General features: G+C 68.5%; 57 protein-coding genes. 23 read left to right on the forward strand and 34 right to left on the reverse strand.

All coding sequences use genetic code 11. The features are described from left to right. Positions 1-78: 78 nt before the first annotated feature. The 7 genes from ACYVF6_RS05960 (at position 79) to ACYVF6_RS05990 (ending at position 7,585) form a co-directional block, all read left to right on the forward strand. The gene (locus ACYVF6_RS05960; RefSeq protein ID WP_460516775.1) at positions 79-918 is read left to right on the forward strand and encodes a S1 family peptidase; all 840 of its coding nucleotides are present in this window, start codon (positions 79-81) and stop codon (positions 916-918) included. Between the two features lie 39 nt (positions 919-957). Then, the gene (locus ACYVF6_RS05965) at positions 958-2,532 is read left to right on the forward strand and encodes a CYTH and CHAD domain-containing protein (protein WP_460516777.1); all 1,575 of its coding nucleotides are present in this window, start codon (positions 958-960) and stop codon (positions 2,530-2,532) included. Positions 2,533-2,808: 276 nt separating this feature from the next. Further along, a complete protein-coding gene (gene pstS / locus ACYVF6_RS05970; RefSeq protein ID WP_460516781.1) occupies positions 2,809-3,924 on the forward strand; it encodes a phosphate ABC transporter substrate-binding protein PstS in 1,116 nt (371 codons plus the stop codon). Between the two features lie 61 nt (positions 3,925-3,985). Then, a complete protein-coding gene (gene pstC, locus ACYVF6_RS05975; protein ID WP_460516784.1) occupies positions 3,986-4,918 on the forward strand; it encodes a phosphate ABC transporter permease subunit PstC in 933 nt (310 codons plus the stop codon). Beyond that, positions 4,918-5,838, forward strand: coding sequence for a PstA family ABC transporter permease (gene pstA / locus ACYVF6_RS05980; protein ID WP_460516787.1), 921 nt, complete (start codon positions 4,918-4,920; stop codon positions 5,836-5,838). Before pstC ends, pstA begins: the two co-directional genes overlap by 1 nt. Positions 5,839-5,841: 3 nt before the next feature. Next, the gene (gene pstB / locus ACYVF6_RS05985; protein WP_460516790.1) at positions 5,842-6,618 is read left to right on the forward strand and encodes a phosphate ABC transporter ATP-binding protein; all 777 of its coding nucleotides are present in this window, start codon (positions 5,842-5,844) and stop codon (positions 6,616-6,618) included. Positions 6,619-6,700: 82 nt separating this feature from the next. Next, positions 6,701-7,585, forward strand: coding sequence for an aminoglycoside phosphotransferase family protein (locus ACYVF6_RS05990; RefSeq protein ID WP_460516793.1), 885 nt, complete (start codon positions 6,701-6,703; stop codon positions 7,583-7,585). Between the two features lie 160 nt (positions 7,586-7,745). Here ACYVF6_RS05990 and ACYVF6_RS05995 read toward each other — a convergent pair whose 3' ends face one another. The 6 genes from ACYVF6_RS05995 to ACYVF6_RS06020 form a co-directional block, all read right to left on the reverse strand. Further along, positions 7,746-9,059 (reverse strand): helix-turn-helix domain-containing protein, encoded by a 1,314-nt coding sequence (locus ACYVF6_RS05995; protein ID WP_460516796.1) that lies wholly within the window; start codon positions 9,057-9,059, stop codon positions 7,746-7,748. 113 nt (positions 9,060-9,172) lie between these two features. Beyond that, the gene (locus tag ACYVF6_RS06000) at positions 9,173-11,821 is read right to left on the reverse strand and encodes a glycoside hydrolase family 2 protein (protein ID WP_460516799.1); all 2,649 of its coding nucleotides are present in this window, start codon (positions 11,819-11,821) and stop codon (positions 9,173-9,175) included. Between the two features lie 158 nt (positions 11,822-11,979). Next, positions 11,980-12,975 (reverse strand): inorganic phosphate transporter, encoded by a 996-nt coding sequence (locus ACYVF6_RS06005; protein ID WP_460516802.1) that lies wholly within the window; start codon positions 12,973-12,975, stop codon positions 11,980-11,982. 7 nt (positions 12,976-12,982) lie between these two features. Further along, positions 12,983-13,600 carry a DUF47 domain-containing protein gene (locus tag ACYVF6_RS06010; RefSeq protein WP_460519393.1) on the reverse strand — a complete coding sequence of 206 codons (618 nt, stop codon included), beginning with the start codon at positions 13,598-13,600 and terminating at the stop codon, positions 12,983-12,985. A 136-nt stretch (positions 13,601-13,736) separates the two neighbouring features. Then, positions 13,737-14,084 (reverse strand): DUF202 domain-containing protein, encoded by a 348-nt coding sequence (locus tag ACYVF6_RS06015; RefSeq protein WP_460516805.1) that lies wholly within the window; start codon positions 14,082-14,084, stop codon positions 13,737-13,739. A gap of 7 nt (positions 14,085-14,091) precedes the next feature. Then, positions 14,092-14,424 carry a YidH family protein gene (locus tag ACYVF6_RS06020; protein ID WP_460516807.1) on the reverse strand — a complete coding sequence of 111 codons (333 nt, stop codon included), beginning with the start codon at positions 14,422-14,424 and terminating at the stop codon, positions 14,092-14,094. A gap of 180 nt (positions 14,425-14,604) precedes the next feature. On the opposite strand from ACYVF6_RS06020, the gene ACYVF6_RS06025 reads away from it, so the two are divergent. From ACYVF6_RS06025 to ACYVF6_RS06055, 7 genes are all read left to right on the forward strand, one after another. Next, positions 14,605-15,939: a C1 family peptidase gene (locus tag ACYVF6_RS06025; RefSeq protein WP_460516810.1), complete on the forward strand. Its 1,335-nt coding sequence runs from the start codon at positions 14,605-14,607 to the stop codon at positions 15,937-15,939. 135 nt (positions 15,940-16,074) lie between these two features. Beyond that, positions 16,075-16,986 carry a L,D-transpeptidase family protein gene (locus ACYVF6_RS06030; protein ID WP_460516813.1) on the forward strand — a complete coding sequence of 304 codons (912 nt, stop codon included), beginning with the start codon at positions 16,075-16,077 and terminating at the stop codon, positions 16,984-16,986. 246 nt (positions 16,987-17,232) lie between these two features. After that, positions 17,233-18,090, forward strand: coding sequence for a helix-turn-helix domain-containing protein (locus ACYVF6_RS06035; protein WP_460516816.1), 858 nt, complete (start codon positions 17,233-17,235; stop codon positions 18,088-18,090). Then, a complete protein-coding gene (locus ACYVF6_RS06040) occupies positions 18,087-18,323 on the forward strand; it encodes a DUF397 domain-containing protein (protein ID WP_460516819.1) in 237 nt (78 codons plus the stop codon). The genes ACYVF6_RS06035 and ACYVF6_RS06040 overlap by 4 nt, the downstream gene beginning before the upstream one ends. A 39-nt stretch (positions 18,324-18,362) precedes the next feature. Then, positions 18,363-19,007 (forward strand): transmembrane-type terpene cyclase, encoded by a 645-nt coding sequence (locus tag ACYVF6_RS06045; RefSeq protein ID WP_460516822.1) that lies wholly within the window; start codon positions 18,363-18,365, stop codon positions 19,005-19,007. Between the two features lie 10 nt (positions 19,008-19,017). Further along, on the forward strand, positions 19,018-19,485 hold the full coding sequence (locus tag ACYVF6_RS06050) for a MarR family winged helix-turn-helix transcriptional regulator (RefSeq protein ID WP_460516824.1): 468 nt from the start codon (positions 19,018-19,020) through the stop codon (positions 19,483-19,485). After that, positions 19,482-20,303, forward strand: coding sequence for a glycoside hydrolase family 16 protein (locus tag ACYVF6_RS06055; RefSeq protein WP_460516826.1), 822 nt, complete (start codon positions 19,482-19,484; stop codon positions 20,301-20,303). The genes ACYVF6_RS06050 and ACYVF6_RS06055 overlap by 4 nt, the downstream gene beginning before the upstream one ends. A gap of 22 nt (positions 20,304-20,325) precedes the next feature. On the opposite strand, the gene ACYVF6_RS06060 is transcribed toward ACYVF6_RS06055, so the two are convergent. The 7 genes from ACYVF6_RS06060 to ACYVF6_RS06090 all read right to left on the reverse strand — a co-directional run bounded on the left by ACYVF6_RS06060 (position 20,326) and on the right by ACYVF6_RS06090 (position 24,772). Beyond that, on the reverse strand, positions 20,326-21,060 hold the full coding sequence (locus tag ACYVF6_RS06060) for an alanyl-tRNA editing protein (protein WP_460516829.1): 735 nt from the start codon (positions 21,058-21,060) through the stop codon (positions 20,326-20,328). A 9-nt stretch (positions 21,061-21,069) separates the two neighbouring features. Then, complete coding sequence (locus ACYVF6_RS06065; protein WP_460516832.1) at positions 21,070-21,570, reverse strand: alpha/beta fold hydrolase; 501 nt, start codon at positions 21,568-21,570, stop codon at positions 21,070-21,072. Continuing rightward, positions 21,564-21,902: a DUF2516 family protein gene (locus tag ACYVF6_RS06070; RefSeq protein WP_460516835.1), complete on the reverse strand. Its 339-nt coding sequence runs from the start codon at positions 21,900-21,902 to the stop codon at positions 21,564-21,566. The genes ACYVF6_RS06065 and ACYVF6_RS06070 overlap by 7 nt, the downstream gene beginning before the upstream one ends. Before the next feature lie 68 nt (positions 21,903-21,970). Beyond that, positions 21,971-22,498 carry a hypothetical protein gene (locus ACYVF6_RS06075; RefSeq protein WP_460516838.1) on the reverse strand — a complete coding sequence of 176 codons (528 nt, stop codon included), beginning with the start codon at positions 22,496-22,498 and terminating at the stop codon, positions 21,971-21,973. Positions 22,499-22,504: 6 nt separating this feature from the next. After that, complete coding sequence (locus tag ACYVF6_RS06080; RefSeq protein WP_460516841.1) at positions 22,505-22,897, reverse strand: helix-turn-helix domain-containing protein; 393 nt, start codon at positions 22,895-22,897, stop codon at positions 22,505-22,507. Between the two features lie 85 nt (positions 22,898-22,982). Further along, on the reverse strand, positions 22,983-23,933 hold the full coding sequence (locus ACYVF6_RS06085; RefSeq protein WP_460516844.1) for an asparaginase: 951 nt from the start codon (positions 23,931-23,933) through the stop codon (positions 22,983-22,985). A gap of 11 nt (positions 23,934-23,944) precedes the next feature. Beyond that, positions 23,945-24,772, reverse strand: coding sequence for a beta-keto acid cleavage family enzyme (locus ACYVF6_RS06090; RefSeq protein ID WP_460516847.1), 828 nt, complete (start codon positions 24,770-24,772; stop codon positions 23,945-23,947). Positions 24,773-24,797: 25 nt separating this feature from the next. Here ACYVF6_RS06090 and dtd point away from each other — a divergent pair, with 25 nt between their 5' ends. After that, positions 24,798-25,223, forward strand: a complete 426-nt coding sequence (dtd, locus tag ACYVF6_RS06095) for a D-aminoacyl-tRNA deacylase (RefSeq protein WP_460516850.1) — start codon at positions 24,798-24,800, stop codon at positions 25,221-25,223. Continuing rightward, on the forward strand, positions 25,220-26,449 hold the full coding sequence (gene cysC, locus ACYVF6_RS06100) for a bifunctional sulfate adenylyltransferase/adenylylsulfate kinase (RefSeq protein WP_460516853.1): 1,230 nt from the start codon (positions 25,220-25,222) through the stop codon (positions 26,447-26,449). The genes dtd and cysC overlap by 4 nt, the downstream gene beginning before the upstream one ends. On the opposite strand, the gene ACYVF6_RS06105 is transcribed toward cysC, so the two are convergent. The 4 genes from ACYVF6_RS06105 to ACYVF6_RS06120 all read right to left on the reverse strand — a co-directional run bounded on the left by ACYVF6_RS06105 (position 26,406) and on the right by ACYVF6_RS06120 (position 30,752). Continuing rightward, the gene (locus ACYVF6_RS06105) at positions 26,406-27,641 is read right to left on the reverse strand and encodes a Bcr/CflA family multidrug efflux MFS transporter (protein ID WP_460516854.1); all 1,236 of its coding nucleotides are present in this window, start codon (positions 27,639-27,641) and stop codon (positions 26,406-26,408) included. The genes cysC and ACYVF6_RS06105 overlap by 44 nt on opposite strands. 191 nt (positions 27,642-27,832) lie before the next feature. Next, on the reverse strand, positions 27,833-29,107 hold the full coding sequence (gene cysN / locus ACYVF6_RS06110; RefSeq protein WP_460516857.1) for a sulfate adenylyltransferase subunit 1: 1,275 nt from the start codon (positions 29,105-29,107) through the stop codon (positions 27,833-27,835). Further along, positions 29,107-30,012 carry a sulfate adenylyltransferase subunit CysD gene (gene cysD / locus ACYVF6_RS06115; protein ID WP_460516860.1) on the reverse strand — a complete coding sequence of 302 codons (906 nt, stop codon included), beginning with the start codon at positions 30,010-30,012 and terminating at the stop codon, positions 29,107-29,109. Before cysD ends, cysN begins: the two co-directional genes overlap by 1 nt. Positions 30,013-30,113: 101 nt before the next feature. Continuing rightward, the gene (locus ACYVF6_RS06120) at positions 30,114-30,752 is read right to left on the reverse strand and encodes a TetR/AcrR family transcriptional regulator (protein ID WP_460516863.1); all 639 of its coding nucleotides are present in this window, start codon (positions 30,750-30,752) and stop codon (positions 30,114-30,116) included. Positions 30,753-30,825: 73 nt separating this feature from the next. Here ACYVF6_RS06120 and ACYVF6_RS06125 point away from each other — a divergent pair, with 73 nt between their 5' ends. Then, positions 30,826-31,725, forward strand: a complete 900-nt coding sequence (locus tag ACYVF6_RS06125) for a class I SAM-dependent methyltransferase (RefSeq protein ID WP_460516866.1) — start codon at positions 30,826-30,828, stop codon at positions 31,723-31,725. 129 nt (positions 31,726-31,854) lie between these two features. Here ACYVF6_RS06125 and ACYVF6_RS06130 read toward each other — a convergent pair whose 3' ends face one another. Together ACYVF6_RS06130 and ACYVF6_RS06135 are read right to left on the reverse strand one after the other, a co-directional pair. Next, positions 31,855-32,688 (reverse strand): GNAT family N-acetyltransferase, encoded by an 834-nt coding sequence (locus ACYVF6_RS06130; RefSeq protein ID WP_460516869.1) that lies wholly within the window; start codon positions 32,686-32,688, stop codon positions 31,855-31,857. Beyond that, on the reverse strand, positions 32,678-33,355 hold the full coding sequence (locus ACYVF6_RS06135; RefSeq protein ID WP_460516873.1) for a sugar transferase: 678 nt from the start codon (positions 33,353-33,355) through the stop codon (positions 32,678-32,680). The genes ACYVF6_RS06130 and ACYVF6_RS06135 overlap by 11 nt, the downstream gene beginning before the upstream one ends. 481 nt (positions 33,356-33,836) lie before the next feature. Here ACYVF6_RS06135 and ACYVF6_RS06140 point away from each other — a divergent pair, with 481 nt between their 5' ends. Next, the gene (locus ACYVF6_RS06140; RefSeq protein WP_460519396.1) at positions 33,837-34,505 is read left to right on the forward strand and encodes a GNAT family N-acetyltransferase; all 669 of its coding nucleotides are present in this window, start codon (positions 33,837-33,839) and stop codon (positions 34,503-34,505) included. Positions 34,506-34,636: 131 nt separating this feature from the next. Continuing rightward, a complete protein-coding gene (locus tag ACYVF6_RS06145; protein ID WP_460516876.1) occupies positions 34,637-35,494 on the forward strand; it encodes a lysozyme in 858 nt (285 codons plus the stop codon). A 76-nt stretch (positions 35,495-35,570) separates the two neighbouring features. On the opposite strand, the gene ACYVF6_RS06150 is transcribed toward ACYVF6_RS06145, so the two are convergent. The 9 genes from ACYVF6_RS06150 to ACYVF6_RS06190 all read right to left on the reverse strand — a co-directional run bounded on the left by ACYVF6_RS06150 (position 35,571) and on the right by ACYVF6_RS06190 (position 46,998). Continuing rightward, positions 35,571-36,404 carry a D-glucuronyl C5-epimerase family protein gene (locus ACYVF6_RS06150; protein ID WP_460516879.1) on the reverse strand — a complete coding sequence of 278 codons (834 nt, stop codon included), beginning with the start codon at positions 36,402-36,404 and terminating at the stop codon, positions 35,571-35,573. A 357-nt stretch (positions 36,405-36,761) separates the two neighbouring features. Next, positions 36,762-37,667 carry a lysozyme gene (locus ACYVF6_RS06155; RefSeq protein WP_460516882.1) on the reverse strand — a complete coding sequence of 302 codons (906 nt, stop codon included), beginning with the start codon at positions 37,665-37,667 and terminating at the stop codon, positions 36,762-36,764. Between the two features lie 175 nt (positions 37,668-37,842). Continuing rightward, a complete protein-coding gene (locus ACYVF6_RS06160) occupies positions 37,843-38,751 on the reverse strand; it encodes a hypothetical protein (RefSeq protein WP_460516884.1) in 909 nt (302 codons plus the stop codon). 247 nt (positions 38,752-38,998) lie between these two features. After that, positions 38,999-40,090: a DegT/DnrJ/EryC1/StrS family aminotransferase gene (locus ACYVF6_RS06165; RefSeq protein WP_460516887.1), complete on the reverse strand. Its 1,092-nt coding sequence runs from the start codon at positions 40,088-40,090 to the stop codon at positions 38,999-39,001. After that, on the reverse strand, positions 40,087-41,274 hold the full coding sequence (locus ACYVF6_RS06170) for a glycosyltransferase family 4 protein (RefSeq protein WP_460516890.1): 1,188 nt from the start codon (positions 41,272-41,274) through the stop codon (positions 40,087-40,089). The genes ACYVF6_RS06165 and ACYVF6_RS06170 overlap by 4 nt, the downstream gene beginning before the upstream one ends. Continuing rightward, the gene (locus ACYVF6_RS06175; RefSeq protein ID WP_460516893.1) at positions 41,271-42,794 is read right to left on the reverse strand and encodes an O-antigen polymerase; all 1,524 of its coding nucleotides are present in this window, start codon (positions 42,792-42,794) and stop codon (positions 41,271-41,273) included. The genes ACYVF6_RS06170 and ACYVF6_RS06175 overlap by 4 nt, the downstream gene beginning before the upstream one ends. Then, entirely contained in the window at positions 42,787-44,079 is a 1,293-nt protein-coding gene (locus ACYVF6_RS06180) for a lipopolysaccharide biosynthesis protein (RefSeq protein WP_460516896.1), read from the reverse strand. Before ACYVF6_RS06180 ends, ACYVF6_RS06175 begins: the two co-directional genes overlap by 8 nt. Continuing rightward, positions 44,076-45,206, reverse strand: coding sequence for a glycosyltransferase family 4 protein (locus tag ACYVF6_RS06185; protein ID WP_460516899.1), 1,131 nt, complete (start codon positions 45,204-45,206; stop codon positions 44,076-44,078). Before ACYVF6_RS06185 ends, ACYVF6_RS06180 begins: the two co-directional genes overlap by 4 nt. Before the next feature lies 1 nt (position 45,207). Beyond that, on the reverse strand, positions 45,208-46,998 hold the full coding sequence (locus tag ACYVF6_RS06190; protein WP_460516902.1) for a polysaccharide biosynthesis protein: 1,791 nt from the start codon (positions 46,996-46,998) through the stop codon (positions 45,208-45,210). A 188-nt stretch (positions 46,999-47,186) separates the two neighbouring features. On the opposite strand from ACYVF6_RS06190, the gene ACYVF6_RS06195 reads away from it, so the two are divergent. Next, on the forward strand, positions 47,187-48,581 hold the full coding sequence (locus tag ACYVF6_RS06195) for a tyrosine-protein kinase domain-containing protein (RefSeq protein WP_460516905.1): 1,395 nt from the start codon (positions 47,187-47,189) through the stop codon (positions 48,579-48,581). A 185-nt stretch (positions 48,582-48,766) separates the two neighbouring features. On the opposite strand, the gene ACYVF6_RS06200 is transcribed toward ACYVF6_RS06195, so the two are convergent. Then, the gene (locus ACYVF6_RS06200; protein WP_460516908.1) at positions 48,767-49,480 is read right to left on the reverse strand and encodes a WD40/YVTN/BNR-like repeat-containing protein; all 714 of its coding nucleotides are present in this window, start codon (positions 49,478-49,480) and stop codon (positions 48,767-48,769) included. A 150-nt stretch (positions 49,481-49,630) separates the two neighbouring features. Between ACYVF6_RS06200 and ACYVF6_RS06205 the strand changes: the two genes are divergently transcribed. Beyond that, positions 49,631-49,798, forward strand: a complete 168-nt coding sequence (locus ACYVF6_RS06205; protein WP_460516911.1) for a hypothetical protein — start codon at positions 49,631-49,633, stop codon at positions 49,796-49,798. Between the two features lie 430 nt (positions 49,799-50,228). Then, positions 50,229-51,359 carry a non-hydrolyzing UDP-N-acetylglucosamine 2-epimerase gene (wecB, locus tag ACYVF6_RS06210; RefSeq protein WP_460519399.1) on the forward strand — a complete coding sequence of 377 codons (1,131 nt, stop codon included), beginning with the start codon at positions 50,229-50,231 and terminating at the stop codon, positions 51,357-51,359. Positions 51,360-51,420: 61 nt separating this feature from the next. Here the strand turns inward: wecB and ACYVF6_RS06215 are convergent, their stop codons facing one another. From ACYVF6_RS06215 to ACYVF6_RS06235, 5 genes are read right to left on the reverse strand one after another with little or no spacing between them, the layout of a single operon-like run. Next, positions 51,421-52,020 (reverse strand): bacterial proteasome activator family protein, encoded by a 600-nt coding sequence (locus tag ACYVF6_RS06215; protein ID WP_460516914.1) that lies wholly within the window; start codon positions 52,018-52,020, stop codon positions 51,421-51,423. Between the two features lie 33 nt (positions 52,021-52,053). Further along, on the reverse strand, positions 52,054-52,194 hold the full coding sequence (locus tag ACYVF6_RS06220; RefSeq protein WP_460516916.1) for a hypothetical protein: 141 nt from the start codon (positions 52,192-52,194) through the stop codon (positions 52,054-52,056). Positions 52,195-52,250: 56 nt separating this feature from the next. Further along, positions 52,251-53,246: an NAD(P)H-quinone oxidoreductase gene (locus ACYVF6_RS06225; RefSeq protein ID WP_460516919.1), complete on the reverse strand. Its 996-nt coding sequence runs from the start codon at positions 53,244-53,246 to the stop codon at positions 52,251-52,253. Next, positions 53,243-54,385, reverse strand: a complete 1,143-nt coding sequence (locus ACYVF6_RS06230; RefSeq protein WP_460519402.1) for a potassium channel family protein — start codon at positions 54,383-54,385, stop codon at positions 53,243-53,245. Before ACYVF6_RS06230 ends, ACYVF6_RS06225 begins: the two co-directional genes overlap by 4 nt. A gap of 48 nt (positions 54,386-54,433) precedes the next feature. Then, the gene (locus ACYVF6_RS06235) at positions 54,434-55,264 is read right to left on the reverse strand and encodes an NTP transferase domain-containing protein (RefSeq protein WP_460516922.1); all 831 of its coding nucleotides are present in this window, start codon (positions 55,262-55,264) and stop codon (positions 54,434-54,436) included. A gap of 134 nt (positions 55,265-55,398) precedes the next feature. Between ACYVF6_RS06235 and ACYVF6_RS06240 the strand changes: the two genes are divergently transcribed. After that, a complete protein-coding gene (locus ACYVF6_RS06240; protein WP_460516924.1) occupies positions 55,399-56,229 on the forward strand; it encodes a carbon-nitrogen hydrolase family protein in 831 nt (276 codons plus the stop codon). Positions 56,230-56,361: the final 132 nt, after the last annotated feature.

A 56,361-nucleotide genomic window follows, 5' to 3' on the forward strand; every position in this document is an offset into this window, starting at 1 on the left:
GCGCCCGCTCTCACCGCTTTAGTTTCGCTTTGGCCCGAATGCCATCGTGCCGCCAGAGCCGCTCGCCAGACTCCGGCCATGAAGAAGAGAGTGTTGGCGGTTCTCGCCGCGACCGCGATTGCGGCTCTTTCCGTGGCCGGCACGACCGCGCAGGCAAGCGCGAGCGAACCGAGATTCGACAGGGACAAGGGCAGCTACACCCCCCAGATCATCGGCGGCAGCCCGGCCAGCGAGGCCTACCCGTTCATGGCGTCGTTGCAGTACAAGGATCCGAACCGGCCGAGCCCGATCCGATGCGGCGCGACGCTCGTCAGCCCGCACTGGCTCGTGACCGCGGCCCACTGCGTCGCCAACCTGGACGGCACGGAGCTCGACCCGGCGCCGTTCCAGGTCAAGATCGGCTCGACCGACTACCAGGCCGGCACGACGTACCAGATCGAGCGGTTCGTCGCCCATCCGTGGTGGGGCGCCGGCCAGGAGAGCATCGCCGACATCGCGCTGATCAAGCTCACGGCGGCCGCTTCGCAACCGTTCCTGGACAACGTGGGCTCTCCGTCGAACGGCACTCCGGTGCGGATCCTCGGCTGGGGCCGTACGGTCGACGGCGACTCCACGTCGATCCCGCGCCAGCTGCAGCAGCTGGACAGCACGACGCTGCCGTACGCGAGCTGCATCCACAACGACCCGTACGACATCACCCCGGGCGACCTCTGCGTCGACGCCCCCGGCGGAACGGCCAGCATCTGCAGCGGCGACTCGGGCGGACCGCTGCTCTACAAGTCGCAGGGCGTGTGGTTCTTCGCGGGCGTCGCCAGCCGGAGCCCCGGCGAGTCCGGATGCCTGGACGGCCCGCCCGTCTTCACCTCCACCAGCAGCTACTGGCACTGGGTGCAGGTGCAGATCCTGAACGACGTTTAGGTCCCGGCTCCTGGCCACGCCGCCCGCTAGCGTGGTGGCGTGGCCAAGAGCAGCGCGGAGATCGAACGCAAGTACGCCGTCGACTGGGACTACCGCCTGCCTGATCTCTCCGGGCTCGCCACGGTCCGCGACGACGGCACCGCGACGCTCGTCAACGCCTACTTCGACACCGAGGAGCTGCACCTCACCCGCGAGGGCGTCACGCTGCGGCGGCGCACGGGTGGGGCCGACGCCGGCTGGCACCTCAAGCTGCCGCCCGCCGAGCAGCTACGCAGTGGTGGCGCGCTGGTTTCGGGCGACGGGCCGAGGGTTCGTACCGAGGTGCAGGTGCCGGCGAAGAACGGGCGGCCGGCCGACCGACCGCCCGGCGAGCTACTCGACCTGATCCGGGTGCTGATCGGCGACCGCGCGCTCGCGGAGCGCGGCCGGGTGCGGACCAGGCGCACCACGCTGACCCTCCTCGCCGAGGACGGGACCGAGATCGTCGAGCTGGCGGACGACTGGGCCGAGGTGATCTCGGCCGGCGGTGTCGCCGAGAAGTTCCACGAAGTCGAGGTCGAGGACCGTCCGGGCGCGACCGGAAACCCCGAGATCGTACGCGCACTGCTCGACACGCTGACCGCGACCGGCGCCGTTCCGTCCAGCGCGCCGAGCAAGTCCGCGCGGGCGCTGGGCGCGGAGAGCCTCGGCGGTCCCGACGTGGCAGAGCCACCGACGCTCACTCCGGAGTCGCCGGCGACGGACGCTGTCCGGGCGCACCTGCGGCGGTACGCCCGCGCGCTGCGCTGGGAGGACGTCCTCGTCCGGCTGGAGGCGGAGGACGCCGTGCACCAGCTGCGGGTCGCCACCCGGCGGCTGCGCAGCGGGCTACGGGCCTACCTGCCGCTGCTGGACGCCGGCTGGGCCGGGCCCTTGCGTACTGAGTTGCGCTGGCTGGCGCACGGATTCGCCGCTGCCAGGGACGCGGAGGTCCAGCTCGCCCGGCTGGTCGGGCACGCGCAGGAGCTCGGCCGCATCGGCGGCGCCGACGAGGACGACGTGGCCGACGTCCAGGCGTTCCTGCGCCGCCGGCTGGGTGCCGAGCAGGACGCCGGGCGCGCGGAAGGACTCGGCCTGCTGGCGTCGGAGCAGTACCTCCAGCTGCACGACAGCCTGGTCGTCGCCGCGAACGAGCCCGCGGTGCTGCCCGCCGCCGAGCGTCCCTGCGCCAAGGCCCTGCCGCCGCTCGCGAAGCGGGCCTGGCGCAAGCTCGACCAGGCGGTACGCCGGCTGGGTCCGGAGGCGCCCGACGAGGTCTGGCACGCGGCGAGGATCTCCGCCAAGCGGGCGCGGTACGTCGTCGACGGGTGCGCGACCGCGCTCGGCAAGCCCGCCGCGAAGCTCGCGAGCCGGCTGGCCAGCGTCACCGACGTCCTCGGCGAGCACCAGGACGCGGTGGTCGCCACCCACACGCTCGTCCGGCTCGCGACGGCCGGCCGGGTGCCGGCGCGGACGGCGTACTGGCTCGGCGTGCTGGCCGCCCACGAGCGCGGTCTCGCGCTGGCCGCCCGCGAGCGGTTCGCCGGGGTGTGGGCGGAAGCCGGCCGGGCGAAGTTCCGCCGCTGGTTCGACTGACCCGCGACCATGACGCTCTGACAAACACGGCTTGACTCAAGCCGAATGCGGCATATGTGTACCGTTCAGGCACTTTTCAAGCCGTATTCGTAAGGGCGGCACCACAAACCGTCACAAGCCTGCGCTGTTCACGTGACGTATGCCACCCAGACAGGGATCCGTTCAGATACCGCCTATCGACGTTCACCTTTCGTTCACCCTCTCCGCTACGCCAAGTCACCTGGCCTCCTTAGCGTCCGAGTCGACAACCGAAATCGTGAAGGGCTGAGGAAAATCGTGAACCCGAACCGGTTCGCCAAAGTCGCCGCACTGGCGGCCATCGGCGCGATCACGCTCGCCGCATGTGGCAGCGACCCCGAATCGACCGCGGACAGCGGCGAGACGTCTTCGTCGGACAGCTCGTCCAGCGCCAGCGCTGAGGCCTGCCCGTCGGGCACGATCAACGCGGAGGGCTCGTCGGCCCAGAAGAACGCGATCGAAGAGATCATCGCCGCGTACCAGGAGAAGTGCCCGGACTTCACCGCCAACTACAACCCGAGCGGCTCCGGTGCCGGCATCAAGCAGTTCAACGCCGGCCTGGTCGACTTCGGCGGCTCCGACTCGGCGCTGAAGCCCGACGAGGTGGCGGCGGCCAAGAAGCGCTGCGGCGGCAACGACGCCTGGAACCTCCCGATGGTGACCGGGCCGATCGCGGTCGCCTACAACGTGCAGGGCGTCGACAAGCTGGTCCTCGACGCCGACGTCACCGCCAAGATCTTCAACGGCACGGTCAAGACGTGGAACGACCCAGCGATCGCCGCGCTGAACAAGGGTGTCACCCTCCCGAGCGCGAACATCTCTGTGTTCTTCCGTTCGGACGAGTCGGGCACCACCGAGAACTTCGGCAAGTACCTCAAGGGCGCCGCGCCGAGCGTCTGGAAGACCGAGCCCAGCAAGACCTGGGAGGGTGCCGGCTCCGGTAAGGAGAAGTCCGCCGGTGTCGCCGAGGGCGTGAAGTCGACCCCCAACTCGATCACCTACGTCGAGCTGTCCTACGCCAAGGACAACCAGCTCGGTATCGCGCAGATCGACAACGGCAGTGGTCCCGTCGAGCTCACCGGCGAGTCCGCTGGTAAGGCCATCGCCGCCGCGAAGGCCGCCGGCCAGGGCAACGACCTGAAGCTCGAGCTCGACTACGCCACGAAGGAAGCGGGCGCGTACCCGATCGTCCTGGTGACGTACGAGATCGTCTGCTCCAAGGGCCTGGACGCCACCAAGACGGCCGGTGTGAAGGGCCTGCTCGGCTACTTCTCCAGCACGGAGGGCCAGTCCTCGCTCGAGGAGATCGGCTACGCGCCGCTCCCCGACGAGATGCGCACCAAGGTCGAGGCCGCCGTCAAGGCGATCCGCTGAGCTGCCGATGACCAACCAGTCGGCTCCCCCTACAAGCGAGCCGGTCGACCGTCGGCCTCAGGTGAACCTGGGGCCGACAGGTCGTGGCGGTGACCGCCTGTTCAGCGGTCTCGCCCGTGGATCCGGGCTCGCGGTCATCGCGCTGGTCACGTTCGTCGGCGTCTTCCTGCTGGCTTTCGCCGTTCCCGCGCTCCAGCGCAACGAGGCCAACTTCCTGTTCTCCAGGGAGTGGGCCCCTTCGTTCGCTCCGCCACGCTTCGGCGTCGCCGGCCTCTTCTACACGACGATCCTCACCTCGGCGTTCGCCCTGCTGCTCGCCGTGCCGGTGGCGATCGGCGTCGCGTTGTTCATCACGCAGTACGCGCCGAAGCGGCTCGCACAGCCGGTCGTCTACGTCGTCGACCTGCTGGCCGCCGTCCCGTCGATCATCTTCGGGCTCTGGGGCATCAAGGAGCTGGCTCCCGTGCTCGCTCCCGTGTCGTCGTGGCTGTCGAGCACGTTCAACTGGTTCCCGCTGCTGCAACCGGGCCTCACGGACAACGGCACGATCTTCGTCGCCGGCATCGTGCTGGCGATCATGATCCTGCCGATCATCACGGCGATCACGCGCGAGGTCTTCGCGGCCACACCGACCGCGCACATGGAGGCCGCGCAGGCGCTCGGTGCGACCAAGTGGGAAACGATCCGGATGACGGTGTTCCCGTACGGTCGCTCCGGCATGGTGAGCGCCGCGATGCTCGGCCTCGGCCGGGCGCTCGGCGAGACCATCGCCATCATGATCATCCTGTCCAAGCCGAGCACCTTGGACGCGTTCAACCCGAGCGTGTTCTTCGGTGGTGAGACGTTCGCCAGCAAGATCGCGAACAACGCCGCGGAGTTCGACACCCCGGAGAAGACCGGCGCGTACATCGCGGCCGGTCTCGTTCTGTTCGTGGTGACGTTCGTCGTGAACGCGATCGCCCGCATCGTCGTCGAACGTGGGAGGAGAACCTGATGACCACGGTCGACTCCCCGCCCCGCCAGTCGCCGGCACCGAAGGTCGACCTCGGCAGCCGCTCGGCCGGCCGGACGTTCCGTAACGGACTGGCCGCCGTCCTGGTGGGGGCGTGCTTCCTGATCGCGCTGATTCCACTGGTCTGGATCCTCTGGTCGGTGATCAGCAAGGGCGCAGATCTGCTGCTCGACCCGAACTGGTGGCAGCAGTCGCAGCGCGGTCTCACCTCGCGACGCGAAGGCGGCGGGGCGTACCACGCGATCGCCGGCTCGCTGATCACCGCGCTGCTCTGCGCGGCGATCTCGGTGCCGATCGGCGTGCTCGGCGCTGTCTACCTGGTGGAGTACGGCCGCCGCGGCCCGCTGGCGCGCGCGGTCAGCTTCATGGTCGACATCCTCACCGGTATCCCCTCGATCGTCGCGGCGCTGTTCATCTACGCGTTGTGGGTGACGATCCTCGGGTTCCAGCGGGTGGCGTTCGCGGTCTCGCTCTCCCTTGTGTTGTTGATGATTCCGGTCGTCCTCCGATCGACGGAGGAGATGCTGCGGCTGGTGCCCGACGAGCTGCGCGAGGCGTCGTACGCGCTGGGTGTTCCCAAGTGGAAGACCATCATGAGCGTCGTACTGCCGACCGCGTTCTCCGGAATCGTCACCGGCGTGATGCTCGGCCTGGCCCGGGTGATGGGTGAGACGGCGCCGCTGCTGATCCTCGGGCCGTACACCAAGAGCATCAACCTCAATCCGTTCGAGGGCAACATGGCCGCGCTGCCGACCATGATCAACCAGGACCGCACTGAGTCGCTGCAACCGGCTGTCGACCGGACGTGGGCGGCCGCCCTGACCCTGATCCTGCTGGTCCTCGTGCTGAACATCGCAGCCCGCAGCATCGCCCGGTTCAGCTCCGTGAAGAAGAGTGAGTGACACATGGCCAAGCGCATCGAGGTTTCCGACCTCGACATCTACTACGGCTCGTTCAAAGCCGTCGAGAACGTCTCGATGACCGTTGAACCGCGGCAGGTGACGGCGTTCATCGGCCCGTCCGGCTGCGGCAAGTCCACCATGCTTCGCACGCTGAACCGCATGCACGAGGTGCTTCCGGGCGCCCGCGTCGACGGCAAGGTCATGCTCGACGACCAGGACCTCTACGCCGGCGACGTCGACCCCGTTGCCGTACGGCGCGTGGTCGGCATGGTGTTCCAGCGGCCCAACCCGTTCCCGACGATGTCGATCTTCGACAACGTGGCGGCGGGCCTGAAGCTCAACGGCGTAAAGAAGAAGTCCGTACTCGAGGAGACCGTCGAGCGGTCGCTGCGCGGCGCCAACCTGTGGAACGAGGTGCAGGACAGGCTCAACCGGCCGGGCGCCTCGTTGTCGGGTGGGCAGCAGCAGCGGCTGTGCATCGCGCGCGCGATCGCGGTCGAGCCGCAGGTCCTGCTGATGGACGAGCCGTGCTCCGCGCTCGACCCGATCTCCACGCTGGCGATCGAGGACCTGATCGCGCAGCTCAAGGAGCACTACACGATCGTGATCGTGACGCACAACATGCAGCAGGCGGCCCGGATCTCCGACTCGACGGCGTTCTTCAACCTGGCAGGCCAGGGGAAGGCGGGGCGCCTGATCGAGATGGACCGGACGCAGCAGATCTTCTCCAACCCGAGCGAGAAGGCGACCGAGGACTACATCACGGGTCGCTTCGGCTGACCGTTCTCACTCGTTGCTGCTTGGTCCTGCCCGGGGTTATCCGGTTGCGGCCGTTCGCGCCTCGCACGGAGGATAGGCGTCGATGAGCACCGACGAGGCACTTGTACGCCGCCTGCTTCAGGACCAGTTCCCGCAGTGGGCCGACCTGCCGATCACGCCGGTCGAGTCCTACGGCACCGACCACGACATCTACCGGCTCGGCACCGCCTTGTCGGTGCGGCTGCCGCGCCGGGAGTGGGTGACCGACCAGGCGGCGAAGGAGGCGGAGTGGCTGCCCCGCCTCGCTCCTCAGTTGCCGCTCGCGATTCCGGAGCAGGTGGCGGCTGGCTCGCCGGCTGCGGGCTTTCCGTTCCCGTGGTCGGTGTACACCTGGCTGCCGGGCACGCCGGTGTCGGCCGGGGGACTGTTCTCCGGGCCGGGCGCGCTCGAGCAGGCGGCGACCGACCTGGCGGCGTTCATCACGGCGCTCCGCAAGATCGACCCGACGGGTGCACCCGCGCGCCCTCTCGGCCGCCGCGGCGGCCACCTGTCGGAGTTCGACGGGCCCACCCGCCGCGCCATCGCAGACCTCGACCACCACGCCGAAGCCGACAGCGACCTGCTGCTCGACCTGTGGCAGGAGTCGCTTGACGCACCGCTCCACACCGGCCCGGACGTCTGGATCCACGGCGACCTGCTGCCGGGCAACCTCCTCACGACCGACGGCCGCCTCTCCGGCGTCATCGACTTCGGTGCCCTCAACACCGGCGATCCGGCCTGCGACCTCCAGCCGGCGTGGAACGTCTTCACCGCCGCCACCCGCGCCCGCTTCCACTCCACCCTCGGCGACGACGAGCCCGCCCGGCTCCGCGGCCGTGGCTGGGCCCTCTTCCAGGCGGCCACGGCCATCTCGCACTACCGCGGCACCAACCCCGGCATGCTCGCCCAGGCCACCAACGCCATCTCCGAAATCCTCGCGGGCGGCTAGGGGGTGTCCTGTAAGTGTCGGTGGATAGCGAGGACGGTCATGGCGCCGGGCTGGCAAGGCGGGCGGAGTCGTTCGTATCGGTTATACGGGCGATCTTCGTCCAACGCAGCCAGCGTGGGGCCAGGGCCGCCGCAGCCCGGCGACACTTGCAGGACACCCCCTAGCTGCCGGCCGTGCCCGCCCGGGCAGCCAGTGCACGCAGTCCGGTGGGCTGATTTCCCTTGGAGTACAGCAACGTCGAGATCAGGTTCCGGACCGATGGACGGCGGATCTCTTCCGGAGCATGGCTTTCGGCCGCTCGCAGAGCTTGATAGGCGTTGGCCGGCTTGCCGTACTGCTGCCAGGCGCGAGCCGTGTCGATGCAGTATCTGGCGTAGCGTTCGGCAGTCGGCAACGCGTCCGGCCGGATTCCGCGCGCGTAGGTGAGTGCCCGGCCAGGCTCGCCGAGAGTGTTGAAGATGCCGATGCGGTAGATGTTGACGCTCGCCGCGTTGGGCTCGCCGCCCACCGCCGACTCCGCCTCGTCGAGCAGTTCGACGGCCCTCTCACGATCGCTCGCCTGTGCGCTGGCGTAAGCCGCAGTGCACAACAGCGAGCTGCAGGCAGCGAGCACGCGAGGGGTCGATTCAGCCGTCATCAGCTCATCGGCGGTCTGAGTCAGCAGGGAGCCGGCGGTGTCGTAGTGACCATGCCTGCGCAGCGCGATCGCAACCCCTTGCGTCGCATCGGCGATCGTGGCCGCATGCCCGCTCTCCCGAGCCGCGCACAGCCCACGATCGGAAGCCACCCACGCGGCGCCGTCCTCGTTCAGCTTGAAGCAGAGCTCACCGGCCAGCTTGTACGCCCTGGCCAGGACGGCGGAACAACGATCGCTGTCGATCCCCTGGTGCTGACTCCGACTGACCCGGGAGTCAGCGATCAAGCGCGGCAACAAGGAGGCGAGCTGCTGGTAGTGACAGGAGTCGAATGCGGCTCTGGCGGCCGCGAACCGGCCGGCCAGAACGTTCGGTGGGAGCACAGCTTCGGACGAGGCGGTCTCGAACAATGCCGCTGGTACGAAGTGGGTGGCCGGAGTCGGAGCCGCCAGCGAAGTGCCGCTCGCCTGCACGAACAGGCTGGCAGTACCCAACCCGGTCAGGCCGGCCAGCAGCTCCCGTCGGCGCACCGAATCACCGTCCTCTTCGACGTTGTTTTCGCCAACCGTAGATGCCGGTCGGGCCGAATGCGGCCAAGTCGATTCGGCGTGTCGTAATACAGGCGAGAGTCCGAGCAGCGCCGGTGGGATTCGGAGCACTGCCGACAAGGTGCGAAGCAACTCGATACTGGACAGAGGTTGTGCGCCACTCTCCAGCCGGGAAATGGTCGACGCGGAGTATCCACACCGCGTGCCGAGGTCGGCCTGGGTCCAGCCTTCGGCACGTCTGGCCAGCCGCACGATCGCTCCGCGATCGGCGGTCTGGACGGCGACGCGCATGGCTCGCGAAGTCCACACCGGATGAGTCGGATCCACGGGGCACCACCCCTTCCGACCAAGGTAACTCCGGCAGAGGCTGGTCCTCCTTCGATTTGCGGATTCCGCAAACTCCTTCAGCGCTGATTGGCGCCGGCATAGCCCACGACCTTGAGCTGGCTGAGGTCGAAGGTGGGCGGGAGGCCGGTGACCTCGATACGGGCTTGGTCGCCGTCGCGGAGGTCGAGGTAGTTGTGGGTGAAGCGGAGGCCTGGCATGGGGGACGGGAGGTGGACGAAGTAGCTGTAGCCGCGGGACACGATGTCGACCACCGCGCTGTCGCCCGCGGTGGAGACTGAGACGTCGAGGTCGCTCTTGCCGAAGGTCAGGTCCTTGATCTCGGCGAAGAAGTGGCGGTTCGACGGGAACGCGGCGTTCGGGCTCTCGACCCAGGCGTACGTGCCGCCGTCGCGCGGGAGGTCGCCGCTGACCATCGTCCAGGCTGGGCGGGACTCACCGGGTGCGAGCTGGACGTTCAGGGCGTCGCGGCGGATCGTGGTGCCGTCGAAGCCGCCGACCATCACGATCGCCTCGGCCTCGACCGGAGTGCGGCCGCTGTTGGAGATCCATAGTTCGAGCCCGCCGTCGTCGGTGTCGCGGAACGACGCGAGCACAGGAGAGAACGCGCGTTTGGCGTAGTAGTAACCCGCCTTCGGCACGCCCTCGTAGTCGACGACAGACCAGCTGAAGCCCGGCCACACGTCGTTGAACTGCCAGATCAGCGTGCCGTTGTTGTGCGGCTGCCGCCGCCGGTAGTGCTCGATTCCGAACTTCAGTCCTTCGGCCTGCGAGACCATCGTGAAATCGACATACTGCTCGATGTTCGCCGGCAGCCCGGTGATGATCTCGAGCAGCGCGTCACCCTTGTTCTTCGGGTTGTCCTTGTTGTGGTGGTCGAACGAAGCACTGTGCACCACCAGCTCGGACGACGGAATCCACCGCCGCAGGGTATTGAGTTCGGGCGACGCGTGAATTCCGAATTCGCTGACGAACTTCCCGCGATCCCTGGCGTACCGCCGATAATGCCGCGCCTCGCCTATCGAGGCATAATCGCCCCCTCCGGCGCCGGCGTCGAAACCGTGCCAGACCTCCCAGGCGTGCCGGTCACCGGAGAGGACGCCGTTGACCGCCATGAAGCCCTCGGCGGCGTTCTCGCCCCACGGACTCCCCGGCCAGTAAGGCGTTCTGCCGTCGAACGACGCCACCGTCGAGGGCAGGATCCGGTGGAAGAAGTCGTAGCCCCAGTTGCCCGGCTCGAAGTTCTGGTACCCCCAGCCGTGGATCATCTGCACCTCGTTGTTGCCGCTCCACACCGCGAGGCTCGCGCGGTTCCGCAGCCGCTTGACCTGGTGTTCCGCCTCGAGCGTCACTTCGCCTTGCAGCACAGCGTCTTCGCTGGGGTAGTCGACGCACGCGAACATGAAGTCGTGCCAGATCAGCACGCCGAGCTCGTCGCACGCGGAGTAGAACGCGTCGTGCTCGTAGATGCCGCCGCCCCAGATGCGGATCATGTTCATGTTGCCCTGCTTGGCGGTCTCGACCAGCGCGCGATACCGCTCGGGTCGCACCGAGCCGACCAGCGCGTCGGCCGGCACCCAGTTGGCGCCGCGCGCGAACGTCGGAAAACCGTTCAGCACAAAGCGAAACAGTTCGCCCTCGCCGGACGGATCGGCCGACTGGTCGAGGACGATCGTACGCAGGCCGACCCGATCGGTCAGCTCGTCGAGCTTCACGCCGTCGGAGGCGTCCACCAGCGTGAGCGTCACGTCGTACAGCGCCGGCGTCCCGAGGTCGTGCGACCACCACAGCTCGGCCTGCTCGACCGTCAGCGCGACCTCCGCCCGGCCCGCACCGCTGTCAACCGGCACGGACGCCGTGACCAGGCGGCCCGCCGGCGAGCGCAGCTCGACCTCGACCGACAACCCGCCCGAAGCGGCGAACGCGTCGACCTCGACCAGCACCGACACTTCCGCCGTCGAAGCCGCGGCGTCAACCGCGTCCGTACGTACGTGATGCCCGACGATCGCCGCCCGGCGCTCGCGCAGCAGCTCCACCGGCCGCCAGATGCCCACCGACGGCACCCGCGGCCCGAAGTCCCAGCCCCAGGAGAAGGTCGCCTTCCGCCTCCACACCGCACGGGGCAGCTCCGCCAGCATCCCCTCGCCGACCCCTTCCGACGAGGCCGGGGCAGAGGACGACGAGCTCGCACCGCTGTCCGCGCCATCCTCCGCCGACAGCTGAGCAAAGACCTCCCCCAGCCGCCCGAACAGCTCCAGAGCCGACTGCGAGGGCTCCAGCCCTGCCAGCGGCGGCGAGAACCGCACCACCAGGCTGTTCGACGCCTGCACCTTCGCCGTGATGTCGTAGACCGCCGACCGGAACATGTTCGCGTGCGATCCCAGCGGCTCGCCGTTCAGCCAGACGTCGGCCACCGTGTCGAGCCCGTGGAACACCAGCCGCAGCCGTTCGTCGGGCGCCACGCCGGCCGGCGCCTGGAACGTGGTGCGGTACCACCAGTCCCGCTCCTCGATCCACCGCACCGACTCCTCGTTGCGGTCGTAGTAGGGATGCGCGATCACCTCGGCCTGCAGCAGTGCCTCGTGGACGCCGCCGGGAACGAGCGCCGGGCCCCAGTCCGTACGCCCCTCCAGCGCCTGCGGGCCCTCGAGCCCACGCTCGGTGCCGAGCAGCTCGAAAGCGAACAGATACGTGGAGTGGAGACTCATACCGCCACCTTCAGGTCATTTGCCCAGGGCAAGAGGCATTCCACCGAACCCTAGCCATGCAAACCCGAAGATGTGTGCAAGATCGGCCGACAACCGTTGACACCGTGCGCGCCGCCCGCCACAACCGGCGACCAGCCCACGTCAGCGCGGCAGGGAGGTTACGGCAGGAAGATCCGCGCCAGGAAGTAGAACACCGAGGCGACCAGCGCCGCCATCGGAAGGGTCAGAACCCAAGCCACCAAGATGTTTCCGGCCACGCCCCAACGCACCGCCGACAGTCGCTCGGTCGCGCCGACACCCATGATGGCCGAGCTGATCACGTGTGTGGTGGACACGGGCGCGTGCAAGCCGATCGCCATGACGTAGAGCACGCTCGAAGCGGTGAGGTCGGCCGCGACACCGCGCGCCGGGTCGAGGTGGATCACGCGCCGCCCGAGCGTACGCATGATCCGCCAGCCGCCGGAGTAGGTGCCCAGCGCGATCGCGAAGGCGGCCATGAGCTTGACCCACAACGGCACGTCGCTCCCGGTGTGCAGCCCGGCGGTGACGAGTGCCAGGACGATCACGCCCATGGTCTTCTGCGCGTCCTGCAGGCCGTGGCCCAGTGCCATCGCCGCCGCGGACACCGCCTGCCCGGCCCGGAAGCCGCGGTTGACACGGCTCGGGCTGGCCCGCCGGAAGATCCACAGGATGCCCACCATGACGAGGTAGGCGAGGCAGAACCCGGCCAGCGGCGAGATGACCATCGGGACGACGACCTTCTCGAGGATCACCGCCCAGTGCACGGACACCGAGGCCGAGACCGCCGCACCGACCAGGCCGCCGATCAACGCGTGCGAGGACGAGGACGGCAGGCCGAGCCGCCAGGTGACGAGGTTCCACACGATCGCGCCGACCAGCCCGGACAGGACGACTGTCATGCCGTGGGAGTCCTCGGTGGGCGAGATGATGCCGCTCCCGATCGTGCTCGCGACTCCCTCGGAGATCAGCGCACCGATGAGGTTCATCACCGCGGCGAGCGTGAGCGCGACTCGCGGCGTCAGCGCCCTGGTCGAGACGGACGTGGCGATCGCGTTGGCCGCGTCGTGGAAACCGTTGGTGTAGTCGAAGACCAGGGCAATGACGACGACCGTGATGACGAGAGCGAACTCCACGGTCGGCTCACGACTCCTTGACGGCGATCTGTTCGACTGTGTTGGCCACCTTTTCGAACGAGTCGATGGCGAACTCGAGCTGCTCCACGACGTCCTTCAGCTTCATCACGGTGAGCGCGTCGTAGGAACCGCTGAACAGCTTGGCGAGGATCCGCCGGTAGATCTGGTCGCCGAGGTTTTCCAGCCGGTTGACCTCGATCCAGTATTCCTCGAGATCACGCATCGTGCGCAGGCGTGGCATGGCGTCGGCGGTGAGGTCTGCCGCACGCTGCAGCACCTCGACCTGATCCTCCACCCCTTGTGGCAACGCATCGACCTCGTAGAGATAGACGTAGTCGACCGCGGCCTCCATGTCGTCCATCACGTCGTCGAGACCGGCTGACAGCCGGTAGATGTCTTCTCGGTCGAACGGCGTCACGAACGTCGAGTTGACCCGACGGATGATCTCGTGGGTCACCTCGTCGCAGCGATGCTCGGCGTCTTTCATGGCCCGGGCGGTCTCCACCCGGTCATTGCCGTCGGCGAGCATTTCGGCCAGCAACCGGGCACCTTCGACAAGGTGTCCGGCTGACTTCGCGAATAGATCGTAAAACGTCGTGTCGACCGGCGTGATTCGGAACCGCACGGCGTACTCCTGTCGAACTGATCTCGCCACGGGATCTTCAGTAGCGTGTCTCACCATATCCGGAAAGTCATCAACCGCGACGCCCCGACGACATTGTGGGTTCGCCGATTCGGTCACATTTCCGCTTCTCGCGCCTTCACCGGTAGACCGCTATCGCCGCCAGGTCGGCGAGCCCGACCAATCCGACGAAAAGCGCGGCGCCGTGAGCGTACGGGGGATGCGCCAGCAGCGACACAGCCGGACGTCCGCGCAGCCGCCGATAAGTACGGCTGGTGACGATCCATGCGAGCAAGGTGAACAGCAGGGCGACCAGGCCGGCCGCCACCATCCAGACACCGTTGCCGCTGGTCGAGGTTCCCATGCGTACCAGCAGGACACCGTTTGCCGCGACCGCGAGCAGGGTGCGGTTCCACGACAGTGCGGTGCGCTCCAGCTGCGCGGCGGTCTCGTAGATCCGATCCGGGTCGGCTCTCTGCTCGCTCACGAGGCGCTCAACGGTCGAGCAGGACCAGCGCGACGGCACCGGCCGAGACCAGCAGCACCGCGATCGCCAGCCCCACAGGCATCCGTGTGACGGGCAACGGCTCACCGCGGCGCATCGCCGTCAGGTTGGCCCGCCAGCGTACGAACGCACCCGCGGAGACGATCATGCCCGCCACCGCGAGGATCGCGGCGACCAGCCGGACGATCCAGGCTCCACGGTCCGGCGAGAGGAACTGCACGGCGCCCGCGGCACCGGCGTCGAGCGCCAGCGCCGTACGCAGGTAGGCGAGGAACGTGCGCTCGTTGGCCAGCGTGAAGCGGTAGTCAGGCTCCGCCTCCACTTCTGTGTTCGTGTCCGTTTCCGGCCCTGGATCACTACCAACTTTTGGATCTGTCACAGCTTCTTGCCTACCCGTTCGCCGAGCTACGCTCCAAAGCAGATCAAAGCAGATCACGCCCTGCGGTCGTCTTGCTGTGCACGGCGGCCCTCTCACCGTCTATTGCAAGGGGGCAACTACGCGATGGATGCCGCGCTCACGCCTGCCGACATCGAGCTGCTTCGCAAGGAGTTCGTCCGCAACCCGTCCTACAAGCTGATCCAGAACGCCGTCACCCAGACCACCGTCGAGGATCTCGCGCTCGACCGCGACATCGTCGTACGAGCCGACCGCACGATGTCCAACCTGCTCGACGACTGGAAGGTCACCAACCAGGCATCCAGTGGGCGCTGCTGGCTGTTCGCCGGGCTCAACCTGCTCCGCGCCGGCGCGATGAAGGCGATGAACATCCGCGACTTCGAGTTCTCACAGAACTACATCATGTTCTGGGACAAGCTCGAGCGCGCCAACTACTTCCTCGAGGCGATCATCGACACGGCCGGCCGCGACGTCGACGACCGCACTGTCGCGCACCTGCTGAGGGACGTCGCGAGCGACGGCGGGCAGTGGAACATGTTCGTGGCGGTCGTACGCAAGCACGGCCTGGTGCCCAAGACGGTGATGCCCGAGAGCCAGTCGTCCTCGGCGACGAAGAAGGTCAACGAGACGCTGCGGCGCGTGCTCCGGCAGGGCGCCCGCGACCTGCGCGCCCAGGCCGCCGGCGGCGCCGACGCAGACGCGCTGCGGGCGAGCAAGCGCGAGATCGTCGACCTCGTGCACCGCGTGCTGTGCATCCACCTCGGCACGCCGCCCGAGAAGTTCGTCTGGCAGTGGACCGACAAGGAGCGCGGCTTCCACCGCGACGGCGAGCTGACTCCGCTGGAGTTCGCCGAGAACTACGTCGACCTCCCGCTGGACGACTTCGTATGCCTGGTCAACGACCCACGCGAGACCAGCCCGCAGGGACGCACGTTCACCGTCGACCAGCTCGGCAACGTCGTCGGCGCGCCGCCGGTGACCTACCTCAACGTCGGCGTCGACCTGATGAAACGCCTCACCCAGGATTCCATCCTCGGCGGCGAGCCGGTCTGGTTCGGCTGCGACGTGGCCAAGCAGCTGCGCGGTGACGTCGGCCTGTGGGACGCCAAGCTGTTCGACTACGGCTCGATCTACGACACCGCGTTCGACCTGTCCAAGGCCGAGCGGCTGGTCTTCCACGAGTCGGCGATGACCCACGCGATGCTGTTCACCGGCGTCGACGTCGTGGACGGGTCGGCGCGGGCCTGGCGGGTCGAGAACAGCTGGGGCGACAAGGCCGCCGACTCCGGCTTCTACACCATGAACGACTCCTGGTTCGACGAGTACGTCTTCGAGATCGCCGTACGCAAGTCGAGCCTGCCGCAGGAGCTTCAGGCCGCGCTCGACCAGGAGCCGATCGTGCTCCCTGCCTGGGATCCGATGGGCGCCCTGGCCCGCTGACGACCGGTAGCGGTGGGGCTCGGCCGACGGGCTCCGCCGTGACCGGATTGTGATCGACCAACCGGCTCGGCCGGAGCAACGTTTGTGTTTTTCGCGGCGTCATTCATGCGTACTCGAAGCTTTAGGGGGCTAACGATGCGCAGGAACCACATCGCCGCGATCGGTGCGGCATTGCTCGCTGTCTGCATGCTCGCCGGCTGTCAGGGCCAGCAAGCAGGAGCGTCGGGCACGGCACGCGACGCCAGCACGGCCTCGCCGACCGGGCAGACGAGCACTCAGGCCACGCCGACGACCGAGCCGACGGAGCCTGAGACGCCGACGTCCACGCCCACGGACACACCGACCGTGACACCCACGGTGACGGCAACGCCCAAGCCCAAGCGCACCGAGGCGCCCAAGCCCAAGGCCATCATGGAGCAGGAAGACCGCACCACGAAGGTGCGCGAGCTCGAGGCCAGGCTCGTCCAGCTCGACCGGCTCCCCAAGAAGTGGCTCGACGGCTACTACGGCAGCGTGACCCGCGACGCGGTGACGAAGTTCCAGCGCGACAAAGGGCTCCGCGAGCTCGGCTACGTCGACGCGCCCACCTGGAGCAAGATCCGTTCCATCACGCACACGCCGACGCACAGCGAGCTCTACCCGCCGGTGCCCCAGGGCAAGAACACAGCTGGTGCGCTGGACGCCCGCTGCAAGACCGGTCGAGCGATCTGCATCGACAAGACCAGCCGCACGCTGCGCTGGGTGATCGACGGTCAGGTGCGCCTGACGATGGACGCACGGTTCGGCTGCGCGAGGTCGGTGACCCGGGAGGGCACGTTCCGCGTCAACGCGAAGGTCCGCTACGGCTACTCCAACATGTACGACAGCGAGATGCCGTTCTCGATGTTCTTCAGCGGTGACGAGGCGGTGCACTACTCCTCCGACTTCGCCGCACGCGGCTACAACGGCTGCTCGCACGGCTGCGTCAACATCCGCAACTGGAACGCCATCGAGCGGCTGTTCGGCGAGGCCAGGGTCGGCGACAAGGTGATCGTCTACCGCAGCTGAGCGCTGGTTGGCTTCACAAAGGGGACGTGGCGGACGGGGGACCGCCACGTCCCCTTTGCAACGGGGGCGACCGTTCTCACGAACTGCCCGCAGGGATCGGCAACAATTCGTGAGGACTTAGACACTTACAGTCATGCAAGATCAAGTCAAGCCGACTGCGTAACTGATCTTCACACGCGAAACAATTTGCGCTGATTCATCCGACGATGTTGCCGTTTGGCCTACTACGCGGCAACACTTTCCGTCATGGCTACGTCACAGTCAGGTCCCGGCCTGCCTCGCTACCAACTCGGTCGCGAGCTCGCACGGCTGCGCAACGCCAAGGGCCTGAGCTCTGACGACGTGGCTGTCGGACTCCGCTGCTCGGCGTCGAAGATCCGGCGCATGGAGGCGGGCTCCACCGGGCCGAGCCTGGCCGAGCTGGAGAAGCTGCTCGACACCTACGGCGTCGACGATCCCGACTACCGCAACGCGCTGCTCGACCTGCAGGAGCAGGGCCGGCAGCGCGGCTGGTGGTCGAAGTTCGGCCGGCTGCCGGAGTCGGCGACCAAGTTCCTCGGCTTCGAGTCGGCCGCCGTGCGGATCCGGGTGTTCGAGCCGATCCTCGTTCCCGGCCTGCTGCAGACCGAGGCCTACGCCCAGGTCGTCTTCACCGCGACACCGCGGGCCAGTCAGGACGACGTCGAACGCTGGGTGCGCCTGCGGCTGTCCCGGCAGGCGAAGATCCTCCAGTCCGCCACACCACCGGACGTCTGGTTCATCCTCGACGAGAGCGCGATCCGGCGCGAGGTCGGCGGCCCACTGGTGCTGTCCGAACAGCTCGGCGCGTTGCTCGACGGCCCGTTCAGCGAACGGATCCAGATCGTGCCGGCCGCGGTCGGCGTCCATCCGGGCGTCTCCGGCGGCTTCACGATCTTCGGCTTCGAGTCGGGCACCCGGCCGTCGGTCGTCCATGTCGAGTCCCAGGCAGGCGACCTCTGCCTCGACGACCTGCCCGACGTCGACCGCTGCACGGTCAGCTACGACCTCCTGCGTTCGGTAGCTCTGTCCCCTACCGAGTCACACGTACTCATTTCGACCGTCATTGAGGAGCTGAAAGCATGAACGAAGGAGCGGGGTGGACCCGTGCGGCCGCAGGCCGCGGCGGCTGGGCAAACACCGTCGGGTGGCGCAAGTCGAGCGCCTCGGCGACCGGCACCAACACCTGCGTCGAAGTCGGGCGCGTGCGCGAAGGCTTCGCCGTCCGCGACTCCACCGACCCGACCGGGCCGACGCTGCGGTTCAGTTCGTTCGAATGGGCGTCGTTCGCCGACGCGGTGAAACACGGCACGCTGTAAGCCCACCCAGGCCGGCTCGGCACGATTACCGTGCCGGGCATGGGAACTGCACTCGCTCTCGGCGGCGGCGTGGCGTGGACGATCGCTTACCTGCTGATCATCTGGCACGGATTCGCGGACCGGACCTACGGCATGCCGCTCGTCGCGCTGGGCGCCAACCTGTCCTGGGAGTTCATCTTCAGCTTCGTGCATCCGTCCGATCAGCCGCAGCGCACGGTCAACGTGGTCTGGCTGCTGTTCGATCTGGTCATCCTGGTGACGGCGGTCCGGTTCGGCGCTCGTGAGTTTCCGGGGCTGCCACGCCTGCTCTACCTCGGCGGGCTGGGCGGCATCCTCGTGCTGAGCTATCTCGGCGTCCTGCTGTTCGCGAACGAGTTCGACACCGGCGGAGCGGTGTACGTCGCGTTCGCGCAGAACCTGCTGATGTCGGGGCTGTTCCTCTCGATGCTGTGGAGCCGTTGGCTGCGCCGGGCGGACGAGAGTCCCCTGCGCGGCCAGTCGGTGTGGATCGGCGTCGCGAAGCTGGTCGGCACGGCGTTCGCGTCGGCGATGGCGTACTTCACGCTGCCCAGCTACTCCGGCTCGGCGCTGCTCGGCTACCTCTACCTCACGATCCTGCTGCTCGACGCTGCCTACGTCGTCGCCCTGGTCGTCGTCGCTCGCAAAGTAGTTGCTATGCGGTAGCATCTTCTTCATGGCAGTTTCCGACGCGGAGGTCGCGGCTCTGGCCGGGGCCGTGATGACGCTGGTCAACCAGGTCCGGCGTGGCCAGGCGAAGGCGTTCAACCCCGAGCTGGTCGCTGTTCTGGAGGTGCTCGACGCTCGCGGCGAGCTCTCACCGGGCGAGCTGGCGGAGGCACTGCCCGCGCCGGCGTCGTCGGTGAGCAGGCGGGTCCGGGCGCTCGGCGAGCAGGGCTGGGTGGAGGTCACGCCGAGCACGGCCGATCGCCGTTCGTACGTCGTGGCGCTGTCGCCCGCCGGGCGCGCGGAACTGCACCGGCTGCGGTCCGACGGGCTCGCCGTGTTCGCCGAGCTGGTCGAGGACTGGAGCGCCGAGGACGTACGGACCTACGTCGAGCTGACCCGGCGGCTGGCGAGCGCGAAACCGCCGCCCGACACCCCCTCGACGCGGGCACACCCGTGGTGGAAGGAGGATCGATGAGAGCGTTCGCCGTTGGAACCCTGGTGGCCGCACTCGCGATCACCGCCGTACCCACAGCCGAGGCAGCCCGGCCCGCTGAGTCCCCGATCAGCGTGTGGCGGGACGACTTCGACGGTCCGGCCGGCGCGCGGCCCGACGCGCGGCGATGGCAGGTCGACGGTGCCGGGCACCACGAGGCGGGCGACCTCGAGGTCTATCGCGACGACCCGGCGAACGTCGGACTGGACGGGCACGGGCACCTGCGGCTCACGGCCACGCCCGGCGAGAACGGGCGCTACTGGTCGGCCCGGCTGCTCAGCGTCCGGCACGACCTGCTGCCGCCGGAGCACGGCTTGCTGCGGATCGAGGCCCGCGTCCAGCCCGCCGCCGGCCCGGGCGTCGGCACGTCGATGTGGACGTGGGGCAATGACGTCGCCGGCTGGCCGGCGAACGGGGAGATCGACATCGCGGAGCAGCTCGGCAGGGAACCCAGCCAGGTGCACACCGCGATCCAGTGCCCGACCTGCCACCCGAACGGCCCGCCGTACGGCCTCGGGACGGTCTACACCGCGCCGGACGGCCGGCCGTACAGCGGCGGTTTCCACACGTTCGCGGTGACCTGGACGCGTGGACCGGATCGCATCACCTGGTCGATCGACGGCCGGGTCGCCGACTCGCTCTCGCCGGACGACACCGGCGCGGACGGGTGGGTCTTCGACCAGCCGGAGTTCCTGCTGCTCGCGCTCCGAGTAGGCGGCCCGTTCGTGGGCGACGTCGACCCGGCCACGATCCCGGCGACCGCGCTGGTCGACAGCGTCACCATCACCCGGCTCGGCTGAACCGGGAGCCTCCGGCAAGGGATCAGGACAGGCGCAGCCGGACGCGGCGGAAGCCCTTGCCCTTGTTCTCGATCTTCGCGATCTCGAGCCGGCCGATGAACTTCGTGGACGCCACGTGGGTGCCGCCGTCGGCCTGCAGGTCGAGGCCGGTGATGTCGACCAGACGGACGATCTCGACCTCGGGCGGGACGAGGTTGGTCGCCGTCCGGATGATGTCGGGAATCGCGAACGCCTCGGCGCGCGGCAGCACGCGCACCTCGATCGCGCGGTCGGCCTCGATCTCGGCGTTGATCGCCTCGGTGAGGTGGTCGCGAAAGCCGTCGGGGAGCGTCTCGAGGTTGAAGTCGAGCCGGCCTTCGAGCGGGTTCATGTTGCCGCCGGTGACCAGCGCGCCGTAGTCGCGGAAGACCACGCCGCCGAGCACGTGCAGCGCGGAGTGGGTGCGCATCAGCGCGGTCCGCCGCTCGTCGGCGACCGCACCGCGGACAGTCGTGCCGGCGGGCGGCAGCGGATCGCCCTCGGCCGGCAGGAGGTAGAAGTCGTCGCCCTTGCGTACACCGGCGATCCGGGTCTGTACGCCACCCCACAGCAGCACGCCCTCGTCCGGCGGCTGGCCGCCACCGCCGGGATAGAACGCGGACCGGTCCAGCACGATGCCCTGCTCGGCGTCGGAGGCGAGGACGGTCGCGTCCCACTCGCGGAGGGTCTGGTCGGTGAGTTCGAGTCGTTGGGTGCGTCCGTGGGTGTCGAAGCTCATGACCCCAACCTAGCCCTCGTTCAGGAAGCTCGTGACCAGCTGGCGTACCTCCGCGCGATGCGCCACCAGCAGGCCGCCGGGCGGCAGAATCCGCAACGTCGCTTGGGGAAGCGCGGCCACGGCCTGTTCGGCCACGCGAACGGGATGCACATCGTCGCCTCGCTGGCCGAGCACGAGCACCGGTACGGACACCTTGCCCAGCACGTCGTACGAAACACCAAGCCCGGCAGGGATCGCGAATACCAGGCGCTCGAAGCGGCCAGGCTCGTCGGCCAGCACACCCGCGATCGCCGCGACACCAAGCGAGGCGCCGAACGCCCGCGTCGCACCGGCCTGGTCGGCGACCGAGCGCAGCGCGACAGGCGGCGAGCTGTCGCCGTACTGGAAGAAGACCCGCGTCCCACGCACACCGCTGCCGAACGGACGGGTCTGCGCGATCGACTGCCCCCTACCGGGCGCGAATACAGTGACCGGCTCGCCTGAGCCGGTGGTGAGGACTTCGTCTACCAAGGACCGTACGGGCCGTCGCTGCTGCCGCCCCGCCGCCGGCTGCCGTATTCGCGCACTGCCGGCCGGACACCGACGAGATAGACGGCCGAGGCGACCGTGCCGAGGATGCCGAAGATACCGATCGGGTTCGGCGAGATGAACTGGAGCACCAGCGAAAGGCCGAGGATCACCAGCCAGAACGGCTTGGTCTGCTTGTCCGCGGCAGTGAACGCCTCGAGCGGTCGGATGCACGCGTCGATGAAGGCGAAGCCCTTCAGCAGCACCATCGCTACGAAGATCACGAGCAGGATGGTGTTCTGGAGTACGCCGAAGCCGCCGCCGACCAGTCCCATGCGACGAGCGTACCTGAAACCTCACCGGGCGCCCGCCGCCTGAATTCGGCACGAGCGCCCGGTCTGGATCAGCTGCCCTTCTTGGCAGTGGTCCGCGAGGTCTTGCGCGTCGTCGTCGGCTTCGGCGTGCCGGCCGAGCTGGCGTGCGAAGCAGCCTGCTTCTTCGGGCTCGGCTTGGTGGCCGGCTTGCTGGTGGCCGGCGGCGTGGTCGTCGGTACCGGTCCCTCGAGCTCGTGGCCGTCACCGCTCAGGCGGATCACGACGTCCTTGCCACGCTCGGCGAGCGTGTCGTAGGTGTGGCCGGCCTGCTCGAGCGCCTCGTGCAGAGCCTTCTGCGCCTTGTCGGACAGCTGGCTCCACTGCAGCCGGATGTCCTCAGAAGCACCGCGAAGGGCGCTGCCGAGCTTGCCCGCGCCCTCTTCGAGGTTGAGCTGCACTCGGTTGGACACTGCCGTCGGGTCGGCCTCCATCGCCGCGAACTTCTCCTGCGCGGCCTTGGAGATGTCCTTCAACTTCTCCACGGCCAGGTCGCCGGCACCGGCAACAGCCTGGACAGGCTTGGACTCGGTAACGGATTTGGGCAACGTGCGGGCCATTTTTGTTCAGTCCTCCTGGGCTGGGTCGGGCACGTCCTGCTGTTCTGATTCCCTGTGGAACGCGGTGTATATGTCGAGCAGGACACGTTTCTGTCTGCTGGTGAGCACGGGATCGGCGCGAATGGCCGCCTCGACGGCCGGCAACTCGCTGGTGTCGCCGTCCTCCGCCGGGTCCAGCAGTCCCGCGCGGACGTACAACGCCTCCGCGGAGACTCGCAGCGCCTTCGCCAGCTGGTTGAGTACCTCCGCCGAGGGCTTGCGCAGGCCGCGCTCGATCTGGCTGAGGTACGGGTTGGAGACGCCGGTCAGGTCAGCGAGCTGGCGTAGCGAGAGTTCCGCGTGGCGACGCTGCTCTCGCAGGTAGTCGCCCAGCTCTCCGATCGACCGCTTCACCTTCACGACCCCATCGTGCTTACTTTTGCAAGCAGATGCAAGCACACAGCAAGTGAGCCTGGTCACGTCGCGGGTGGGTTCGGGTGGTTTGTCAGGCGGACAGGACGGCCCGGATCTCGCCGACCTGGCGGCCGCCGCCGCGTACGGGCGCGGTCAGCTGCTCCTCGATCACCGGCGCCGAGACGCCGAGCTTCCGCAGCGCGGCCGCCATCACGACCTGGCGGGCGCGGCCTCCGCCGTCCTCGATCTTCAGCGCGACCGTACGGCCGTCGTCGAGCGCGACGGCGTAGCAGGCCTCTGCTCCGCCCTTGCCGAACAGGCCGGGAACACCGCGGATCAGCGCTGCCTCGTCGCGGGTGGTGCCGCTCGTCCACTCCGGATGCGTCCGGATCGCCGTCGCGACCGCTTGCTCCGGTGTGCCTACCGGAGCCAGCGCGATCGTACGGAACGCCGTCGCGAGCCCGATCAGGCTGAACGCGAACAGCGGCGCGCCACAGCCGTCGACGCCGGTGTGGGCGACCGGCTCGCCGGTGAGCTCCTCGATCGTGCGCCGGAGGAGGTTCTGCAGGGGATGGGCCGGCTCGAGGTAGGTCCGGGTGTCCCAGCGCGCGGCGACGCAGGCGGCGAGCATGCCGGAGTGCTTGCCCGAGCAGTTCATCCGGATCCGGGACGGCTCCTCGCCCGCCCGTACCAGCCGGTGCTTCGTGGCCTCGTCGGCCGGCCAGTCCGGTGGGCACTGCAACGCGTCCTCGGCAAGGCCTGCCTGCGCGAGGATCCGGCGTACGCCGTCGACGTGGAAGTCCTCGCCGGAGTGACTCGCCGACACCAGCGCGAGCAACTCGTCCTTGACATCGAGGTTGGCCCGCAGCATTCCGACGGCCTGCATGGGCTTGTTGGACGAACGCGGGTAGATCGGTGTGCCTACGTCGCCGAGAGCGAACGCCACCGAGCCGTCGGCGGAGAGCGCGATCACCGCGCCGCGATGCCGGGCTTCGACGAATCCGGAACGGACGACTTCGGCGAGAACAGGCGCATCAGACACGTCGGCCGAGACTACCGCTGCTTTACGTTGAGCAGCTCTCGTACGCCGGACGCGGCCATCGGCGGGCGCTGGGCCAGCGTCGCCAGCGCGGCAGCCCGCTCGACCAGCTCGGCGTTGTGCGTCACCGGGATGCCCTTGGCGAGCGTGAGCGTGTCCTCCATGCCGACGCGCAGGTGCCCGCCCGCCGAGAGCGCGGCGAACGCCACCGGCAGGCTGGTCCGCCCGATCCCGGTCGCGGACCAGGAGGTCACGGCCGGCGGGAGCGCCTGCACGGCGGCGACCAGCGTCGCCGCGTCGCCGGGCATGCCGCCGGGCACACCCATCACCAGGTCGCAGTGGACCCGCTCGCCGTACGGCAGGCCGTACTTTCCGAGCAGCCGGTGCAGCGCGGCGACGTGCCCGAGGTCGAACAGCTCGAACTCCGGAACGATCTCGCGTTCCTGCGTGAGCTGGTAGAGCTCGACGACGAAGGGCCAGGGGTTGGAGAACACGTCGTCGCCGAAGTTGACCGTGCCCATCGTGAGTGAGCAGGAGTCGGGTTCGGCGTCAAGGACGCGGAGCCGGTCGGCGAGCGGGTCGGTCACCGCGCCTCCGGTCGACAGCTGCACCACCAGGCCGGTCTCGGCGCGCAGGGCGACGACGGTGTCGCGCAGCCGGCCGAGGTCGAGCGTCGGCCGGTGCTCGCCGTCGCGGATGTGCACGTGGATCATGCCGGCGCCGGCCGCTTCGCAGCGCTTGGCGGTCTCGACCAGCTCGTCGAGCGTCGTCGGCAGCGCGGGGCAGTCCGCCTTCGCCGTCTCGGCTCCCGTCGGTGCGACCGTGATCAGAGTTTCCGCCATGCGAGGCATCCTAAGCTGGGTTCCCATGCGAGCAGTGGTGCAGCGAGTAGCCCGAGCATCGGTCACGGTCGACGGCGAGATCGTCGGCGAGATCGACAAGCCCGGGCTGTTGGTGTTGGTCGGCGTCACGCACACCGACGCAGAGGCCGAGGCAGACAAGCTCGCCGCGAAGATCTGGGGCCTGCGCATCCTGCGCGACGAGCAGTCGTGCTCCGACGTCGGCGCGCCGCTGCTCGTCGTCAGCCAGTTCACGTTGTACGCCGACACCCGCAAGGGTCGCCGCCCGTCGTGGTCGCAGGCGGCACCCGGCGAGGTCGCGGAGCCATTGGTCGACTACTTCTGCGCCGCCCTGCGCAAGCTCGGCGCAACCGTCGAAACCGGGCGATTCGGTGCCCAGATGGCGGTTTCGCTGGAGAACGACGGACCCGTCACGATTATCGTCGAGGCATGACCTGGACGCCCCCGCCCGCTGAGTACGCCGACCTGGAGCTCGCGCTCGACGGCATCTTCGAAACGGTCGACCTCACCGTGCCGGCCGAGCTGGCCCGTGGCGGCCCTGTCGAGGTCACCGACCCGGAGGGCACGCCGGTCGCGGCGTACGACCCGGCGACCCGGACTGCGACGCCGCTGCGGCCACGCGAGCACGGCCTGTTCCAGCACCTGCGGCGCACGCCCGAACAGATCCGCACGGAGTTCCCGGGCCGGAAGATCGCGGCCGTAGCGGTCGACGCCCCGCTGGACACGCGGGCGCTCGCACAACTGGCGGAGGCCGGCCGGGCGTACGACGTCACGCTGCTGCTCGTGCTGATCGGGCCTGGCTCGGCCCGGCTGAGCTCCACAACGGGACTGCTGCGGGCGACCTTGGCTGCTGGCGAACTCCTGCCCGGTGCCTCGCGCGTCGTACCCGTTCCCCTGGCCAGCCGGGCCGATACTTCGAAAGACGCGAAACGCAGAGCCCACGTTGCCTCCGCCTACGGCGATTTCCTCGACATCTCGGCGGCACCCGACCGGCTCGCGGCGATCGGCTACGCACTCGGCCGGGGCCGGATGCTGAAGCCCGACCTCGTGCCCGGCCCGATCGGCCTAGCGCTGCGGGCCGACCGGCCGCCGCTGGCACGGCGTGGGCTCGTCGTGTTCTTCACCGGGCTGTCCGGCTCGGGCAAGTCGACGCTGGCGCAGCGCCTGCGCGACGTCCTGCTGGAGCGCACGGAGCGGTCCGTCACGTTGCTCGACGGCGACGTCGTACGCCGGATGCTGTCGGCCGGGCTCGGCTTCTCCAAGCCCGACCGCGAGGCCAACATCCGCCGGATCGGCTTCGTGGCGTCGGAGATCGCTCGGCACCGCGGGATCGCGCTGTGCGCGCCGATCGCGCCGTACGCCTCGACCCGTGAGGAGGTCCGGCGGATGGTGACCGACGCGGGCGGCACGTTCGTCCTCGTGCACGTCGCGACGCCGTTGGAGGAGTGCGAACGCCGCGACCGCAAGGGCCTGTACGCCAAGGCCCGCGCGGGCGAGATCGCGGAGTTCACGGGCATCTCCGACCCGTACGAGGTGCCTGCCGACGCGGACCTGACGATCGACACGTCGTCGCTGGCCGTCGACGACGCCGTTGCCGAGGTGTTCGAAGGGCTGGTCAAGAAGGGCTGGTTGCCCGCTCCTGCTCCGCGTTCCGGGTGAGGACGATCCGGACCAGCAGCGAGAGCACCAGGCAGCCGACCATCACCGCGCACATCGGGACCGCGCTGGTGACGCCGAACACCGTGACCAGCGGCCCGACCGCCGACGCGATCACGAACTGCAGCGTGCCCTGCATGGCAGACGCCGTGCCGGCTGCGTCGGGATAGCGGGTGAGGCCGAGCGCGGTGGCGTTCGGCATGACGAGCGTACGGCTGGCGATGGTGAGGAAGAGGGGAACGAGAACGCCTGCGGTGCCGCCGATGCCGGTGATGGCCGACAGCAGCATGACGACCGCCGTACAGAGGCCGATGACCTGACCGGTGTCGAGCAGCACGTGCGGATCGATCCGCCTGACCAGCCGCCCGTTGATCTGGGAGACGATCACCAGACCGAGGCCGTTGAGCCCGAACAGCACGCCGTACCACTGCGGGCTGATGTCGAAGACGTCCTGGTAGACGAACGACGAGCCGGACAGGTACGCGAACATCGCGGCGAACCCGATCGCGGTGGCGAGGGCGTAGCCGAGGAAGTACCGGTCTCGTGCCACCCGCGCGTAGGCGCCGAGCGTGTCCTTGATGCTGCCCTGCCGGCGCCGCTCGGCGCTGAGCGTGTCGGGCAGCATCCGCCAGACGGCGAAGAACAAGACTGTGCCGAAGAGGGCGAGCACGACGAACATCAGCCGCCAGCTGCCGAACCGCAGCAGCTGACCGCCGACGACCGGCGCCAGAATCGGCGCGACGCCGGTGACGAGCATGAGCAACGACAGCAGGCGGGCGATCTCGGAGCCCGACACCAGGTCGCGGATGACGGCCCGGGCGGTGACCTGCCCGGCGGCCGCGGCGAGGGCCTGGACGACGCGGAACGTGATGAGCAGCTCGACGTTCGGGCTGACGGCACAGGCGATGCTGGCCAGGGCGTAGACGGCCATGCCGACGAGCAGCGGCTTGCGCCGTCCGACGGCATCCGAGATCGGCCCGATGATCACCTGCCCGACGGCAAGGCCGATCAGGCAGGCGGTGAGCGTGAGCTGCAGGCGCGACTCGGTGGTCTGGAGCTCCTCGGTCATCGTCGGGAGCGCCGGCAGGTACAAGTCGATCGTCATCGGCCCGAACGCGGTGAGCGAACCAAGCATGACGACGAGCCGCAGGCCGATTTTCGTATTCGGCGCCGCGGGGTGGGGAGATGTCGTCACATCAAACGACAGTGCCACGACGTGCGTGGACTGGGCAGCGGTGTCCTGAACTGGTCAGCCTGGCTGATGATTCACCGGAGCAACGACTCCGCCACGCTAGTGGGTGCTTCGCCACGCCCCGGGGCGTGGTTAACCCGCCAATTACGTGGTTAACGTGGTCATTCGCGGCGGAGCGGAGCGAGGTGTGGGCGTCAGTCGGCGGCGACGATCATGCCGGCGCCGACGGTGACGTTGGTCGCTTCGTCGATCAGGACGAAGCCACCGGTCAGGCGGTTCCTGGCGTACTCGTCGACGAACAACGGCTGGGCAACCCGCAGGTCGACGCGGCCGATCTCGTTCAGGCCGAGCTGCGACGCGTCCTCGTCGCGGTGCAGGGTGTTGACGTCGAGCCGATAGTGCAGCTTCTTCACGATCGCCTTCGCGCTTCGCGTCGTGTGCTTGACGAAGATCCGCTGCCCCGGCCGCAACGGCTGGTCGGTCATCCACGAGACCATCGCGCAGACGTTCTGGGCCGCGATCGGCTTGTTGTAGGGCCGGCAGACCAGGTCGCCCCGCGAGACGTCGAGGTCGTCGGTCAGCCGCACGGTCACCGACATCGGCGGGAACGCCTCGTCGACCGGCCCGTCGGCGGTGTCGATCGCCGCGACGCGGCTGGTCATGCCCGACGGCAGCACCATCACCTCGTCGCCCGGCTTCAGGACTCCACCGGCGAGCTGGCCGGCATAGCCGCGGTAGTCGTGGAAGTCGTTGGACTGCGGCCGGATGACGTACTGCACCGGCAGCCGGACGTCGACGAGGTTGCGGTCGGACGCGACGTAGACGTTCTCCAGGTGGTGCAGCAGCGACGAGCCGTCGTACCACGGCATGTTGGCCGAGCGCTCGACGACGTTGTCGCCCTCGAGCGCGGAGATCGGGATCACCTGCAGGTCGGGGATGTTGAGCTTGGTCGCGAAGCCGATGAAGTCTTCGCGGATCTGCTCATACACCTCCTGGCTGTAGCCCACGAGATCCATCTTGTTGACACACAGCACGAGGTGCGGCACCCGCAACAGCGACACCAGGAACGCGTGCCTGCGCGTCTGCTCGACCAGCCCGTGCCGCGCGTCGACGAGCACGAGCGCGAGGTCGGAGTTGGACGCGCCGGTGACCATGTTGCGGGTGTACTGGATGTGCCCGGGCGTGTCGGCGATGATGAACTTGCGTTTCGGCGTGGCGAAGTAGCGGTAGGCCACGTCGATCGTGATGCCCTGCTCGCGTTCGGCGCGCAGGCCGTCGGTGAGCAGCGCGAGGTTGGTGTATTCGAAGCCGCGGTCACGGCTCGTGCGCTCCACCGCGTCGAGCTGGTCCTCGAAGATCGCCTTCGAGTCATACAGCAGCCGGCCGATCAGCGTGCTCTTGCCGTCGTCGACCGAGCCGGCGGTCGCGAACCGCAGCAGGTCCATATGGCCCCGAGAAGAAACAGCCATCAGAAGTAACCCTCCCGCTTGCGGTCTTCCATCGCGGCCTCGCTGAACCGGTCGTCGGCGCGGGTGGCGCCACGCTCGGTGATCCGGCTGGTCGCCACCTCGGCGATGATCTGCTCCAGCGTCGTGGCGGTCGAGGCGACCGCGCCGGTGCACGAGATGTCGCCGACCGTGCGGTAACGGACCATCGCTTCGTAGACCTCCTCGCCGTCGCGCCGCGGCACGACGTCGGACTCCGCCAGCAGCATGCCGTCGCGGTCGAAGACGTTGCGCTTGTGGGCGTAGTAGATCGACGGGATCGGTATGTCGTGTTCGGCGATGTAGTGCCAGATGTCGAGCTCGGTCCAGTTCGACAGCGGGAAGGCCCGGATCGACTCGCCAGGGTGGACCTTGCCGTTGTAGATGCTCCACAACTCCGGCCGCTGGTTCTTCGGGTCCCACTGCCCGAACTCATCCCGGAACGAGAACACCCGCTCCTTGGCCCGCGCCTTCTCCTCGTCGCGGCGAGCGCCACCGAGCAGCGCGTCGAAGCCTTCCTGCTCGACGGTCTCGAGCAGGATCTGGGTCTGCAGCCGGTTGCGCATCTGCCCGGGCCGCTCGACGATCCGTCCCTCGTCGATCGCCTGTTGTACCGAACCGACAACCAGGCGCAGACCGAGCTCCTCGACGCGCAGGTCGCGGAACGCCAGCACCTCGTCGAAGTTGTGGCCGGTGTCGACGTGGACGACGGCGAACGGGATCTTGGCGGGCCAGAAAGCCTTCTCGGCCAGCCGCAGCATGACGACCGAGTCCTTGCCGCCGGAGAACAGCAGCGCCGGGCGCTCGAACTCGGCAGCGACCTCACGAATGATGTGGATCGACTCCGCTTCGAGCAGCTGGAGATGAGACAACCGGTAGTCGACGGGCATAGCTCGCGATGGTACCTGCGGATCGGCCAAATGCCGGACTGTCTGACCGGTACCCGAGAAGACCACGACTTCCGTCCGCAAACCTGAGCCCCGAGCCGGTCTCACCGCACGGGCTGATCCTCGCGGAACCCGGCGTACGCCGGCGGGTCGTGCGGTGGGAGACCGCGCAGCAAAGTGTCGAGCAGGAACTCGAACGGCGGCAGCCGCCGTACGGGGTCCGACTCGACGTAGCGCGCCTCACCTTGTTCCGCGGCGATCCAGCCCAGCACGGTGACGCCGAAGATCGCCCAGGTACGCGCGGCCTGTTCCGGCGCCAGGCCGGAGGCGGTCAACGCGCCGAGCACCCGTTGGTGCAGTCGTTCGTGCGCGTCGTCGCGGTGTGTCCGGAAGCCGGTGTCCCGCAGCCGCGCGGCGTGGCCGGGCGCCGACAGCAGCTCGGTACGCATCCGCCAGGCCAGTCCGGCCAGCCAGGCCCGCCAGTCGCCGTCGACCGGATCGTCCGGCGGCAGGGTCTTGTCGATCGTCACCGCGCTGATCAGGTCGAGCAGCTCGGCGCGGCTGGACACCCAGCCGTACAGCGTGGAGTGCGTGACGCCCAGCCGGTCGGCCAGCCCGCGCATCGTGAGCGTGTCGAGATCGAGCTCGAGAGCCGTGGCGACGATGCGTTCCCGGCTCAGCTGGGCCGGTCGCCCACGGCTGGGCCGGCGTCCAGTGCCGGCCGCGGCCGCACGACTTCCCATGCGGCGACTCTAGCGACGCGGGTCTCCCACGAATAAGTGACCAATGGTCGGAAATGAGTTAGGGTGACCTTCCATGACTGAGAACGCAATCCTCTCCGGAGTCGGACTGACCGCTGTCACCATGGCGCAGGAACGCCGGGTCGAGAGCCGGCGCGAGGACCGGCTCTTCGACGACCCCCTGGCCGACCGGTTCATCTCCGCGATCGTCGACTCGGCCGCCGCCGGCCACGGACGGTCCGAACTCGAACTCGTCCTGCCGGGTCTGACCGGCGACGTGACGCTCGGCGACATCGTGCCGGAGTTTCGCGGGTTCGTACCGCTGCGCACCCGGTACTTCGACGATCACGTCCTGTCCGCCGTCGCGAACGGCTGCCGCCAGGTCGTGATCCTGGCCGCCGGCCTGGACGCCCGGGCGTTCCGGCTCCCGCTGCCGGCCGGCTCGCGCGTCTTCGAGCTCGACCTGCCCGACCTGATGGCGTTCAAGGCCGGCGTGCTCGCCGGCTACGACGCGGAGCCGGCCGGTCGCCGGCTGCCCGTCCCGGCCGACCTGCGGGACGACTTCGCGGATCCGCTGCGAGCCGCCGGGTTCGAGCCCGGAGAGCCGGCGGTCTGGCTCGTCGAAGGACTGCTGCCATACCTCACCGTGGACGACGCCGACCGGCTGCTCTCCCGGGTCGGCCGGCTCTCGGCGAGCGGCAGCCTGCTCGTGGTCGACCAGTTGAGCTCACGGATCTGGCAGCTGGCCGGCACCAGGGGCGACGAGCTCTCGGTGCTGGACAAGGTGGGAGCGAGCTGGCAGTCCACGATCGACAACCCGACCGGCTGGCTCGCCGGAAAAGGCTGGACGGCGGAGGTGGCCGACATGAGCGCGTTCGCCACCCGGCACGGCCGCGAGGTGCCGGTCCTGCTGGACGCGACGTCTGGACCTCCCGCCACCTGGCTCGCGACAGCCGTCCGCGAGCAGGCCAAATGACCACGGGTGCAAGGTCACTACGACCCGCCCGTGGCCAATTTGCCTGGCAAAGTGCTGACTATGCGGCTCCGCCGCGTGGCTAAATGACCGAGCACCCGTGGTCATTGCGGGTCACGTAGGGCGACCGCGTCAGAGCGCGCGGCGCAACCGGCGGAAGGTGGCCAGGACCGCGCCGTCGCCGGCGTTCTTCACGCCGGTGATCCGGAACACCCGCTCCGGCCAGCGCCCGACCGCCGACGCCACCGACTGGGTGACCTGGGCACCCAGCAGCGGGTCCGACACCCGCCACCCGCCCGGCAGCAGCCGGACCTGCACCGACTCACCGCCTCGAGCGACGCCGAGGTCGCCGAAGCCGTACGCACGATGGTGCACCAGGAACTCCGGCCAGTTGCGGAAGCGCCAGCCGTGCTCGTCGACCTCGCTCCCGCCGGAGGGTCCGCCCGGCCCTTCGGCGGGCGGTTCGATCGGCGGCAGCTCGACCCAGGCCGACGCACCGCCGCCGACGAAGCCCGCGCTGCGGTAGAGCGCCAGCGCCGCCTCGTTCTTCTCCTCGACGTCGAGCTCGAGACCGCGGCAGCCCAGTCGCTGTGCCACCTCGATCCCGTCGTCGAGCAACGCGCGACCGATCCCGGAACCCCGGTGGTCAGGCGCGACGGCGAGTCCGTTCAGGAACAGTACGTGTCCGAGCAGCCGCCAGTCGGCAACACCGACCAGGCGCTCCTCGGACACGACGGCACGCAGCAGCAACGTCCGCGTGGCGGGTGGCGGCCCCGCAGCCGTGGCCAGGAAACGAGCGAACCGGCGGCTGTCGTAGGGCGTCAGACCCATGCACGACCGGGGTACGACGAGCCGCAGCAGGTCTGCTGCGGACTCGTACCAGCGCGAGTTCTCCGTGTCTCTGAGGTCACGACCGCCCTGGCCCGTGGAGTCCAGCGGATCGGCCAACGCTGCCTCAGCCCGCACGCAGCAGGGACCGGTCTTCTGGAGTGAGAATCAACTCGTCCGTCATCGCCTCACCGCGTTCCTCGTCCAGGTCGCTCATCAACGACCGCGGATCGTCCACGACACCGTGTTTGGAGAACACGACCTTTACCGTCTGCAGCACGATCCTAAGGTCAAGCCACAGCGACCAGCGGTCGACGTATTCGATGTCATAGGAGAGCCGGGCGTTCCACCCGACCAGGTTACGGCCAGCGACCTGAGCCAGGCCGGTGATCCCCGGTCTGACTTCGAAGCGCCTGCGCTCGTTCGGGGAGTACCACTGGTCGTACTTCGGCAGCAGCGGCCGCGGACCGACGAGACTCATGTCGCCGCGCACGACGTTGATGAGCTGCGGAATCTCGTCCAGCGAGAGCTTGCGCAGGAGCCGGCCGAGCCGGCCGAGGCGCTTGTGGTCGGGCAGCAGCCGCCCGTGGGCGTCGGTCCTGGAGTTCATCGTGCGGAACTTCAGCGCCCAGAACTGGCGCTCCCGGAAGCCCGTGCGCTGCTGCTTGAACAGGATCGGCGAACCCATCCGCCAGCGCACCAGGATGGCGATCGCGACGATGGCAGGGGACAGCACGATGAGCCCGGACAGGGCGGCCACGACGTCGAAGCTACGCTTGACCGCGCGTCCGATCCGTTGCCTCACCACGACACACCTACCTGCATCCTTGATGAACTCAGTGACCACGCTTGCCGACGAGACCGGATGGTTGAAGACCCTTCGGTCGATTTGCGCGTACGACTCCTACCACATCCCCGCGTACCAACGACTGGCGGCTCGGGACGGTTATGGGCAGAGCTACGAGACAGTGCTCCTGTCGTACGAACACCGCGACGTGCGGGCTGTGGTTCCTCTGACCATGCGTCCGCTGCCCGATCCGGTGCGTGAAGCGACCGGGTATGCGGTGGATGCGACCTCGGTATACGGCTACCCCGGACCATTGAGAACCTCCCGTGACGGCGCCGGGCCTGCATCTCCGGGTGGGGTTCCGGAGCCCGGCACAGGGCCTGTCGAAGTGGATGACTCTTGGCGAACGGCGTTCGTTGCGTGGTTCGCCGGTCAGATGCACGAACGAAAGGTGCTCACCGCGTTCATTCGTACAAATCCCCTGTTGGACGCGAGTGACATGTTCTGTTCTAAGCCATTTGTCTTCGGCCCGCCTACTCCCACGGTAGCGGTCGATTTGACCACTCCGCGTGAGGATCGACTCCGACAGTCAAGTTCCCATCACAGACGGGCGTTACGCAAGTCTTTGTCTAATAATCTGACCTTTTTGCGGGATCACAGCGACTCCGCGATCGCCGGTTTCACGGCCTGCTATCTGCAGACGATGGGTAAGCACCAAGCAGGTCAGGCGTACCTGCTCGACGAGGCGCGGGTCGCCACCCTGCTGGACGAACTGGGTGAGAATCTCGAGCTCTGGGTCGCGCGCAAGCCCGACGGTGTGGTGGCGAGTGCGGGGCTGTTCCTGCGTACGAACGGGATCATCCAGTACCACCTCGGCGGAACGCGCGCCGAGGACTACGCACTGGGTGCGGCCCGGCCGCTGTTCGAAGCGGTGGCCGATTCCGGTCACGAGCGCGGAGACCGGTGGTTCCACCTCGGCGGCGGTGTGGGTGGTGACGACGACAGCTTGCTGCGCTACAAGGGCGGGTTCGGACCGCTGCGGTTCGAGTACCGCACGATCCGCGCGGTGTTCGACGACGAGGCGTACGGCCTTGCTGTGAAGGCGTCCGGCCAGGATCCGGAGCGCGGTTTCTTCCCGGCGTACCGCACGACGGGCATGGGAGTCTGAGCCGGCGCCGGCTACCAGCTCCGGCCAAACGTGGAAACTTGGTGCCAGACATCTGTTTCTGGCCGTAACCCCCTGCCTACGATGCGGCGGACGGTTCACTCACCCCAACGGTTCCAAACCGGAGGTTCGCCGTGCTCACCTCACGCTCAGTCGGCATCGCTGTGGCCGGTGCCGGCCTCCTCGTTCTAGGACTCGCCGCACCGTCGCTCGCCAGTGTTGGCAAGAGCGGCACCGCCGCCGCACCGAAGCCGACCACCAGCGCGAAGGCAGCCGGTATCGCCGGCCCGGGCCAGGCGTACATGGGCTGGAACAACCAGACCACCGCCACCACCGCCAAGGGCGACCAGACGCCCGCGTCGATCGGGACGCTGGCCACCGTGTCCGGCATCGACGTGTCCAGCCACCAGGGCAACGTCGACTGGGCCTACTGGTGGGGGCAGGGCAAGCGGTTCGCCTACGTCAAGGCGACCGAAGGCACGAGCTACAAGAACCCCTACTTCGCCCAGCAGTACAACGGCTCCTACAACGTCGGCATGATCCGCGGCTCGTACCACTTCGCACTGCCGAACGTCAGCAGCGGTGCCACCCAGGCCAACTACTTCGCCAGCAGCGGCGGCGGCTGGTCGGGCGACGGCAAGACGCTGCCCGGCGCGCTCGACATCGAGTACAACCCTTACGGCGCGACGTGCTACGGCCTCTCGCAGGCCTCGATGGTGAACTGGATCCGCGACTTCACCAGCACCTACAAGGCCCGCACGGGCCGCGACGCGGTTATCTACACCACCACCGACTGGTGGAGCCAGTGCACGGGCAACAACAGCTCGTTCGGCTCGACGAACCCGCTGTGGATCGCGCGGTACTCCAGCTCGGTGGGCACCCTGCCGGCCGGCTGGGGATTCCACACGTTCTGGCAGTACACCTCCTCGCCGATCGACCAGAACTACTTCAACGGCGCGATCGACCGCCTGCAGGCCCTCGCGAACGGATAAGCATCCCAACGACCAGCGCCGGAAACCCTGACGGAGGCGGGTTTCCGGCGCTTTCCATGCTCGCGACCTTGGGCGATCAGCTGGGTGGCGGCGGCGCCGTGACCGGGCGCAGCCCGCCGCTGCGCATCGGGGCGTACGTCGACCACAGGTCGAAGTAGTGCTTCACGGTGGCGTCCGGGCGCATGGCGTAGAGGACGGCCAGCAGCTGGACGTGGATCCGGTGGTAGCGGTCGGCCGAATGCAGTTCGCGGCCCGGCTTGGTGACGTGCGACAGGTTGTACGCCGTCGTCGTCTTCGCGTCGTACCTGGGCAGTGCGTAGACCATCGTCTCGAAGCCGGCGTCGAACAGCCGGCCGGCTTCGCGATCGCCGGCCTGCGAGAGGTCCCAGAGGCCGATCAGCGTGTGCTGCAAGCCGTTCAGCGTGAACGACGGCGTCCTCGTGGGGTACTCCTCGTAGAACGGCCGCCCGTCGAGGTAGTTCACCAGGCCGCCCTCGGAGACCGGCTTGGTGAGCGGCCTGGTCGCCAGCCGCGCCGCGCGGAGGTACTCCGGGCGGTCAGGGTACGCCGACGCCACCCGCGTCAGCAGCGACATCGCCTGCCCCTGCACCATCGCACCGGTCCACGGTGCCTTCAGCGTCTCGTCCATGTTCGCGACGTTCCAGTTGATGCGGTAGTTCCAGGCACCGGTCTGCTTGTCCTGCGTGCGCACCAGCCAGTCGGCCTGCCGGGTGGCGACCTCGAGGTCCTCCGGCCGGCCCCAGCGCTTGAAATAGCTCCAGCTCTGCAGGCCGTACTGCGAGATCGTCGTGGGGTTGTAGTAGTACGTGCACACACCTGTTCTCAGCGTGACGACACCAGCATTGTCGAGCTTCGCTCTCGAATTGCGGGCAACCGATTTCCGATCCACATAATTGGTGTATTCACCCAGCCGGTCGTATTTCGCCGGCCACGCCACCTGGAATGGCACCGGCGACGGTGCCGGCCGATTCGTGGCCGACGCCGGGACCGCCGGCGACGACGTCGGCGGACAGCCCATGGTCGGCGACATCGTCGCACGTACAGAGCCTGTGCCCTCGTGCGTGGCCGTACAGCCGGCCATCGCCGCCGGCAGCAGCGCCGCAGCTGAAAACGTGCATGCGAGTTTGACCCACCCCTGCAACCCGAACCCCTCCCCGAGTTCGTGATGCGCGTGTGCTCCACAAAAGCAGCCAGCGCCGGAACCCTACACGGGGAGGGATTCCGGCGCTGGCCGTTTGGTTGTGAACTAGCCGGTCGCGAGAGCGCGCAGCCGGGAGATGGCGCCGTTGAACCGGTTCTGGTCGAGCGGGCTCGAACTGAACTGCCAGAACGTGTGGAAGCCCCACCCCGCGGGCAGCGTGCCGGGAGAGCTGTTGTAGCGGGCGATCCACAGCGGGTTGGCCTTGCCGAACGAGGCGTTGTTGCCCGTGCAGCGCTTCCACCAGTCCGTTGTGCTGTAAATGACCGCATCGCGGCCGGTACGAGCCTTGTACTGCTTGGTGAAACTACGGATCCAGCTGACCATCCCGCTCTGCGAGAGGCCGTAGCACGTTGAGCCGTACGGGTTGTACTCGATGTCGAGTGCACCCGGCAGGGTCTTGCCGTCCTTCGACCAGCCGCCGCCGTGGTTCACGAAGTAGTTGGCCTGGGTGGCGCCGCTGCTCTTGTTGGGCAGTGCGAAGTGGTACGAGCCGCGGATCATGCCGACGCGGTACGAACCGTTGTACTGCTGGGCGAAGTACGGGTTGCGGTAACCCGTGCCCTCGGTGGCCTTGACGAAGGCGAAGCGCTTGCCCTTGCTCCACCACGAGGACCAGTTCACGTTGCCTTGGTGGCTGGCGACGTCCATGCCGGCGACCGTTCCCGTCGCCGACTGGATCGAGCCGGACGTCTTGGCGGCGACGGCGGGGACCTTCGGGTTGTGCCAGCCCATGTAGGCCTGGCCCGGCGCCAGGATGCCGGCTGCCTTCGCGCTGGTGATCGGCCGCGGGTCGGCGATCGCCTTGCCGGTGGCGTTGCCGGCTGCGTTGGCTGCGACGGAGCTGACAGCTGTGGGGCTCTTGCCCGGGCTGGCCAGGGCCGGCGCGGCGAGGCCTAGAACGAGAGCGCCGGCGCCGGCTAGGGCGATGCCGACGGAGCGACGAGTGGGCACGGCTAACCTCCGATTGACCGATGCGATGCGAGTTGAAGTGCGTCGCAGCGTAGGCCGATCAGGTTGCCTGAAAACAGGGGTTTGGCAGCAAGTTTCGCCGGACAAAAGCTGCCGGAACTGCTGGCCCCCGCGCTGCGTCCCTGCGGCAAAGGCGCATTCGCCCCTGCACGTACGGTCAGTGCATCAGGAAGTTGTAGCTGGAGTAGTAGTTGCCCTTCTCACCGTTCTTCAGCTGCACCGGACCGTGCACGACGATCGGGCTGCCCGCGTCGAGGCGGACGGTGATCCGGAGCCGGAACTGCGAGGTACAACTGCGTTCCCGGTGCACCGGGATGCCCTTGTAGTAGACGTCCAGCTTGTCGTGGTGGACCTCGCGGGTGATCCGCGCCTTGGCCGTCGCGGTCCAGGACTGGCCGCAGGGCGTGCCCGCCTCGGTCAGCTGAAAGACCTCGGCCTTCAACACCACAACGGAGTCGTAGTTGGTCCGGCGCCCTTCGTAGTTGTTCGTGATGTGCATGTCCGCGTACACATCGATCGACTGGGTGGCCGAACCCACGTCCCACGCCGGGTTGGCGACCTCGGCGGTCGCGCCGGGGTAGTTGACCTTCTTGTCGTACTGGAGGTACCAGGTCTTGCCGCCGCGCAGCGTGGCGTCGGCCGTGGTCAGCCTGGTGCCGGCCTTGACGTAGAGCTTGTAGCCGTCGGGGCGGGAGACCTTGTCCCCCATGCCGTAGAGAGCGCAGTTCCAGGTGCCGTCCTGCGGTGCGCGGAACAGCCAGCGCACGGCGACGGTGGTGACCTCATCGGGGTCGTTGGAGGTGTTCCGGCCGGAGACCTGTGACTTCACGACGACGCCGGCGCCTTCGTTGGAGCACCGGATCTGGGCCTGCTGGAGTGCGGGCTCGGTCGCGGTCGCCGACATCACGCCCTCGAGGAACCGCAACTGCCCGCCCTTGAGCTTCATCGCGGGCAGGGTCGCGACCACCTTGAAGACGCCGTCGAAGCCGAGCTCCTTCACGGCCTGCGGCACGTCGTTCTGGGTGTTGACGGTGCCGAGCTTCGAGGCGTCGGTGCCGGTAGCCACGTCACCCGCTGCAGCCAGGCAGCCACTCAGGATCATCGCCCCAGCGGTCGCCAGGAGCGCCAGTCCTGCACATCGCCCACCCGTGCGGGCACGCGTCCCCGATCGCATCCAACCTCCCAGTCGCGGCCGACGTGGTGCACACTCGTAATCGGCCGAGGCCACGCCCTCCCTGGGCGCCTGTCTAGTTTCCCCTACCAGTACAAGTGCCCGCTACCAGCGGCATTCGCACTGTGGACAAACGGTGGCTCTAACCCTGTTTCCCAACCGCGACGGCGAGCCGATCCGCGATCAGTTCGAGCTCCCCGTCTGCCAGTCCGGCGTGGAAAGGCAGCGAGAGCATACGCGGAGCGATCTCGTCGGTTCGCGGCAGCTCCACCCTCCGGTCGGCGAAGATCGGCTGCCGGTGCACCGGGGGGAAGTAGACCTTCGCCTCGATGCCGTCCTCCAGCAGGTCCGCGAGCACCCCGTCGCGGTCGATGCCCTCGTCGAGCAGGACGGTGTAGATCATGTACGGATGTTCGGCGCCCTCGCGCACCGCCGGCGGCGTCACGCCGGGCACCGAACGCAGCCGGTCGGCCATCCAGAGCGCGTTGCCCCGCTTGCGCTCCAGGATGCCCGGCAGCCGCCCGAGCTGCACGATGCCCATGGCCGCCTGCAGCTCGGTGAGTCGCCAGTTGTAGCCGACCACGTCATGGTGATAGGGCGCGGTCATGCCATGGTTGCGAAGTAGCCGGATCCGGTCAGCGACGGCCGCGTCCGACGTCGTGACCAGCGCGCCTTCGCCGGTGGTGATGTTCTTGGTCGGCGTGAAGCTGAACATGCCGGCCGCGCCCCACGAGCCCGCGGGCCGCCTGTACAGCCGTGCCCCGTGCGCCTGCGCGGAGTCCTCGAGCAGCAGCAGGCCGTGCTCGGTGGCGACCTTCGCCAGCGCTGGGAGATCGGCCGGCTGCCCGGCGTAGTGCACGGCCATGATCGCCCTGGTCCGTGGCGTGATCCGCTGCGCGACATCATCGGCGTCGAGGTCGAACGTGTCGGGTCGGATCTCGGCGAACACCGGCGTCGCGCCGACGTGCATGACCGAGGTCGCCGACGACACGAACGTCATCGACGGAACGATCACCTCGTCGCCGGGTCCGATGTCGTACGCGAGCAGCATCGCGGCGAGCGCGACCGTGCCGTTGGCCAGCGCGACCGCGTGCTCGGTGTCGTGCATGGCGGCGAACGCCCGCTCGAACTCCGCGGTCTTCGGGCCGCCGGTGAGGAAGCCGCTGGCCAGTACCTCCCGGATCGCCTCGACCTCTTCCTCGCCGGTCTGTGGCTTTGCGAGGCGGATCTTCATCGGACGACTTCCTCCAGCAACTCTCGCAGGCGGCCGGCCATCGCCGTCCGCGACTTGTGCTCCTGTACGTACGCCCGCCCGCGCTCGCCCATCGCCGTCCGCTGCCTGGCCGGTATCGCGGACAGTTGCTCGACCGCCTCCGCGAGTCCGTCCGGCGGGCACGCCATTCCCGCGCGGGCGTCGGTGACCGCATCGGCCGACTCGCCCCGGACGTTGGTGATCGCCGGCAGCCCGCAGGCCATGTAGTCGTAGAGCTTGTTGGCGCTGATCCCCTCGTGGAACAGCTTGGTGTCGGTGAGCACGTGCAGCCCGACGTCGGCCGCGACCAGCAGGTCGGCCAGCTCGCTCTTCGGCACCGCGTCGCAGAAGCCGACGTTCGCGAGCCCTTCGGCGCAGGCCCGTGCGACCAGGCGCTGCTTCTCCAACCCGTCGCCGACCAGCAGGAACGTGCAGTGGGTCAGTTTCGCGGCCGCGTCCAGCACCTGGTCGAGGCCGTTGGCCGGGCCGTGCGCGCCGGCGTAGATCGCCACGAAGCCGTTGGCCGGCAGCCCGAGCCGGGCCCGCGCCTCGGCCTTGGAGACCGTCGGCTCGAAGTCGGCGGGGTCGGCGCCGTTGCTGACCACGGTCACCTTCGACGCCGGTACGCCGAACGTCTCGATGTGCCGGATGTACCCCGGCGACGTGACCACGATCGCGTCCGCGTGCCGGTAGAGGAAGCGCTCGACGCCGACCAGGATCCGGTGCAGCCGGGACCCCTCGGCGAGGTAGCCGAGCTCGACCATCGACCGTGGCCAGAGGTCGCGTACCTCGAGGACGAACGCCGCCCGCCGCACCCTGGCCAGCCCCCAGGCGGCCAGCGGCGCCAGCAGGTGCGGGGACGAGCCGTAGACCACACCGACGCCCCGCGTCCGGATGCCGGCCAACGACGCGCCGAGCACGTACGCGGCCCAGTTGGCCACCCGTCCGAGCCCGTTGGAGCTGTACTCCGGCGTCGGCACGGTCACGAACCGCGGATCGTCGGAGGAGTACTTCTGCCGGGTGTAGTTGTTGCGGTCGCTGGCGACGATCAGCCAGTCCCAGCCCTCGCCGAGCCGGCTGAACAGCTCGACGTGGCGGGTGCCACCGCCGACCGAACGCGGCAGCGCGAAGTGGTTGAGAACGAGCGCCTTACGCCGAGTGATCACTGGGTGTCCTCGCTGTGCTTGTCCAGCCCCCGCGGCCTACGGCCGCCCGGGCCCGCCCCATTCCTACGTGTCGCAGGCTGGATCGGGAGCTCACCAGAAGAGTGCTCGCGCGGCTGCGGAGGCTGTTGCGGAGACTGCTGTCGAGCCTGGGGCCCCAGCATGCCGTTGGGATCGGCCGGTTCGGCGTCGGGCGGTCCCTTCGGCCCGGCCTTCGCCGGCTGGTCGTCCGCCGGCATCAGGAAGACGACCAGCGCGGCCAGCAGGAACCCGTGCGTCAGGAACGTGGTCAGCATCGCGCTGTTGGACAGGCTGACCGACGGTACGACGAACGCCGACAGCGCCAGCGCGATCGGCACTCGCTTGGCGGCACCGTCGATCACCAGCAGCACGATCGCCAGCACGGCGGTGAACCCGAACACCCCCGCCAGCCCGAAGTTGGCGAACGCGTCGGCCCAGAGGTTGGCGTTCGCACTGGTCCAGGCGTTGTTGTAGTAGGCGTAGCCGATCATGTTGGCCGGCGGCAGGCTGTAGGGGTAGTCGACCCACCGCGACAGGATGCTGTGCCCGAGGTGCGCCTTCGGGAAGCTCGAGAAGAACTCGAAGTGGTAGTTGGTGTTGACCGCCGCGGTCAGGATCATCCGGCGGATGAACAGCGACGACAGCTGCCAGCTGCCCGTGAGGTAGTCGAACGCCGTGACGAGCAGCACGGCGCCCGCGACCAGGCCGGCGATCCGCTGCCCGATCCGCTTGACGTCGGTCCACTTCGCGATCAGCACGATCGCCGCGACCAGGACCGAGGAGAACAGCATCGACTTGAACCCGGTGATCGACACCAGGAACAGCTGCGTGAGCGCGGCGGGGATGACGAGGAAGTACTTGCGGTAGTAGAGGGCGTACCCGATCGCGACCGGGGCGATCACCTCGCCGATCCACGTGATGGCGTACCGCGCGACCCGCGGCACCCGCTCGATCGAGTCGCGGAACGTGTCACGGACGTCGTAGACCGACGAGAGCGAGATGAAGTCGAGCCGGAAGCCGTAGTGCAGGATCACGACGGCCAGCAGCCCGACCCAGACCAGCGCGAAGCCGAACCAGAAGAGCTTCGGCGGGATCGCGAGCCTCGGGACCACCGGCGGGTTGACGGAGTAGATGAAGCCGAGCAGCCAGAACGCGGCGGCGATCGAGGCCACCATCATGATCATCGGCTTGCCGATGTTGGAGGTGAACACCGGCAGCACGTGGACGGGCGCCACGACCAGCAGGAACAGCATCCAGTAGATCAGCGCCGACGGGCGTTCCCAGGTGGCCGGCAGCCGGCGCGCGCACAGCGTGAACGACGTCATCGTGATCAGTGCGACCACGAGGTTGGGACCGCGGCGCTCGAACCCGAGATAGGAGAACGCCGGCGCGATCACGAGATAGTGGCCGAGCCCCAACCCGATGGCGTACAACAGCAGCCAGCGGACACCGCGCCACGAGAGACGCGGCAGCCCACGGACTTCCGTGCGCGCCCTAAGCATGTCGTAGAACCCCCCACGCCAGTGCGAGTACGCCAAGGTACGAGAACGTCAGGACGCCAGCGTAAGCCGCGACGGCCAGCAGGTCGGATCCGTGGAGATACCAGACCACGACCGGTGCCGCGACGACCAGAACCAGGCGAACCGAGTCCGACAATAGCGCCACTCCCTGACGTTCCAGCAGGTTGAAGACATTCGCGACCGGACCCGCGACGAACTGGGCAAGGAACGCGATGGCCATCACCTGTGCGTACTGCCCAGCCCGGTGCCAGTTCGAACCGAAGATCAGCTCGAACGCCCATGGAGCCAGTACAGCAAGCACCACCGCGGGCAGTACGCCGACCATCGCGAGCCGCTTCACGGCCAGGCTGGTGAGCCTCGGCAGGTCGCCGGTCGCACCACGCTGGGCGTTCGCGCCCCGCCCGATGAACACCTGGGCGACCGCCTGCCCGATCACCGTGACGGGGAGCGCCAGCACACGGGCGGTGAACGCGAGCCAGCCGGTCTGCTGCTCGGTGAAGAGCAGCGCGAACACGAAGAACGGAGCGTACTGGCCGGCGACGTTCATCAATCCCGACCAGGTGGTGACGAGCGGGAACCGGCGGAACCGCCTGAGCGCGTCGCCCATGTCCCTGAACGTGACCGGACGGCGGCCCTCCCCGGAGGCATCCGGTGGGAACAGCCGGCGGCGGCCGGACACCCCAGGCATTCCGAGGGCGCCGAGCCCGAACATCCGGCCGATGCTCAGCCCGAGCAGCAGGCCGAGCGGGCGCATGCCGCCGAACCCGAAGCCGAGCTGGGCAGCGGCCGTGCCGAGGCTCTGCGAGGTGTTGCGGGTCGCCAGGTCGCGGTAGCGCTCACCGCGTACGAGCACGGCGCTGATCAGCTGGAAGACCGCGATCGCCGCGAGCGTGAACGGAACCAGCCACCAGGCGTGGGCGAGCCCTTTCAGCGGGGCGGTCCGGGCCCACAGCGGCTCGGTGGCGAGGCCGGCGACGAAGACGAAGCAGGCCACGACGACCGCACCGATCAGGCCGGCGCGGAGCACGGAACGGGCCTGGTGGTCGTCCTTCGCGAGCGGGATCGCGAGCTCGAGCCGCAGGCTGGCCAGCACGGCCGAGAACGCCACCACGCCGGTGAAGACCTGCAGGATGGCGAAGTCGCTCTCGTTGTACAGCCGGGACAGGATCGGCGTGATCGCGATCAGCACGGCCTGCCCGGCCGCGGTACCGAACGCGATCTGGGCAACCCCGCGCCTGGCCCCCTGGGCCACCTTGACCCCGCTCACTTAGACATGGCGGTGGACGGCAGCAACTCCTCGTACAACGAAAGCAAGGTGCGCGCTTCCGAGGCCCACGTGTACTGCGTGGTGGCGGCCGATCGGCCGAGCCGGCCCATCTCCGCTGCGCGTTCGGTGTCGGCGAGGATCTCCCGCGCCGCACCGTCGATGGCGTCGACGTCGTCGGGTTCGACGGTCAGGCCGGTCCGTTGGTCACCGGTTCCGATGATGGTGCCCCAGTGCGCGAAGTCGGACGCCACGACCGGCACGCCGGACGCCATGTACTCGAAAAGCTTGTTCGGCATCGAGCGCTCGTGGGCGCGCGAGCGCTGGAACAGCAGCAGGCCGACCCTGCCTTCGGCCATGATCCGCCGAGCCTCGGCAGGCGGCAGCACGCCGAGGTAGTCGACCGCCTCGCCGGCGTCCCGCACCGTGCTCTCCAGCCCGGCGGGCTGGAACGGGCCGACCAGCGTGAGCTTGCCGCCCGTACGTTCGTGCAGCCGGCGGGCCACCTCGAGCATCTGCGACAGCCCACGGCCCGCGGAGATCCCGCCGACGTAGACCAGATCGCGGCTGCGCTTGTCGTATGGAATGTCGTAGTCGTCGCCCTCGAGGACGATCGGGTAGTTGTTGACCGTGGTGATCTTGCGGGCACCGGTGTAGGCCTCGGCCGCCAGCGGCGACGCGGCAACGATCGCGGAGACCGAGCGACCGGTGAGCTTGACGAGCAGCCTGGTCGCACGCGACACGACCGGGCGCAACGGGCCGGGGATCCAGTGCTTGTCGTAGATCTGCAGCGGCAGCGGCTCGTGCGCGTCGAAGATCACCGGCACCCGGCGGATCGCCCGCAGCGCCATGCCGAGCGGCACCAGCTCAGGGTCGTGCAGGTGGTAGATGTCGGCGCGCTCGGCGAGCAGCGGCCGCAGCAGGCTCCACACGCCGGCGGTCATCCGCACCAGGCGGTTGCCGCCCTGCGGCACCGGCTTGACCGTGACGCCCTCGACATCCTGCGTCTGGTTGGGCGTGCGGGCGTAGAGCGTCACGTTGTAACCGGCGGCCGACAGCGTCTTGCACTGCTTGGTGAAGATACGAACGTCGGTCGCCGGGTGCACGATGCTCACATGCACTGACTTCATCTCAGGTCATCTCGCTAAGCCTTGCGGGTTCCAGCACATCGGACGGCTGCACCAGAGCCGGTTCCTTCGGCGGCACCGTAACGTGGGAGATCAGTGGGTGGAACGGGCGGGAGTCGTCCTCGTTCTCGCCGAGCAGCACTTCGTGCAGCTTCTCGCCGGGCCGCAGCCCGGTGAAGACGATGTCGATCTCACGACCGGACATCTCGATCAGCTGACGCGCGACGTCGACGATCCGCACCGGTTCGCCCATGTCGAGCACCAGCGCCTCGCCGTCGCGCCCGATCGCCGCGGCCTGCACGACCAACTGCACCGCCTCGGGGATCGTCATGAAGTAGCGGGTGACCTCGACATCGGTCACTGTCACCGGACCACCGTCGGCGATCTGCTTGGCGAACGACGTCAGCACCGAGCCCCGGCTGCCGAGCACGTTGCCGAACCGTACGGACAGATAGCGGCCGGTCGAGGTGGTCTGGGCGTAGTGCGCGGTCATGCGTTCGGCCAGCCGCTTGGTGCGACCCAGCACGGTGGTGGGGTTGGCAGCCTTGTCGGTCGAGATGTTGACGAACCGGCTGACGCCGACCTGCTGCGCGGCCTCCAGCACGTTGGCGGTGCCGAGCACGTTGGTCTTGAACCCCTCCTCGGGGTACTGCTCGAGCATCGGCACATGCTTCAGCGCCGCGGCGTGGAACACCACCTCGGGGCTGCGTTCCTTGAAGATCTCGATGACCCGGTCGTGGTCGCGGATGTCGGCGAGGATCACGTCGTCGGTGTCGAGCAGCGCCCGGCCCTGCAGTGACAGCTGAACGGCGTGCAGCGCCGACTCGTCGCGGTCGAGCATCATCAGCTCGGCCGGCCCGAACGCGTGGATCTGCCGGCAGAGCTCCGATCCGATCGAGCCGCCGGCTCCGGTGACCAGCACCCGCTTGCCGGTGAGGTATTCGGCGATCGTGGTGATGTCGGTGTCGATCTGGTGCCGGCCGAGGATGTCGGTGACGTCGATGTCGCGTACGTCACGGATCGTGATGCTCGACGGCGCCAGCAGGTCGGCGATGCCGGGCAGCACCTTGACCTCGAGGCCCGCCTCGTGACCGGAGTGGGCGAGCTCGCGGAAGAACGCCGCGCTCCCGCTGGGGACCGCGATCACCAATGCCTCGGCCCTGGTCTCCTGGGCGACCCGCACGATGTCCTGGCGAGTGCCACGCACGCGGATGCCGTTGATCCGCAGGTGCCGCTTGCCCGGATCGTCGTCGAGCATCGCGACCGGGATGTACGGGCTGGACGTGTCGCGGATCATCGACCAGAGCAGCTGGTGCCCGCCGTCGCCGGCACCGAAGACCAGCGTGCGGATGCCTTCCTTGGGGCGGGCGTTGCCCTCGCGTACCCGCCGGATCAGCGAGCGGACGACGAGCATGCCGAGCACCGCGGCGAGGCTGCCGCTGAACGGAACCGAGAGCGGCACCATCCGGCTGGGCTGTACGGCCAGGTCGACGACCAGCAGCACCGCGCCGATCGTGAGGACGATCACAGAAAGGATGAACGCCTCGTCGAGGCTCGCCAGGCGGTAGCCACCTTGGTAGAGCTTGGTGACGATGCCGAGCAGCAACTGCAGCCCGCCCGCGATCAGCATCGTCACGAACAGGCCCTCGGTGTCGAGGCGGTTCAGCGCGCCGTCGTACCGGAAGACCGTCGCCAGGCCGAGGCAGACCACCCAGGTGGCCAGGTCGCTCACCAGGAGCAAGAGGCGGAACCACAGCCGGGAGTGCGGCGTTGCGCCATTCCCGTGCTCGGACACCACTTATCCCTTTTCCTTGGCTGTCTGAGGGCTGATATTCACACTGCGTTACGAGACGAACGGGACAGCCTAGTGGTAACCGGCTGTTATGACCACCCGACTGTACCGGCGAATGCACATACCGCATCCGCGGCATGCCAGACTCTTGCTCGCAGGAGTTTAACCGGCATCACAGGAAGGGTGCCCCGTTGGAGCTGCAGGACTACGTGCGGGCCATTCGAAAGTACTGGCTCCTGGTGACGATCTGCGCGGCCATGGGCGTCGCCGCAGCGGCAGTCGTCACCATCCGGACCACGCCCACCTACGCCTCCAGGGCAACCCTCTACATCAGCGCGAACACCGTCGGAAACAACGCCGACGCCTACCAGGGCGGGCTCTTCTCCCAGCAGAGCGCCAAGACATACGCCCTGCTGGTCAAGGGCGAGCTGATCACGCAGGCGGTGATCCGCGACGAAGGCCTCTCGATGTCGCCGTCGGCACTCGCGGGCAAGATCAGCGCACGCGTGATCCCCGACACCACGTTGCTCGAGATCACCGTCACCGACACCAAACCGGCACAGGCTCAACGGCTCGCCTCGGCTGTGGCCGAGGAGCTCTCGTCGCAGGTGTCGTCACTCGTACAGCCCACAGATGATCAGCCGGCCACGATCCGGATGACGACGATCTCGTCGCCGACGCTGCCGAGCACACCGTTCGCTCCGCAGCCGGGCCGCACCCTCCCACTCGGACTGCTCAGCGGCCTGATCGCGGGAATGGTGTTCGCCTTCCTGCGCGAGGTCCTCGACACCTCGGTGAAGACACCGGACCTGCTGAACGAGAAGACCGGTGCCCCGAGCCTCGGCGTCATCGCCCACGACGGTGACGCCAACACCCACCCCCTCGTCGTCCAGCTCGAACCTCGCTCCCCGCGAGCCGAGGCGTTCCGCCAGCTGCGGACCAACCTCCAGTTCGTCAACGTCGACCGCCGCCCGAAGCGCATCGTGGTCACCAGCTCGGTCCCCTCCGAAGGCAAGACGACCGCCACCGCCAACCTCGCCCTGACTCTCGCGGAAGCCGGCCAACGCGTCGTCCTCATCGAAGGCGACGTGCGCCGGCCAAGGCTGGGCACCTACCTCGGCCTCGAATCCGCCTCCGGCCTGACCTCCGTTCTCATCGGACGAGCAGACCCCGAAGACGCGATCCAGCAATGGGGCGACCTCCCCCTCGAGGTCCTGGCGAGCGGCCCGATCCCACCGAACCCGAGCGAGCTCCTCCAGTCCCGGGCAATGGAACTCCTCCTCCAGGAACTCGACCGCCGCGCCGACATCATCCTGATCGACGCCCCACCCCTCCTCCCGGTCACCGACGCCGCGTTGCTGGCCCGCATGTCCGACGGCGCCGTCCTGGTCGTCCGCCACGGCAAGACGACGGTCGACCAAGTACAGAAGGCCTGCGACAACCTGGAGAAAGTCGGAGCCCGCCTCCTCGGCACCGTCCTCAACATGGCCCCCGCCAAGGGCCCCGACGCCCAGACCTACGGATACGGCTACGGCTACGCCCCAGAGGCCGGCCGTCGCCGAGCCCCGGTCAACACCCCAGCCTGATCCAACAACCGCCAAGTGCGTGCCGGTGAAAAGCCGACAGTGGTGCGGACCGTTGGCAGTCGGCCGAAGCGGAGACGGTCAGCCGAGCGGCCGGATTGGTGGCGGCGGGAGACGGTGGTCAGGCGCAGCCTGACCACCGTAGAGCGAAGCGATTGAAGCGGCAGAGGCTCCAAAGTCAAGATGCCCTACTGAGTCTGCTGCTTCCAGCTCTCGCCACCGTCGTCGCTGAACCAGACGACCTTCCCCGCCGCCACGTACGCCCGTTCCCCATCCGCCGAGATGTCCGCCATCTCCGTGGCATCGGTCTCGATGCACCCCTGCTCGGCCCACTCCTTGCCGGCATCAGAGGTCTTCAACACCGCAACGCCGGCACACGACGAGCCCCCAGCGGCAACAGCCAGCCCGTTCTCCGCGTCAATGAAGTCCAGATCAGCAGCGTCCTTCGCGGTCCCCTGCTTCTCCCAGTCCCCACCACCATCGTCAGACCGCGCCACAGTCCCGTCACTGCACAGCGCATATGCCTGCTGCTCTCCAAGCGTCGACAAGCTCAGCACGCTCGCCCCACTCCCACACGGCACGTCGACGTCCCCTTCAGGCGCATGCACCTTCGCGCCGACCTCTGCCGCCTTGCTCCACGTCATCGGATCATCTTCGAACCACGTCCCGCCACCGTTCTCCGTGGCGAACGTCGTCACCGTCTCGCACTTGGAGTCAGCGACCACGACCTTGGCCTTGTCAGCGTCGGTGACAGCCAGCCGGAGCACAACCTCCGCCGACTCGAGACTGACCGGGCTGAACGTCTTCCCACCGTCGCTGGACATCTCGATCTTGCCGCCACCAGACCCACACGCGCCGCTGGTCGCGCGGCCGACCGCGTCCCCCTGGCCGATGTCGACCAACGTCCGCGACGCCTTCGGGTCGATGCCCCGCTTCGCCGGCGCCTTGGTCGGCTTGCTCGTCGGCTTCGTCGTCTGCTGACCACCAGCGGTCTGCGATGCGCTCGGCGGTGTATCGGATACCTTTGCCAGCCGGGTCTCGTCTCCGCGTACGTGAGCGACCGCAAGCGTGACCAGTACCACGTCGGCCACCACGAGCCCGGCCAAAGCTGCCACACCGAGCCTGCCGACCTGTGCCACTACTCCGCCCTCCTTCGACCTACGGGAACCCGGCGGGATGTCGTCATCCGGTCCTGCGTCCGGATCTGGATCTGGATCTGAATATGGATCGGACTCGAACCCTGCGGGCCCCATATTGGTCGCATAAGCATCCCAGGGCGTTCCGGGTGGTTCGTCGTACGTCTCGGCATTGCGTCCCCATCGCGGTTCTGCCACGCCCCGCTGATCCTCCGATTCGTACTCGTCGTCCCGGTCACGTCGGCCGGAGCCCATACTGCCCAAGCTGTCGGCAATGCTCCCAATCCAGGCGCGAAGCTGCCACGCCAGCCCTCGATCGACAGCCGGTCGTCGCCGGGTCGCCCTGCGTTGCTGGGGCTTGCGGAACGGCGTCGGCGGTCGGTGGGGTGCAGTGGTCGGGCTCACGACGTACCAACGATCATGAACCGTAACCGGCTAGCCTGTGTCGGCGAGTCGTGACCGATCCTGGCCGTTTTGACCCCTTCGGAGGAATCACCTGATCATGCGGCGCATCATGCTTGTGTACGGAACGCGACCGGAAGCCGTGAAAATGGCACCTGTCGTCGCGGCCCTGCGCGCCTCATCCGAATTCCGGCCGATCGTCGCCGTGACCGGCCAGCATCGCGAGATGCTCGATCAGGTCAACGCACTGTTCGGCATCGTTCCCGACCACGATCTCGACATCCTGACGCCCGGCCAGACGTTGACCGATGTCACGACCCGGGCCCTGTCCGGTGTGAACGGCCTGGTCCGCGACGTCCGCCCGGACGCGGTGATCGTGCAGGGCGACACCACGACGACCTTCGCCGGCGCGCTGGCGGCCTTCTACGAGCAGATCCCGGTCGTGCACGTCGAGGCCGGGCTGCGCACGGCCAACCGCTACTCCCCGTTCCCCGAAGAGGTCAACCGCCGGCTCACCACACAGCTGACGAGCGTCCACCTCGCGCCGACACCGCGCAACCGCGACCTCCTGCTCGCCGAGGGCATCGAGCCGGCGAGCATCGCCGTCACCGGCAACACCGTGATCGACGCGCTGTTCGAGGTCGTCGGGCAGAAGCACCCCTACAGCGACCCGCGGCTGGAGGAGCTCACCGCCACGGGACGACGGATCGTCCTGGTCACCACCCACCGGCGCGAGTCGTGGGGTGACCGCATGCAGGCGGCGATGGGCGCGCTCGCCCGGGTCGTCCGCGCGCACCCTGACGACGAGGTTGTGCTGCCGATGCACCGCAACCCGGTCGTACGCCAGGTGGTGGAGGCCGAGCTCGGCGCGCTGCCGAACGTCACGCTGACCGAGCCGCTGGCCTACGCCGAGTTCGCCCGGCTGATGAGTGAGAGCCACCTGGTGCTGACCGACTCGGGCGGCGTACAGGAGGAGGCGCCGAGCCTCGGCAAGCCGGTCCTCGTCCTGCGCGACAACACCGAACGGCCGGAGGCCGTCGACGCCGGCACCGTGAAGCTGGTCGGCACCGACCCGGAGGTCGTCGAGACCGAGCTGACCAGGCTGCTCGACGACGACGCGGCGTACGCCCGGATGGCGGCCGCGGTCAACCCGTACGGCGACGGCAAGGCGGCGCCGAGGTGTGTGGCCGCGCTGGCGGAGTTCTTCGGCGACGGCATCCGCCTGCCCGACTTCGAGGGCTGAGACACCACACGCGGAAACGGCCGCGTCGACCACACGGTCGACGCGGCCGTTCGCGTGAAGGTCAGAGGTACATGCCGCCCGGGCGGTCGTTCTCCTGGGCCTGCGGAGCCTCCATGCCCGCCATGCCGGGAGGCAGCGACGCACCTGGCGGAAGCGACCGCCGCATCTGCTCCAGCTGCGCCCGGGCCGCCATCTGCTGCGCGAACAGCGCCGTCTGGATTCCGTGGAACAGACCCTCGAGCCAGCCCACGAGCTGAGCCTGCGCGACCCGCAGCTCCGGCTCGCTCGGCACGGTGGCCTCGTCGAACGGCAGTGACAGCCGCTCGAGCTCTTCGACGAGCTCGGGGGCCAGGCCCTTCTCGAGCTCGGCGATCGAAGACTTGTGAATCTGACTGAGCCGCTGCCGGCTGGCCTCGTCGAGCGGCGCGGCCTTCACCTCGTCGAGCAGCTGCTTGATCATGTTGCCGATGCGCATCACCTTGGCCGGCTGCTCGACCAGATCGGTGACAGAGCGCTCCTCGTCACCCGCGTCGTCATCGCCGGCAGGAGGCCCTTCGACGGCCATGCCATCCGGTCCGACGATCACCACGCGCGGAGACTCTCCGTTGCCTGGATTTTCGTCGGCCGTGGTGCTGCTGTCGGGGTGCCGTGGTTCGGTCATGAACCCAATATTTACCCGATTCCCCGTGGTTCGCTAACGAGTGGGTGTGCCGGTCTTGCCGGCAGCGGTCTGCTGGGCCGGAATGGCCACCCGTTGCGCCCGACGGCGCTCGACTTCCGCACGAATCCGCAGCGCAGCCAGCCTGCGCTGGCGCACCAGATAACTCTTGTTCATGTGGAAAGGGACGCGACCAAACCACCATCCGGTTGCCGATCAAGTCCAAAAAATTCCTAAGATCCGATTTTTGCGACTCTCAGGAGGATCTTTCCGACGTGTTCGCCGGCCTCCATCACGCGGTGCGCCTCGGCCACCTGATCGAGCGGGAGTACCCGGTCGATGACCGGCCGGACCTGCCCGGATGCGACGAGCGGCCACACCGTCTCGCGTACGGAGGAGACGATCGCCGCCTTCTCGGCTTCGGGCCGCGCTCGCAGTCCAGTGGCTGAGACGCTCGCCCGCTTCGCCATCAGCTTGCCGAGGTCGATCTCGGACGTCCGGCCCTTCTGCAGCCCGATGATCGCCAGCCGGCCGCCGGTGGCGAGCGCGTCGAGGTTGCGTTCGAGGTAGGCCGCACCCACGACGTCCAGGATCACGTCGGCGCCGCGCCCTTCGGTCGCGGCCAGGCAGCCTTCGACGAAGTCCTCCGACGAGTAGACGATCGCGGCGGCCGCGCCCAGCTCGAGGCAGCGTTCGGCCTTGGCCTGGCTACCAACGGTCACCAGCACCCGCGATCCGGTGGCGATGGCGAGCTGGATCGCGGTCGTTCCGATCCCGCTCCCGCCACCGTGCACGAGCAGCGTCTCGCCCGGACGCAGGCCCGCCAGCATGAAGACGTTCGCCCAGACCGTGCACACCGTCTCCGGCAGGCCGGCGGCCTCGACCAGCTCCACACCGTCGGGTACGGGGAGCACGCGGCCCACCGGTGCGACCACGCGCTCGGCGTACCCGCCACCGGGCAGCAGCGCGCACACCGCGTCGCCCACGGCGAACTCCGTCACGTCCGGGCCGACCTCGGCGACGACTCCGGAGCACTCCAGGCCGATGGTCTCCGACGCACCGGGCGGTGGCGGATAGTTGCCCTCGCGCTGGGCGATGTCGGCCCGGTTCACGCCCGCGGCCGCGACCGAGATCTGGACCTCGCCCACTCCCGGAGGGCCGGGATCCGGCGCCTCGCCGACCGCGAGGACGCCCAGCCCACCGGCTCCGCTGGTCACCACGGCTCTCATCGCGAACTCCCGCTCTCGTCGTCCTCGTCGTCGGCTTCGGTGTCAGTGTCGCCCTCGCCACCCGGGCGCGGCGCCCACGGCAGTTCCTTGGCCGACCGGACGACGATCAGCCGGTCGCCGCGCAGCAACTGCGAGACAGTGGGCTCGAAGAAGCGGTGGAGCTGCCCGTCGCGTACGACCGCCAGGCAGATGTCGTCCAGCGCCCGCGGCGACTTGCCGACCTCGCGCGCCAGGATCGGCCGCTCGGCGACCTCCAGCCCTTCGCCGTACGACAGCAGGTCGTCCAGCACCGTGCCGAGCTCAGGGCTCACCGTAGCCAGGCCCATCAGCCGCCCGACCGCATCGGAGGACGTGACGACGACGTCCGCGCCGCTCTGCCGGAGCAGGTTGACGTTCTCGCCCTCGCGGACGGCGACCACGATCGACGCCTTGCTGTTGAGCTGGCGCGCGGTCAGCGTGATCAGTACGGCCGTGTCGTCGCGGTCGGTCGTGACCAGGATCTGATGGGCGGAGTCGATCTCGACCCGGCGGAGTACGTCGGCGCGGGTCGCGTCGCCGACGATCGCGGCGAAGCCGTGCGCGTTCGCGTCGGCGACGATCTCGGCCGACGGGTCGACCACGACGATCTGGTCCCGGGACACGCCGCCGTTGACCAGCGTGTCGACGGCACTTCGGCCCTTCACGCCGTACCCGACGACGATGGTGTGGTTGTGCAACCGTCTCCTCCATTGCATCTGGCGCCATTGTTCGCGGCTCCTGGTCGCCAGCACTTCCAGCGTCGTACCGACCAGCACGATCAGGAAGCCCAGCCGCAGCGGCGTGACGAAGATGACATTCACCAGCCGGGTGCCGTCGGTTGCCGGAGTGATGTCGCCGTATCCCGTGGTCGTGAGGCTGACCGTCGCGTAGTAGATGCAGTCGATCAGGTTGAGCTCGTCGTCGGCGGCGTCGCGGTAGCCGTCGCGGCCGAGGTAGACGATCAGCACGGCCATCGCCAGGAAGCCGAGTGCCAGCAGGACCCGAACGCTGATCTGGCGTAACGGGGTGACTGTCGGCTCGGGCAGACGGATGTCGGACCGGTTCGCCGACCCGGACGTCGGTCCGCTCAGCCGCGGCGGCCCGCTACGGGCGGAGATCATCACGGAGTGCTCCAGGGTCGGTACTCGGCACGAGTCGCGATGTTGACGTCAGGACGCGGCATCGCGTTCCCACTCGGCGGTCAGCTCACGGGCGATGCGGACACAATCGGCGATAGCGGCATCGCCACCGCCTCGCTTGGCCGCGGCGTACCCGACGAAGAAGGCGGTAACTGGTGCCGCCGGCCGCTCGACCGCGTGGGCGGCGTCGCGCGCGAGGTTGAGCAGCAGGTCCAGGTCGACGTTGGGATCGGACGGGTCGAGGCCGAGCTCGGCGGCGAGCCGCTCGGTCCAGTCGCTGAGCATCATGGTCTCCAGCCGGCGAAGGTCTTCGGGGGTGTCGCAGTCGGTCGCGGCTCGTGCGTCGGTGACGATATCGATCCTCAACCGCGAGAGCAGGGGGCGAAACCCGAGATTCTGCGGATCGCCGATCTCGTCGAGTACGGAGACCAGCGCGTCACGCCGGTACGCGGCCGCGAGCGGCTGCACCTGACCCTCCGCATCGGTCAGCGCCACCGCGTCGGTCTCGGGCTGGGCGGTCGCGGCGACCAGGCGTTCGACGAGCTTCCGGTCGACGAGCGGCATGTCGCCGGCCAGGGCGACGATGACCGGTGAGGTGCACTCGTCGAGCTCGATCGCGGCGGCCAGGCCGGCGAGCGGTCCACCGCCCGGCGGCTCCTCCATCGTCCAGCGGACCGGCTGCTTGGCGGTGGTCGGACGCTCCGGCCCGACGACGATCACCTGGTGCGCGCCGCTCGCGGCGGCAAGGACGCGGTCGAGCATCGGACGGCCGCCGATGGCGAGCTGGATCTTGTCGACGCCGCCCAGCCGCTGGGCACCGCCTCCGGCGAGCACGACGACGTCGTAGCTCTCGGCGCTCATCCGTTGCTCCTCGTGCTGTCGTCGACCGCTGGTGGCCGCACGTCGTTCCTCCTCGGCTCAGGCCTGGCTCGGGGCTCGGCTCGGCGTCCGGCGCCACTGTCGCCGGACGCTCAAAGTCTGGCAGTCTGGAGCTCGTGCGCGTAACGCTGCTGCAGTTCGCGACCGGCATGGACAAGGCCGGCAACCTCGAGACGCTGACCCGGTTGGCTCGCGAGGCGGCCGGAGCGTCCACGCCGGGCCCTGACCTGATCGTGTGTCCGGAGGCGGCGATGGCCGACTTCGGCAAACCGGACACTTCGCTCGGCCCGCTGGCCGAGCCGTTGGACGGTCCGTTCGTCCAGTCGCTGGCCGGGCTGGCCAAGGAGCTCGAGGCGACGATCATCGCGGGCATGTTCGAGGCGGCCGGTCCACATTCAGATCCGGACCCGGGCCGCGTCTACAACACGCTGGTCGCGGTCGGGCCCACCGGTGAGTTGGCCGGGCGGTACCGCAAGCTTCACCTGTACGACGCCTTCGGCTATCGCGAGTCCGACCGGCTGGTTCCGGGCGTACCCGCCGAGCCGCCCGTGGTCGTGCCGGTCGCCGGCCACAACGTCGCGCTGCTCACGTGTTACGACCTGCGCTTCCCCGAGCTGTCGCGGCGGCTGGCCGGGGCCGGAGCCGACGTGCTGGCGATCCCGGCTGCCTGGATGCGCGGTCCGCTGAAGGAAGACCACTGGACGACGCTGGTCAGGGCCCGCGCGATCGAGAACACCTGTTACGTCGCCGCGGCCGCGCAGTCCGGTCCCGCGTACTCCGGCCGCAGCATGCTCGTCGACCCGTTCGGCGTCCAGGTCGCGGCGCTCGGTGAACAGGTCGGACACTGCACCGGAGACGTCAGCGCCGAACGCGTTGCCGAGGTCCGCAAGATCAATCCGACATTGGCCCACACCCGGTACACGATCACTGCGGCGGACACGCCGTGACATACTCTTCGCGGTCCCTGCTTGATGTTGGACCGGGGGACGTCGCCGGGCAGTTACTTAAACGGCATTAGGGGCAGCAGATGGCGCTGGTGAGCGAGGGCCGCAGGTTGCGTGTTCTCGGCGTACCCGTCG

This window comes from Flindersiella endophytica (genome assembly GCF_054779015.1).

Excerpts from the sequence above, each read along its gene's own strand:
- ACYVF6_RS05960 (WP_460516775.1), top strand. The coding sequence starts at position 79 with ATGAAGAAGAGAGTGTTGGCGGTTCTCGCCGCGACCGCGATTGCGGCT.
- pstA (WP_460516787.1), top strand. The coding sequence starts at position 4,918 with ATGACCACGGTCGACTCCCCGCCCCGCCAGTCGCCGGCACCGAAGGTC.
- pstB (WP_460516790.1), top strand. The coding sequence starts at position 5,842 with ATGGCCAAGCGCATCGAGGTTTCCGACCTCGACATCTACTACGGCTCG.
- ACYVF6_RS05990 (WP_460516793.1), top strand. The coding sequence starts at position 6,701 with ATGAGCACCGACGAGGCACTTGTACGCCGCCTGCTTCAGGACCAGTTC.
- ACYVF6_RS05995 (WP_460516796.1), bottom strand. The coding sequence starts at position 9,059 with ATGCGCGTCGCCGTCCAGACCGCCGATCGCGGAGCGATCGTGCGGCTG.
- ACYVF6_RS06000 (WP_460516799.1), bottom strand. The coding sequence starts at position 11,821 with ATGAGTCTCCACTCCACGTATCTGTTCGCTTTCGAGCTGCTCGGCACC.
- ACYVF6_RS06025 (WP_460516810.1), top strand. The coding sequence starts at position 14,605 with ATGGATGCCGCGCTCACGCCTGCCGACATCGAGCTGCTTCGCAAGGAG.
- ACYVF6_RS06030 (WP_460516813.1), top strand. The coding sequence starts at position 16,075 with ATGCGCAGGAACCACATCGCCGCGATCGGTGCGGCATTGCTCGCTGTC.
- ACYVF6_RS06035 (WP_460516816.1), top strand. The coding sequence starts at position 17,233 with ATGGCTACGTCACAGTCAGGTCCCGGCCTGCCTCGCTACCAACTCGGT.
- ACYVF6_RS06040 (WP_460516819.1), top strand. The coding sequence starts at position 18,087 with ATGAACGAAGGAGCGGGGTGGACCCGTGCGGCCGCAGGCCGCGGCGGC.
- ACYVF6_RS06045 (WP_460516822.1), top strand. The coding sequence starts at position 18,363 with ATGGGAACTGCACTCGCTCTCGGCGGCGGCGTGGCGTGGACGATCGCT.
- ACYVF6_RS06050 (WP_460516824.1), top strand. The coding sequence starts at position 19,018 with ATGGCAGTTTCCGACGCGGAGGTCGCGGCTCTGGCCGGGGCCGTGATG.
- ACYVF6_RS06055 (WP_460516826.1), top strand. The coding sequence starts at position 19,482 with ATGAGAGCGTTCGCCGTTGGAACCCTGGTGGCCGCACTCGCGATCACC.
- ACYVF6_RS06060 (WP_460516829.1), bottom strand. The coding sequence starts at position 21,060 with ATGAGCTTCGACACCCACGGACGCACCCAACGACTCGAACTCACCGAC.
- ACYVF6_RS06070 (WP_460516835.1), bottom strand. The coding sequence starts at position 21,902 with ATGGGACTGGTCGGCGGCGGCTTCGGCGTACTCCAGAACACCATCCTG.
- ACYVF6_RS06075 (WP_460516838.1), bottom strand. The coding sequence starts at position 22,498 with ATGGCCCGCACGTTGCCCAAATCCGTTACCGAGTCCAAGCCTGTCCAG.
- ACYVF6_RS06090 (WP_460516847.1), bottom strand. The coding sequence starts at position 24,772 with ATGGCGGAAACTCTGATCACGGTCGCACCGACGGGAGCCGAGACGGCG.
- dtd (WP_460516850.1), top strand. The coding sequence starts at position 24,798 with ATGCGAGCAGTGGTGCAGCGAGTAGCCCGAGCATCGGTCACGGTCGAC.
- cysC (WP_460516853.1), top strand. The coding sequence starts at position 25,220 with ATGACCTGGACGCCCCCGCCCGCTGAGTACGCCGACCTGGAGCTCGCG.
- cysN (WP_460516857.1), bottom strand. The coding sequence starts at position 29,107 with ATGGCTGTTTCTTCTCGGGGCCATATGGACCTGCTGCGGTTCGCGACC.
- cysD (WP_460516860.1), bottom strand. The coding sequence starts at position 30,012 with ATGCCCGTCGACTACCGGTTGTCTCATCTCCAGCTGCTCGAAGCGGAG.
- ACYVF6_RS06120 (WP_460516863.1), bottom strand. The coding sequence starts at position 30,752 with ATGGGAAGTCGTGCGGCCGCGGCCGGCACTGGACGCCGGCCCAGCCGT.
- ACYVF6_RS06125 (WP_460516866.1), top strand. The coding sequence starts at position 30,826 with ATGACTGAGAACGCAATCCTCTCCGGAGTCGGACTGACCGCTGTCACC.
- ACYVF6_RS06140 (WP_460519396.1), top strand. The coding sequence starts at position 33,837 with ATGTTCTGTTCTAAGCCATTTGTCTTCGGCCCGCCTACTCCCACGGTA.
- ACYVF6_RS06165 (WP_460516887.1), bottom strand. The coding sequence starts at position 40,090 with ATGAAGATCCGCCTCGCAAAGCCACAGACCGGCGAGGAAGAGGTCGAG.
- ACYVF6_RS06175 (WP_460516893.1), bottom strand. The coding sequence starts at position 42,794 with ATGCTTAGGGCGCGCACGGAAGTCCGTGGGCTGCCGCGTCTCTCGTGG.
- ACYVF6_RS06185 (WP_460516899.1), bottom strand. The coding sequence starts at position 45,206 with ATGAAGTCAGTGCATGTGAGCATCGTGCACCCGGCGACCGACGTTCGT.
- wecB (WP_460519399.1), top strand. The coding sequence starts at position 50,229 with ATGCTTGTGTACGGAACGCGACCGGAAGCCGTGAAAATGGCACCTGTC.
- ACYVF6_RS06215 (WP_460516914.1), bottom strand. The coding sequence starts at position 52,020 with ATGACCGAACCACGGCACCCCGACAGCAGCACCACGGCCGACGAAAAT.
- ACYVF6_RS06220 (WP_460516916.1), bottom strand. The coding sequence starts at position 52,194 with ATGAACAAGAGTTATCTGGTGCGCCAGCGCAGGCTGGCTGCGCTGCGG.
- ACYVF6_RS06225 (WP_460516919.1), bottom strand. The coding sequence starts at position 53,246 with ATGAGAGCCGTGGTGACCAGCGGAGCCGGTGGGCTGGGCGTCCTCGCG.
- ACYVF6_RS06230 (WP_460519402.1), bottom strand. The coding sequence starts at position 54,385 with ATGATCTCCGCCCGTAGCGGGCCGCCGCGGCTGAGCGGACCGACGTCC.
- ACYVF6_RS06235 (WP_460516922.1), bottom strand. The coding sequence starts at position 55,264 with ATGAGCGCCGAGAGCTACGACGTCGTCGTGCTCGCCGGAGGCGGTGCC.